Below are 56,558 nucleotides of genomic sequence, written 5' to 3'. Positions count from 1 at the left end.
GAAGTATTCAATATTCTTCTGCAAGTTCTGGAAGATGGTCGTCTAACAGATTCCAAAGGTCGTGTCGTCGATTTCCGTAACACACTCATCATCCTAACATCTAATGTTGGTGCACAGGCTATTAAACGTAACTCCACGCTTGGTTTTACAGCTGTAGTAGACGCTGGGGCGGATTATGATAATATGAAGGGCAAAGTGATGGATGAATTGAAGAAAAGCTTCCGTCCTGAGTTCTTGAACCGGATTGATGAAATTATCGTTTTCCATTCTCTCGAAGAAAAACATATTGCTGAAATTGTGTCACTCATGTCTGAGGAGCTGCGTAAACGCCTGAATGAGTATGAGGTTGACTTCGAGTTGACAGACAACGCTAAAAAATTCCTTGCGAAGGAAGGCTTTGATCCAGCGTATGGTGCGCGTCCATTGCGTCGTGCAATCCAGAAGCATATCGAAGATCGCCTGTCCGAGGAATTGTTGACTGGCAACATTACTAAAGGTGACTCTCTCTTCATTGATGAGGAGAACGGTACATTGACTGTAACCAAAAAGGGTAATGTATCTGCCAAGTCCTAAAGCAGTTTACTAAATAAACAGTAGAAAAGGGTGTCTCGCAGGCTGGAAAGCTATTGCGAAGGCACCCTTTTTGTGTATAAAACACGGTGAAAAGGTTGGGTAAATGCTTTGGGAAAGTTTGTGATATTGCTTTACGTCCGCCAAGCTTCAATGGTAAACTTTTATTGTTACAGCTCTTTCTGGGTTGTATGAACATAAATTTGACATCATCGTCGTCAATAAGGAGCCAGGGAACAAAGTATGGCTAAAGTGAAAACTAAATTTTCCTGTACGGAATGTGGTTATGAATCGCCCAAATGGTACGGGAAATGTCCTGGATGCCAGGCATGGAATTCCATGGTCGAAGAAACGGAAAGCGTTGTAAAAACTCAAGGAATGGGGTCTTCCCTTCTTACTCATAGCACAAAAGACAAGCCACTCCCTATTATAGAGGTGGAGAGCGGTAAAGAAGCACGAATTTTGACGGGAATTGGCGAATTGAATCGAGTACTCGGTGGAGGTGTGGTGCCGGGTTCACTCGTTTTGGTGGGCGGTGATCCGGGAATCGGTAAATCTACGCTTATGCTGCAAACATCTAATGAGCTGGCTTTAACTGGTTTAAAGGTGCTGTACGTGTCTGGTGAGGAATCTGTCCGTCAAACGAAACTACGTGCAGATCGACTCGGTGCCTTGTCCCCCAGCCTATACGTATTATGTGAGACGAATTTGGAGACGATTGAAGAAGCGGTGGACAGCTTGAAGCCGGAGTTTTTGGTCATCGACTCGATACAGACTGTATATTTGCCTGAGGTGACGAGTGCACCAGGTAGTGTGGCTCAGGTGCGGGAATGTACTTCACGCTTTATGCGAATTGCCAAGGGGCTAGGTATTGCTACGGTACTGGTAGGGCATGTGACCAAGGAAGGTGCCATTGCAGGTCCGCGTTTGTTGGAACATATGGTTGATTGTGTGCTTTATTTTGAAGGAGAGCGTCATCATACGTATCGGCTTTTGCGTGCAGTTAAAAATCGTTTTGGTTCTACAAATGAGATTGGTATTTTTGAAATGGCTGAAAGCGGTTTGCGTGAGGTATCCAATCCTTCCGAGTTGTTTCTGTCTGAACGCCCACTAGGGGTGGCGGGTTCTACTGTTGTAGCCAGTATGGAAGGAACCCGGCCTGTATTGGTTGAACTGCAAGCATTGATTGCAGCTACGCATTTTCCATCTCCACGCCGGATGGGCACAGGAGTCGATCATCATCGAATGGGATTAATCATAGCCGTGCTAGAAAAGCGGATGGGCATGTTTTTGCAAAACCAGGACGCTTATCTCAACGTAGCCGGAGGTGTAAAGTTGGATGAACCGGCGGTAGATTTGGCTATAGCTGTGAGTATTGCTTCCAGCTTTAGAGATGCTCCTACCAAGCCGTACGATGTGATTTTTGGCGAGGTGGGACTGACAGGTGAGGTGCGTGCGGTATCCCGAGCAGAACAGCGAGTACGAGAAGCGGAGAAACTAGGTTTCAAACGGGTGATCATGCCAGAGAAAAGCTTGAAGGGCTGGACACATCCGAAAGGGATACAAATTATAGGAGTAGGAACGGTAGCAGATGCACTGGCAGCCGCATTAGATTAGGGGGCATTGAGAATGAAAGAAGCGAGCCAACTGGATAAAATGAACGATTTGCTGCGGCTTGTGGCACCGGGAACTCCCTTTCGCGACGGATTAGAAAACGTTTTGCGTGCCAAAACGGGTGCTCTTCTGGTCGTTGGCTATAGCCCAGAAGTTATGGAAGTCGTGGATGGCGGTTTCTCCATTAATTGTGATTTTTCGCCGAACTATTTGTATGAGTTGGCTAAAATGGACGGCGCAATCATATTAAGCGAGGATTTAAAACGAATTTTATATGCTAATACGCAACTGATTCCTGACTCCTCGATTTCGTCGATTGAAACAGGAATTCGGCACCGGACGGCAGAACGAGTTGCTAAGCAAACTGGTAAACTAGTGGTGTCTATTTCCCAGCGGCGTAATATTATTACCTTGTATCAGGGGACATTACGGTATGCGCTCAAGGAAATCGGGGTTATTTTAACGAAAGCCAATCAGGCTATTCAGACGTTAGAAAAATATAGATCTGTGTTGGGGCAAGCCTCTACGAATTTGACAGCATCTGAATTTGAAGAGCTGGTTACCATGCCGGAGGTCGTTAATGTCATCCAACGGATCGAAATGGTGCTGCGCATCAAAATGGAGATCAAACGATTTATTAACGAGCTCGGAAATGAGGGCCGTCTAATTAGTATGCAGATGGAAGAGCTTGTCAGCAATATTGAGGAAGAAGCATGGTTGTTGTATAAGGATTATGCCAAAGACGATAGCGACGAAAAGATTCGTGAAATTATATTGGGACTCAAACGTTCTACGGACGACGAATTATTGGATGTGAATCATATTGTACGTTTACTAGGCTACCCTTCTTCAGCTGCGACATCAGAGGAGTATATTGCTGCACGCGGCTATCGGGTACTGAACAAGATACCGCGTTTACCGAATGTGATTATTCATAATCTGGTAGAGCGGTTTGGACGTTTTCCACATGTCATCACAGCAACGATAGAAGAACTGGATGAAGTGGATGGTATTGGAGAGGTTCGTGCGCGTACGATTAAAGAAGGTCTTAAACGTTTGCAGGAACAAGTTTTCATTGACAGGCAAATGTAAATGTAATACAGTGAAAGGATTATAATGGAACAATTCATACATTGAGGTGAAGAGATGATTACCAAATCAATTCCGAACTTGTGTACCTTAGGTAACTTGTTTCTCGGAATGATCGCCATTTTATTGGCTGTAGACGGAAAATACAGTCTTGCCGCTATTATGGTTATTGTCGCCATGTTGTTGGACGGACTGGATGGAAGAATGGCCCGGGTCCTGAATGCCCAAAGCGAATTCGGTAAAGAACTGGACTCCTTATCAGATATGATATCTTTTGGTGTTGCTCCCGCAGTTATTATGTACATGGTTGCTTTTCATGATGCGAATTCGGCTCTCGCTTGGACGGTTACTGCCATTTTCCCGATGTGCGGAGCGTTGCGTTTGGCTCGATTTAACGTACGTCCTGGTGTACCAGGTTATTTTACGGGTCTACCAATTCCGGCAGCAGGTGGCGTATTAGCCACTTTGTCCTTATTCCATAACGATATTTCTTTGTTATACATGTCGATTGCCATGTTGCTGGTCTCTTATTTGATGGTCAGCTCCATGAAATATCCAAATTTTAAAAAGGTTGGCCTCCCGAAAAAAGCAATTTGGGTGGCTCCATGGGTCGTAATTGCAGCGGTGGTGTTGGCTGTTAAATTCCCTGACCAGCTGTCGAAGCTGATTTTTGTGCCACTGGTGCTGTATGCATTGTATGGTATGAAGCTGAACATTCGTAAACTATCACGCAGACGTGGGCGTGATCGGGATCGTTCCAGTCAGGAAGAACAGGACGATCAATATCGTCATTCACAGCGGTAGTATCAAGCAAGTATAAGCATTTATTTCCTTGAATTATTTCAAGGAGATAAATGCTTTTTTTATGCATAAAAAGTGAAAACACAGGGTTAGTTATGTGGGAAATGGATCATACTGGTAAGAGAAATGCTATGTATCCAATAAATAGCAGACTAATGAAAAGAAAATAAAGGAGGTATAGAGATTCAATGTGGAGAAAGGCTATTTTAACTTTTACAGGATTGTGCGGAGCATGGTTTGGCTATACGTTATACCAGCGGGTAGGGGGCATTGTATCGTGGATGCCAGAATGGTTGAGTGATGGGTCTTTACCGGGAATGGTTGTTTGGATGATGGCGGGAGCAGTGTTATTTATGGCCGGGTGCTCATTCGCAGGAGCATCCGTGGCGAACCGGTTGCAACAGGGCATTGAAGGCTTGGTACGAATTCCGATGAACGAGATGATGGCAGGTGTGATTGGTTTAGCGGTGGGATTGATACTTTCCTTAGCAGTCTATCCGCTTTTTTCATGGTTGGGGGCCCCGGGTCAACTTATCCAGACGGCTGTTACCGTGATATGTGGATATGTGGGATTAATGGTTGGACTAGAAAAGCGGGACGAGCTGTCATCCTTTTGGAGTTCTGGCTTTTTTGGTCGGGGAACGGGTGCAGAAGAACGCAAGCTGGAGGAACATAAAATTTTGGACACCAGCGTCATTATAGATGGGCGTATTGCAGATATCTGCAAGACAGGTTTTATTGAAGGAACGATTGTGATTCCTGAATTTGTGTTAGAGGAGCTTCAGCATATTGCAGATTCATCAGATTTACTTAAGCGTAATCGTGGACGACGGGGCCTGGATATTTTGAATAAAATCCAAAAAGAGCTGGATGTGAATGTGCTCATTTACGAAGGTGATTTTGAGGAAATTTCAGAGGTTGACAGTAAGTTGGTCAAGCTGGCAAAGGTGTTACAGGGTAAAGTTGTAACTAACGATTTTAACCTGAATAAAGTATGCGAACTGCAAGGTGTATCAGTGCTGAATATTAACGATTTGGCGAATGCAGTGAAGCCTGTCGTACTGCCCGGTGAGGAAATTATGGTGCAGATTATTAAAGACGGCAAGGAGCATGGGCAGGGTGTAGCCTATCTGGATGATGGTACGATGATTGTTGTGGAAGGCGGACGTGACTATATTGGCTCTCTTATGGAGGTGCTGGTCACGAGTGTACTTCAGACCTCGGCCGGACGTATGATCTTTGCCAAACCGAAATTATTGGAAAAAGCTCAATAAACGCGGTATGATGAAGTAGATGTGTTATCATACGGATCGTCCAAGTGCGATCAGGGCAGGAGTTATTTGAATGAACAATCGGGTAGGAGTTGTCATTGTGGCAGCAGGGCGCGGCTCCCGTATGGGGACGCAGGAGAGCAAGCAATTTCTGCTTTTGCGGGACAAGCCCATCTTCATACATACACTTGAAATATTCGCAGCTATGCCCGAAGTGGATGAAATGGTGATGGTGACTGGGACAGCAGATGTGGAACGCTGCCGAGATTGGATTCATCAATACAAAATCGGTAAAAATGTACGGGTGGTGGCTGGTGGCAGTGAACGCCAGCATTCGGTCTATCGCGGTCTGCGCCACTTACAAGCGGATTGGGTGATGGTGCATGATGGTGTGCGTCCACTCATTCAACCTGAGCTTGTACGTTCATGCCTTGAGGCAGCCCAGCGTACTGGTGCTTCTGTAGCGGCAGTACCTGTAAAGGATACGGTCAAGCAAGTGAACGGGGATGGTATCATTACAGCAACGCCGGATCGCCGAAGTCTGTGGAGTATTCAAACGCCACAGACTTTTCGTCTTTCCGATCTGCTGCGAGCCTATGAGGAAGCGGAGCAGTCGAGATTCTTGGGAACAGATGATTCTATGCTGATAGAGCGGCTAGGCATTCCGGTTACTGTCGTTCAAGGCAGCTATAAGAACATCAAAATTACTACACCGGAGGATTTGGATATGGCGGCGCTATGGGTGAAAACAGAGGGAGAGGATATCAAATGATCAGAGTGGGACAAGGATTTGACGTCCACCAGCTGGTGGAAGGAAGGCCATGCATCATCGGAGGTGTGAATATTCCGTATGAAAAAGGTTTATTGGGCCATTCCGATGCAGACGTACTGCTGCATGCCATTAGCGATGCTATCCTGGGCGCGCTTGGCTTGGGAGACATCGGGAAGCATTTTCCAGATAATGACCCAGAATTTAAGGATGCTGACAGTCTTAAGCTACTGGAGCATGTGTGGGGGCTAGCTAAAGAGCGAGGATATCGCCTGGGGAATATCGATTCTACGATTATCGCACAAAAGCCCAAAATGGCATCGTATATTCCGCAGATGAATGAAGTCATCGCTCGGGCGCTGGAAGCAGAGGAGCTATCCCAGGTGAACGTCAAGGCGACCACGACAGAGCAACTCGGGTTTCCCGGCCGGGGTGAAGGAATCGCGGCTCAATCGGTTGTCTGTCTTATCAAGTAAATGCTATCATCTTGAGTAATTCAATTTGGAGGAGATTATATGAGCACGGAAGTTCGTGTACGTTATGCACCAAGCCCTACAGGGCATCTGCACATTGGAAATGCCAGAACGGCATTATTTAATTATTTGTTTGCCCGCAATCAAGGTGGGAAATTTATTATTCGTATCGAAGACACAGATGTGAAGCGCAATATTGAGGGCGGAGAAGAAAGCCAACTTAAATATTTGAAATGGTTGGGTATGGACTGGGATGAGAGCGTAGACGTGGGAGGAGAGTTTGGACCTTATCGTCAGACTGAACGCTTGGACATATATAAAACATACTGGCAGGATTTGCTGGATCGTGGTTTGGCTTACCGCTGTTACTGCACTGAAGAAGAGCTGGAGCGCGAGCGTGAAGAGCAGACGGCACGTGGGGAGACACCGCGCTATTCTGGAAAACATCGTGATCTAACAGAAGAACAGTGCCAGGCATTTGAAGCAGAGGGCCGTGTACCAAGTATTCGTTTTCGTGTACCGGAAGATCGTGAATATACGTTTGACGATATCGTTAAAGGACAAATTACGTTCAATTCCAAGGAAAGCGGCGATTTTGTTATCGTCAAAAAAGACGGTATTCCGACATATAACTTCGCTGTAGCAGTTGACGATTATTTGATGAAAATATCGCATGTACTACGGGGCGAAGACCATGTTTCCAATACACCGCGGCAGTTGATGATCTTTGAAGCTCTCGGGTGGGAACCGCCACGCTTCGGTCATATGACGCTGATTGTAGGTGAGGATCACAAAAAGCTCAGTAAACGTAACGAATCCATTATTCAGTTTATGGAGCAGTATGACAAGTTGGGCTATTTGCCAGAAGCTATATTCAACTTCATCGCACTGCTGGGTTGGTCCCCAGAAGGCGAAGAAGAGATCTATGATCGGGAACAACTGATTTCGATTTTCGATCCTAATCGTTTGTCCAAAAGTCCAGCTGTGTTTGATACAAATAAGCTTGCTTATTTGAACAATCACTATATTAAAAAGGCTGATCCTGAGCGAATTGCCAGCATGGCGATTCCACATCTCCAGACAGCGGGGCTGTTGCCTACTGAGCTGTCTGCGGAACAACTGGATTGGGCTAAGGCCCTTGTTCGCTTATACCAGGAACAGATGACATCTGCGTCCGATATTGTAACGTTGTCTGAGTTGTTTTTCCGTTCACATCTGGAACTGGATGCTGAAGCAGCAGCTGTATTGGCCGAAGAGCAGGTTCCTGAGGTACTTAGAGCTTTTGCAGGTAAAGTTGAAACGAGTGAGGAATTTACAGCTCCACAAATGGCTAAGCTGATCAAAGAAGTTCAAAAGGAAACCGGTTTTAAGGGGAAACAATTATTCATGCCGATTCGTGTGGCTCTTACAGGCCAAACGCATGGACGGGATCTGAATGAAACTATCTTTTTGCTTGGACGTGACAAGGTACTGGATCGTCTCAAGGCACAAATTAAAGGCTGATATTTCTTGTCAATTTGTTGTCTTTTCGCTATAATGACTCCATTGATACGGATTGATATTTACGTGTAAAGGCTGCGAACAGGAGAAGTACACTGCATAAGGGCATCTGCCAGAGAGGACGGTCGAGGGGAAACCCCAGGCTGAGAGCCGTCCAGTTGACCTGCGGAGGAAATGCGCCTGGGAGCCGTGCGCCCGAACCCTCATTAGCATCAAATGCTGATGTGACAAGGGCGTGCCGATTCGTTCCCGTTACAGGACGCCAAAGACGGATTATCTGCTTTTTATGCAGCAGATATGTTCGAAAGCAGAGTGGGACCACGTTCATGCGTCTCTGCAGCTTAGGCTGCGGAGGCGCTTTTTCTTTTTTATCAGACTCAGACTCGTTATAGATAGAAAAATGTCGAAGAGTGCTGGTGGATGCGAAAATTGGCGGAACGTGAAGTGTTGTGATGATGCGGCAAGGATATGAAGGGAATAGGAGGGCGACATGTTCAGACATTTCAAATCCGACATTCAGACTGTTTTGGATAATGATCCGGCCGCCCGGAGTAAGCTGGAGGTCATTTTTACGTATTCCGGTGTTCATGCCCTTTGGGCACACCGAATCGCACATTGGTTTTATTTGCGAAACTGGTGTACTCTAGCCCGTGTTATATCCCAGGTATCAAGGTTTATGACAGGCATTGAAATTCATCCTGGCGCTCGTATCGGAGATCGGCTGTTCATTGACCATGGCATGGGAGTTGTCATCGGGGAAACCTGTGAGATTGGCGACGATGTCGTATTGTATCAGGGGGTCACACTCGGCGGGACTGGGAAAGAGAAAGGGAAGCGCCATCCGACCATTGGGAATAATGTTGTTATCGGCTCTGGTGCGAAGATATTAGGCTCTTTCACGATTGGGGCACAATCCAACATTGGCTCTAATTCGGTTGTGCTCAAAGAAGTTCCACCAAACAGTACGGTGGTGGGCATCCCGGGGCGAGTTGTCAGACAGGATGGTAGGCGTCCAGACCGACTTAGTCATCAGTTGCCTGATCCGGTTGTGGATTCTATGCGAGAGCTTCAACGGGAAATAGAACGTTTGCGTGCAGAAATGTCTGATTTGAAGGATGGGGCATCCGCTCAGAAACATCAGGTGGCCCAAGAGAATACATTAGAAAAATGATTTTCATGAGGGAGGAACATAACAATGCCGCTTCAAATTTATAATACAATGACGAGGAGTCGGGAGCCTTTTGTGCCACTGGAGCCTGGAAAGGTTAAAATGTATGTATGCGGTCCTACCGTGTATGATTACATTCATATTGGCAATGCACGACCTGTAATTGTATTTGATGTGGTGCGTAGCTACCTGGAGTACTTGGGCTATGATGTAAACTATGTGGTGAATTTTACGGATGTCGATGATAAACTAATCCGCAAAGCTCGGGAACTTGACATGAATGTTTCGGCAGTTGCTGAGAAATTTATTGCCGCCTACCATGAGGATCTGACAGGATTGAATGTTCCTGCTGCCAGTATGAACCCTCGTGTAACAGAGAGCATGGATCTGATTATTGATTTTATTAAGGAATTGGTAGACAAAGACTATGCCTATGAGAATGATGGCGACGTGTTCTATCGGACCAAAAAGTTCAAAGATTACGGACAACTGTCAGGTCAAAATCTGGAAGAGCTTCAGTTCGGAATTCGTATCAATGTGGATGAACGCAAGGAAAATGCCGAGGACTTTGTACTCTGGAAGGCAGCGAAGCCGGGCGAAATTCATTGGTCGAGCCCTTGGGGAAATGGACGACCAGGCTGGCATATCGAATGCTCTGCTATGGCTCGCCATTATTTGGGGGATACACTGGATATTCATGGGGGCGGACAGGATCTGCAATTTCCGCATCATGAATGTGAATGCGCACAATCCGAAGTGATTACAGGTAAGCCATTATCTCGCTACTGGATGCATAACGGATATATTCGCATAGATAATGAAAAAATGTCGAAATCACTCGGTAATGGTATTTTGGTTAAAGATTTGCGCGCTCATCACAAGCCTGAGGCTATACGTTATTTTATGTTGTCGACGCATTACCGAAATCCGTTAAACTACAACCAAGAGACTATGAGTCAGGCGGAGAACAGTGTCGAACGGATCGCCAATGCAGTTGCCAATGTGAAGCATCGTTTAGCTAATGCGCTGAAAGGTAATGAGGGAGTATCGACGGAACTGCAAACGAAGCTCGACGGAATTTTGCAGCAGTTTGGCGAAAAAATGAATGATGATTTCAACACACCTGATGCGATTACTGCTGTATTCGATTGGGTTAGCGAAGCAAACCATTTGTTGCAACGAGATGTCGTACATCAGGCAGAATTACAAGCTGTATTGCATACCTTTCATTCGATGAATAACGTGCTTCGCATTTATTCGGAGCCGAGTGAAGAGTTGCTGGATGACGAAATTGAGCAGTTAATTGCAGAACGTGTCGAAGCTCGTAAGACCAAAAATTGGGGTAGAGCAGACGAAATTCGCGATCTGTTGGCTGCAAAAGGCATTGTGCTTGAAGATACGGCGCAGGGGATGCGGTGGCGGCGAAAATGAATGATAAGCCACTGAACTCAGGAGCATCGGAAGGTACGGGGAACTGGTTCCCGTACCCTGCGTCCAAGCCAGCACGTTTGATGCCTCCCATTGCACTAGCTTACATTGGTGATGCAGTGTACGAGGTAGCTGTCCGGCAATATTTGTTGGCACAGCCTAACCTGCGTCCAAATCATCTGCATCGGCGAGCCACAGGGCTAGTCTCCGCCAAGGCGCAGAGTCGCATGTTAGGGCTATTGGAAAATGTACTGACGGAAGAAGAACGCGATATTGTCCGACAAGGAAGAAATGCTAAATCAGGAAGTTTGCCCAAAAATGCTGATGTGCTTGAGTATCGGCACGCCACTGCACTGGAGGGGTTGATTGGATCTCTTTATTGTGATGGACATTTGGACAGATTAAGAGAGTTGATTACGTACGGAATTGCACAAATGGAAAATACAGAAAAATCATAAATGGGAATGGACTGGATGGAACAAGTATCAGCCGTTTCCCGGGAGGAAGCTAGAGATGGAAGAAGAATGGATTGCCGGTAAGCATTCGGTAACGGAGGCATTGCGTTCAGGCAGAACAATAAATAAAATTTGGATTGCGGATAATGCGCAAAAACATTTGACACTGCCGATTACAGCTGAGGCGAAAAAAGCAGGAATTATTGTTTTGCAGGTGGACAAGCGTAAGCTGGATCAAATGGTTCCGGGCATTCAACATCAGGGAGTGGTCGCGCAAGCTGCGCCTTTTGCCTATGTTGAAGTGGAAGAATTGCTCGCAACTGCTCGTGATAAGGGAGAAGAGCCGTTTTTGATTTTGCTGGATGAGATTGAAGACCCTCATAATTTGGGCTCCATCCTTCGTACAGCGGACTGTACTGGAGCGCATGGTGTTATTGTGCCGAAAAGGCGTTCTGCAGCTGTAACTGTAACGGTGTCCAAAACATCGGCAGGTGCTGTGGAGTACGTTCCGGTGGCGCGTGTAAACAATCTGGGACAAACCATTGATCGTCTTAAAGAAGAAGGTGTATGGGTAGTTGGCACGGATGTTACAGCGACAGACCCTGTCTTTGGGAATGGAGTATTCACGGGACCAGTAGCCATTGTCATTGGTAACGAAAATAAAGGTATGGGCCGTTTGATTCGTGAGAAATGCGATGTACTCGTCAAGCTGCCAATGGCGGGGCAAATTAATTCCCTTAATGCTTCTGTAGCTGCAGGTGTTGTCATGTACGAAGTATTGCGCGGACGACAGGCACGGGGCTAACGATATGGCTGACACGCGGGATGTTCTGCTTGTGGACGGTTACAACATGATTGGAGCCTGGCCCGAACTTTCCGCACTGGTACAATCTGGTATGCAGGAAGCGAGGGACAGACTTCTTGAACGACTGGCGGATCATCAGGCGTATTCCGGCAGAAGAGTCATCGTCGTATTTGATGCTTACAGGGTACCAGGATTAGGTAAAACTTTTGCTCAGAGCAAAGTCCAGATTTATTTTACCAGAGAAAAAGAAACTGCTGATGAGTGCATCGAGCGATTGGTTCGGGAGCTGAGCAGTAAAAGAAGAAGTATTTACGTAGCGACAAGCGATCAGGTAGAGCAACATGTCGCATTTGGACAAGGTGCACTTAGGGTGTCGGCGCGAGAATTACTGATCGAGATTGAGGAATCCGAAAGAGAAGTGCAGAAGCGAATCCAGCAGGATAGTGCTAAGTTGTCCCGTAACTCGCTAGATTCCAAACTGAGTCCGGAGCTTCGAAAGTTGTTTGAACGATGGAGAAGAGAATAAACCAATAATTGGACGCCACTCCATTTTGAAACCATTGACAATTTTGTTAGCGCTCTTCTTTTTTAGGTTGTTGTGGTTGACGGTATCAGGTTACATCGCGTATACTTGTCGTATATTTGAGAGAGTAACGGGTACCTTGCGTTGCAGCCGGAGGGATTGTTAGTGAGTGTGGACCTCAAGGATATCATGTTGTCAAAGTTTGATTACAAAAATGATGAAGACATTGTCGGAGCAGTCCATGAAGGTGATGGGGAAGCGCTGGAGTTTCTGATCAACAAATACCGGAACTTTGTGCGGGCCAAGGCCAGATCCTACTTCCTGATTGGTGCTGATCGCGAGGATATTATTCAGGAGGGCATGATTGGTCTCTACAAATCCATTCGTGATTTTAAGGGAGACAAGCTTGCTTCGTTCAAGGCTTTCGCCGAGTTGTGCATTACACGACAGATTATTACGGCAATTAAGACGGCTACACGACAAAAGCACATTCCTCTGAACTCTTACGTGTCTCTGGACAAGCCCATCTATGATGAAGAGTCAGACCGGACGTTGCTCGATGTGATTTGCGGAACACAAGTAAGTGACCCTGAAGAGCTGATCATCAATCAGGAAGAATTTGTGGGCCTTGAGGACAAGATGTCCGAGATTCTGAGCGAACTGGAACGCAAGGTACTTATGTTGTATCTGGACGGACGTTCGTATCAGGAGATTGCAGAGGATCTTGACCGCCATGTGAAATCCATTGATAACGCGCTGCAACGGGTCAAGCGTAAACTTGAAAAGTATCTGGAAGTAAGAGATAGTTGAAAGTAGAGGCTGACAGGGAAAAAGGCTCGAGTCCGAGTCTTTTTTTATTCGTTATAGGTAGGCTATGCAGGTTTATAAGTGTTACAAATGATTTATACTAAAAAAGACGAATAATAGATATCGCCTTGATTTTTGAAGCGGCTTTTCAGAGAATAGTTTTAAAGGATGCACAGATGTTAAAATGCACCACAGTCGGGACTGCGAATTGTATGTAAACATTCGTTGACATGGAAAACCCCGTGTGATAAAGTGTTTTAGGTAGGCCTAAATTCGCGGTTTTTTTTAGGATCAATTATGAGACTTCCGGTGTTGGATGTCTTCGGGAGGTGCACATCATGCGGGTAATTATTACTTTGGCTTGTACAACATGCAAACAAAGAAATTACACAACGACGAAAAACAAGCGTAATCACCCCGACCGCATGGAGATGAAGAAATTCTGTAAGTCCTGTAACGAACAGACTTCTCATCGGGAAACCAGATAGTTTTTGGAGGTGTAGTCGGCGTGAAACGCAGTTTCAAGTCTCTGTTTTCCTTTTTCTCTGAAAGCTGGGCTGAACTCAAGAAGGTTCGCTGGCCCAATCGTAAAGAACTGACCAACTATACGCTGATTGTCATAGGGACAATTGCGTTCGTCACGATTTATTTTTGGGTTCTCGACATCGGCATTTCCGCTGTGATCGAAGCGATTATCTAGGAAGGGTTCCAGGTGGCTTGATATGGAAAAAAGATGGTACGTCGTTCATACCTATTCAGGGTATGAGAACAAAGTCAAAGCCAATTTGGAAAAACGCGTTGAGTCCATGGGCATGGAAGACAAGATATTCCGTGTTCTTGTTCCTATGGAAGAAGAACTGGTAACCAAGGACGGTAAGAAAAAAACCGTTATGCGTAAAGTCTACCCTGGTTATGTCTTAGTCGAAATGGTTCAAACCGACGACTCTTGGTATGTTGTACGCAACACACCAGGTGTTACGGGATTTGTAGGGTCAACAGGCTCGGGTTCCAAACCGACGCCATTGCTTCCAGAAGAAGTTGAACAGATTCTGAAGCATATGGGCATGGTAGAGCCGAAACCGAAGATTGAATTCGATGTTAAGGAATCCGTGCGAATTAAAGTTGGTCCTTTTGCGAATTTTGTGGGCTCCGTGGAAGAAATTTTGGTTGAGAAGAGCAAGCTTAAAGTTCACGTCAATATGTTTGGACGGGAAACCCCGCTTGAGTTGGATTATACTCAAGTGGAGAAAATATAGATTTTTCTTACAGGTTTCTTGTGGGAGGATCGATAGGTCCGTCTACCACTATTGAGTCAAGGAGGTGTCATCCATGGCAAAAAAGGTAATTAAAATGGTAAAACTGCAGATTCCTGCAGGGAAAGCTAATCCAGCGCCTCCAGTAGGTCCAGCTTTGGGTCAAGCAGGTGTCAACATCATGGCATTCTGTAAAGAGTTCAATGCTCGTACTGCTGATCAAGCAGGCCTGATTATTCCGGTTGAAATTTCGGTATTTGAAGATCGTTCTTTTACGTTCATCACCAAAACTCCACCGGCTGCTGTTCTGTTGAAAGTTGCTGCTAAAATCGAAAAAGGTTCCGGTGAACCGAATAAAACGAAAGTTGCAACTGTAAATCGCGCTGCTGTTCGTCAAATTGCAGAGCAAAAAATGCCTGACCTTAACGCAGCTTCCGTAGAATCGGCAATGCGTATGGTTGAAGGTACTGCTCGCAGCATGGGTATCACCATCGTAGATTAATTTTATTAATCTACGTGTGCCGGCAGTTTGACTGTCCGGCAAGTGTGGGAGGAATATCCGCTAATACCACATAAGGAGGAAAACATTATGGCTAAACATGGTAAAAAGTACCTGGAAGCTGCTAAGCTGATTGACAGCGAAGCAACTTACGAGCCTTTAGAAGCCGTTGAACTGGTGAAAAAGGCTGCGACTGCTAAATTCGACGAAACCGTTGAAGCTGCAGTTCGTCTGGGCGTAGATTCCCGTAAACAAGACCAGGCTGTTCGTGGTGTTGTTGTCCTGCCGCATGGTACGGGTAAAACACAACGCGTTCTGGTATTTGCAAAAGGTGACAAAGTGAAAGAAGCGGAAGCTGCTGGCGCTGATTTTGTTGGCGATCAAGATATGATCAACAAAATCCAACAAGGCTGGTTTGAATTCGACGTCTGCGTTGCGACACCTGATATGATGAGTGAGGTTGGTAAACTGGGTCGTTTGCTCGGTGGTAAAGGTTTGATGCCTAACCCTAAAGCAGGCACAGTTACTTTCGACGTTGCCAAGGCTGTTCAAGAAATTAAAGCCGGTAAAATCGAATACCGTCTCGACAAAGCCGGTCAAATTCATGCGCCAATCGGCAAAGCTTCCTTCAGTGCTGAACAGCTGAACGAGAACCTTAAAGCCTTGGTTGAAGCCTTGAACCGTGCGAAGCCAGCGGCTGCTAAAGGTGTATACCTGAAAAACATCGCTATTTCTTCGACTATGGGACCAAGTGCACGTGTGAACGCATCTGTTTACAGATAATATTTTGATTGACATGTTCAATCAAAATTGTTATTCTATAAAAGTTGTGAGTCCTTGTGACTGACCATTAAAGTTGAATATGCTTACCGTAGACAGTAGGTGCCTTAGGGCTTAATTTCCTACCGAGGTGTTATGATAGAACGTTTCATGTGACGGGCTTGTCCCGTCCATGTAGATTTATCAAGCCTTCGTACTCTACGGAGGCTTTTTTCATGCTTATGAAAGCAAGCTTTGTGAGATCACCAGATCGGGTGCTTCGAACAAAGCGGATAAATTGATCAGGAGGTGTACAGTTTGGCAAATGCAAAGGTGATTCAAGCAAAACAAGAAGCTGTTGAAGTTGTAGCTGCGAAATTGCGTGAGAGCGTAACGACTGTGGTTGCAGACTATCGCGGTCTGAATGTTGCCCAAGTAACTGAGCTGCGTAAGCAGCTTCGCGAAGCCGGAATCGAATTTCAAGTGCTGAAAAACACACTGCTCCGCCGTGCAACTGCGGCAGCAGAATTGACTGAACTGGACGCAGTATTGACAGGTCCTACTGCAATCGCGTTCGGCAAAGATGATGCAGTGTCTGCAGCTAAAATCTTGAACGATTTCGCTAAGAAGAACAATGCACTGGAACTGAAAGGTGCAGTTGTAGAAGGTCGCGTTATCGGTGTTGAGGAAATCAAAGCACTGGCAGAACTGCCATCCCGCGAAGGTCTCCTTTCCATGCTCCTCAGCGTGCTTCAAGCTCCTGTGCGCAACTTCGCGCTTGCAGTTAAAGCTGTTGCAGAAAAAGAAGAGCAAAGCGCATAAGTTAGGGATTAAACCTGCTGTATAGCAGTTGAGAACAAAAAAATACGAATTTAAATGGAGGTTCAACCATGAGTAAAGAGCAAATCTTGGAAGCAATTAAAGGTATGTCCGTATTGGAACTGAACGATCTCGTGAAAGCAATCGAAGAAGAATTCGGCGTAACTGCAGCAGCTCCAGTAGCTGTAGCAGGTGGCGCAGCAGGTGGCGCAGCTGAAGCTGAGCAATCCGAGTTCGACGTAATCTTGACAAGCGCTGGCGGTTCCAAAATCAACGTTATCAAAGCAGTTCGCGAAATCACAGGTCTTGGCCTGAAAGAAGCAAAAGAACTGGTTGACAACGCTCCAAAACCACTGAAAGAAAAAATCGCTAAAGAAGAAGCTGAATCCATTAAAGCAAAATTGGAAGAAGCAGGCGCTTCTGTAGAAGTGAAATAATTGACTGCTTTCTAGCAGACAATGAACTAAAACAAACCCCTTGAGGTGATCTTCAAGGGGTTTGTTGCTGTAAAACGGTAGTGCCAGCATGTCTGAAAGGTAATTGTAAAGGCTATGATGGTAGTACAACCGAAAGAGGTGGGCATGAATGGCTGATCATTACTACTCCAAGCGGCCAGAGACGGCGCATGAAAGACGGAGCCTGGAAACAGTGCTGCGGGGGCGGTCATACCGTTTTGTCAGCGATTCAGGCGTTTTTTCGAAGCAGGGCATTGATTATGGGAGTCGCGTGCTGATTGAAGCGATGCAGCTTCCTGCACAAGCCTCGGTATTAGATGTAGGATGCGGTTACGGGCCGATTGGTTTGGCGGCAGCCGCGCTTGTCCCAGAAGGACACGTCACAATGGTTGATATTAATGAGCGAGCCGTTCAACTAGCGATAGAGAATGCGGAACGTAATGGGGTTAAGAATGTCACCGTTAAGCAAAGCGATTTGTTTGCGGAAGTGAAGAATGAACGTTTTGACGTAATTTTGACGAATCCTCCTATACGTGCAGGAAAAGAAACAGTGCATACCATTTTTGAACTTGCTTATGAGCATTTAAATGAGGGTGGAACTTTGTGGGTAGTCATTCAGAAAAAGCAGGGGGCCCCTTCGGCGAGTGCTAAGATAGAGAGTCTTTTCGGTCATGTGGAGGAAGTTACAAAGGATAAAGGCTATCGAATTTTGAAGGCCAAAAAAAGTTTTTAAGAAAATGCAATAGGACCATTGACTTGAATCCTGGTCTGTGATATCATTATAAAATGTCAGTATTAGGATGCCCTCCATGGCTTTAGTTTGTTGAAATGTCAATAGATTTATGCGTAGTAGGTATAGTATTTATCGCTATTACGTATAATACAACCATTTTGGGCAAATCTACAAGTGATGAAGATCTTCCGGTAAGAGGATTCTGCAGATACGTTGCTCTTTTTTCGAATGCATTCGAGTAAGGGCTTTTCTGTATTTGTAAGATTGAATCTTCTGTATGTGTCTTATTATAAGGTCACAAACAGAGGTTCGCAATGTATTTTTAAAGTGAGTAGACATGAGGGGTGAGTTTAAGTTGGCAGGACATCTTGTTCAATATGGTCGACGCACTCGGCGCAGTTATGCACGTATTAATGAGGTACTCGAGGTTCCGAACCTGATTGAGATCCAACAAAAATCCTATGATTGGTTTTTGGAGGAAGGATTACGGGAAATGTTTCGGGATATTTCACCAATTCAAGATTTCACTGGAAATCTGATTTTGGAGTTTATCGACTATTCTCTCGGAGAACCCAAATATACCGTTGACGACGCAAAGGAACGCGACGTTACGTATGCAGCACCGCTTCGGGTAAAAGTCCGGCTTATTAATAAAGAGACCGGGGAAGTGAAAGAGCAGGAAGTATTCATGGGAGACTTCCCGCTGATGACTGAAACGGGTACGTTTATTATTAACGGTGCGGAACGGGTTATTGTCAGCCAGTTGGTTCGCTCTCCCAGCGTCTATTTCAGCACAAAAGTCGACAAGAATGCGAAAACAACATACACCGCAACGGTAATTCCTAACCGGGGGGCTTGGCTCGAACTGGAGATGGATGCGAAGGATATTATCTATGTCCGGATTGACCGTACCCGTAAAATTCCGGTTACGGTGTTGCTGCGTGCACTTGGCTTTGGCACTGATGCTGAGATTCTGGATTTGCTCGGCAATGACGAATATATCCGCAACACACTTGATAAAGACAATACGGATTCCACGGAGAAAGCGCTGATTGAAATTTATGAGCGTCTTCGCCCGGGTGAGCCACCTACACTGGATAACGCAAAGAGCTTGCTTGTTGCACGCTTCTTTGATCCAAAACGTTATGATCTGGCCAACGTAGGCCGTTACAAAATCAATAAAAAGCTTCACATCAAAAACCGTCTGTTCAATCAACGTCTTGCTGAGACATTGATTGATACAACAACTGGTGAAATTATCGCTGAAGCAGGACAAATGGTGGATCGTCGCCTGTTGGACGAGATTCTGGCCCAACTGGAGGAATCAGTAGGACACCGCACGTATCATGTTGCTAGCGGCGTGCTGGAAAGCAATGATATTCCACTTCAAACGATTGATGTGTTCTCGCCAATCGAGGACGGTAAAGTAGTAAAACTGATTGCTAACGGAAATATTGATAAATCGGTTAAGAATATTACGCCTGCCGATATTATTTCCTCCATCAGTTATTTTATTAACTTGCTTCACGGTATCGGAAGTACGGACGATATTGACCATTTGGGTAACCGTCGTTTACGTTCTGTAGGTGAGTTGCTCCAAAACCAGTTCCGTATCGGTTTATCCCGTATGGAACGCGTGGTGCGTGAAAGAATGTCGATTCAGGATGCTAATGTAATTACGCCACAAGCGTTGATTAACATACGTCCAGTAATTGCTTCGATTAAAGAGTTTTTTGGTAGCTCGCAGCTGTCACAGTTTATGGATCAGACAAACCCGCTTGCTGAATTAACGCACAAACGTCGTCTGTCCGCACTCGGACCCGGCGGTTTGACGCGTGAACGCGCAGGCATGGAAGTGCGTGACGTCCATCCAAGTCACTACGGCCGTATGTGTCCTATCGAGACACCAGAGGGACCAAACATTGGTTTGATCAACTCTTTGTCCACATTTGCACGTATCAACGAGTACGGATTTATCGAAGCTCCTTATCGTTGGGTAGATCCGAAAACCGGAAAAGTTACAGACCAGATTGATTACCTGACTGCTGATGAAGAAGATAACTACATCGTAGCTCAGGCGAACGCGGAATTGACGGAGGAAAACACCTTTAAGGATGAGGTCGTCATTGTCCGTTATAACAAACAGTCTGATAACATTATTCCAATGGCTAGTAGCCGTGTCGATTACATGGACGTATCACCTAAACAGGTCGTATCAGTTGCGACAGCACTGATTCCGTTTCTGGAGAATGATGACTCTAACCGCGCATTGATGGGTTCCAATATGCAACGTCAGGCTGTCCCACTATTGATTCCGAAGTCTCCATTGGTCGGAACAGGAATGGAGCACAAGTCTGCAAAAGATTCTGGTGTTTGCATTGTATCCAAATACAACGGAGTTATCGAACGCTCTTCGGCTAACGAAATTTGGTTGCGTCGTATCGAAACTGTAGATGGTGCTGAAGTGAAGGGCGACATTGTTAAGTATAAATTACACAAATTTATGCGATCTAACCAAGGAACTTGCATTAACCAACGTCCGATTGTGAACAGAGGAGATATTGTCAAAGTTGGCGATATTCTTGCAGATGGTCCATCTACGGAGATGGGTGAGTTGGCGTTGGGACGTAACGTTGTCGTTGCCTTCATGACTTGGGAAGGTTACAACTACGAGGATGCGATCCTGCTGAGTGAGAAACTGGTCAAGGAGGATGTATACACCTCGATCCATATTGAGGAATACGAATCCGAGGCTCGTGACACGAAACTTGGACCTGAAGAAATCACTCGTGACATTCCAAATGTCGGTGAAGAGGCGCTTCGCAACTTGGATGAGCGTGGAATCATTCGTATTGGTGCCGAAATCGGTGCAGGTGACATTCTTGTTGGTAAAGTTACACCTAAAGGTGTGACTGAATTGACAGCTGAGGAACGTCTCTTACACGCAATCTTTGGTGAGAAGGCACGCGAGGTTCGCGATACTTCTTTGAGAGTTCCTCACGGAACAGATGGGATTGTTGTAGATGTAAAGGTGTTTACACGTGAAAATGGTGATGAACTGCCACCAGGTGTAAATCAGTTGGTTCGTGTATATATTGCTCAAAAACGTAAAATCTCCGAAGGCGATAAAATGGCTGGACGTCACGGTAACAAGGGTGTCGTTGCCCGTATTTTGCCTGAAGAAGATATGCCGTTCCTGCCGGATGGCACACCAGTACAGGTCGTTCTGAACCCGCTGGGGGTACCTTCACGGATGAACATCGGACAGGTGCTTGAAGTCCATCTGGGTATGGCTGCAATGCGTCTTGGTATTCATGTGGCAACTCCAGTATTCGATGGTGCCAAGGAGTATGACGTGTTCGATACAATGGAAGAGGCAGGCATGCAGCGTAATGGTAAGACTGTGTTGTATGACGGACGTACGGGTGATCGTTTTGAACGTGAAGTTACTGTCGGTGTCATGCACATGATCAAACTGGCGCACATGGTCGATGATAAAATCCATGCTCGTTCTACAGGTCCTTACTCTCTCGTTACGCAGCAACCATTGGGTGGTAAAGCTCAATTCGGTGGACAGCGCTTCGGGGAGATGGAAGTATGGGCATTGGAAGCCTACGGCGCGGCGTACACGCTTCAGGAAATTTTGACTGTGAAATCCGATGATGTGGTTGGACGTGTTAAAACTTACGAATCCATTGTCAAAGGTGAAAATGTACCTGAACCGGGTGTTCCAGAATCATTTAAGGTCTTGATCAAAGAGCTGCAAAGCTTGGGTATGGACGTGAAGATTCTGTCTGAAGACGAACAAGAGATCGAAATGAGAGAGCTTGATGATGAGGATGACACAAGCGGCGATAAGCTGAGTTTGAATCTGGAAGGCTCTGAGGTTGGCGTAGAGTAGTTTGACTGCTAACTGACTCATATCAGCTTTGTTATATACCTTGATCCATTCTAGGATGGATCCGGTTTCTTGATACCGCCCGGTGCTGCTGGGCGGTATCAAACCTAAAAACTCAGGATTTGGTTAAGGAGGGTTGCTCCTTGTTGGACGTTAACAATTTCGAATATATGAAAATCGGGCTTGCTTCCCCCGAAAAGATTCGTTCTTGGTCCCGCGGAGAAGTCAAAAAACCGGAGACGATTAACTATCGTACGCTTAAACCGGAAAAAGAAGGACTATTTTGCGAGAAAATTTTCGGACCTACGAAAGACTGGGAATGTCATTGCGGTAAGTACAAACGTGTACGCTATAAAGGTGTTGTCTGTGACCGTTGTGGAGTAGAAGTTACTCGCGCTAAGGTTCGCCGTGAGCGTATGGGCCATATTGAGTTGGCTGCTCCTGTATCGCACATTTGGTACTTCAAAGGCATTCCAAGTCGTATGGGTCTTGCTCTTGATATGTCTCCAAGATCTCTGGAAGAGATCATTTACTTCGCATCTTATGTTGTAACCGATCCAGGAGATACGCCTTTGGAGAAAAAACAACTCCTGTCCGAAAAAGAATACCGTAGCTACCGTGAGAAATACGGCTATGGCTTCCAGGCAGGTATGGGTGCTGAAGCGGTTAAAAAGCTTCTTCAAGATTTGGATATAGACAAAGAGTTAGAATTTTTGAAAGAAGAGCTGCGTACAGCTCAAGGACAACGTCGTAACCGTGCGATCAAACGCCTTGAAGTTATTGAGGCCTTCCGTAACTCAGGCAACCAACCGGATTGGATGATCATGGACGTACTTCCTGTTATTCCTCCTGAGCTTCGTCCAATGGTACAGTTGGATGGTGGTCGTTTCGCTACCTCTGACCTTAACGACTTGTATCGTCGTGTTATTAACCGTAATAACCGTCTGAAACGTCTGTTAGATCTAGGTGCGCCAGATATTATCGTACAAAATGAAAAACGGATGTTGCAGGAAGCTGTTGACGCCTTGATTGATAATGGTCGTCGTGGTCGTCCTGTTACAGGTCCAGGTAACCGTCCTTTGAAATCCCTCAGCCACATGCTGAAAGGTAAACAAGGACGTTTCCGTCAAAACTTGCTCGGAAAACGTGTTGACTACTCTGGTCGTTCCGTTATCGTTGTAGGTCCATACTTGAAAATGTATCAATGCGGTTTGCCAAAAGAAATGGCGCTGGAACTGTTCAAACCTTTTGTTATGAAAGAACTGGTGAACAAAGGTTTGGCGCACAATATCAAGAGCGCGAAGCGTAAAGTAGAGCGTGTGAGTGCAGAAGTATGGGATGTGCTGGAAGAAGTAATCAAGGAGCATCCGGTTCTTCTGAACCGTGCCCCTACGTTGCATAGACTCGGTATCCAGGCGTTCGAACCGATTTTGGTTGAAGGTCGTGCGATTCGTCTGCATCCGCTCGTATGTACTGCATATAATGCCGACTTTGACGGTGACCAAATGGCTGTTCACGTTCCGTTGTCTGCGGAAGCCCAAGCTGAAGCTCGTTTGCTTATGCTGGCATCCGGCAACATTTTGAATCCGAAAGACGGCAAGCCAGTTGTTACACCTTCCCAGGATATGGTTCTTGGTTCTTTCTATCTGACTATGGATAACAAAGAAGAAGAAGGAAGTAATATGATCCTTCGCAACATGAATGAAGCTATATCGGCTTACCAACGTGGTACAGCTGGACTTCATGCTCGTGTAGCTATTCCGGTTAAAGCTTTGAATAAAACGAGCTTTACGGAAAAACAACAGGAAGCGATGTTGATCACAACGGTTGGTAAAATTATCTTTAATGAAATTTTCCCGGCAAGCTTCCCGTACATCAATGATGCTACCCGTGCGAACCTGCTTTATGGTACTGCGGAGGAGTTCTTTGTTTACGAGAAGGGTGTAAATCTTACAGAAGCCATTCAAAACGCTCCGCAAGCTAGCGGGGTAGGCAAGGATTACCTTGGTAATATCATTGCCCGTTGTTTTGAGACTTACCATACAACAGAAACAGCTGTAATTCTGGATAAAATCAAGCAGCTTGGCTTTACGTATTCCACTCGTGCAGGGGTAACGGTTGCTGTATCGGACGTAATCGTGCCGGTGGAAAAACAAGAGATTCTTAAGGGATCCGAAGACAAAGCGCAAGTTGTAACGAATCAGTACCGTCGTGGTCTGATTACGAATGAAGAACGCTATGACCGGATTATCGATATTTGGTCTAAAGCGAAAGATGATATTACTGAAGTATTGATGAAGTCCATGGATCGCTACAACTCCATCATGATGATGGTGGACTCCAAAGCGCGGGGTAACAAATCACAGATTACTCAGCTCGGCGGTATGCGTGGTCTGATGGCGAATCCATCCGGACGTATTATCGAACTCCCAATCAAATCAAACTTCCGTGAAGGTCTGACAGTACTCGAGTACTTCATCTCCACTCACGGAGCGCGTAAAGGTTTGGCGGATACTGCCCTTCGTACGGCTGACTCGGGTTACCTGACTCGTCGTCTCGTAGATGTCGCACAGGATGTTATCGTGCGTGAAGAAGACTGCGGAACGGATAAAGGCTTCACAGTAAGTCGTATCCAGGATGGTAAAGAAGTAATTGAAGATCTCTATGACCGTCTGGAAGGTCGCTATTGCTTTGAAACGGTACGTCATCCTGAGACTGGCGAGATTTTGGCTAGACGTAACGAATTGATTGACTCCGACAAAGCTGAAGCGATTGTTAAAGCTGGCGTACACAAAGTTCAAATACGTTCTGTATTAAGTTGCCGTGCTAAACATGGCGTCTGCAAGAAATGTTACGGTCGCAATCTGGCGACTGGTAAACACGTTGAGATTGGTGAAGCAGTTGGTATCATCGCTGCACAATCCATCGGTGAGCCGGGAACACAGCTTACTATGCGTACGTTCCACACAGGCGGCGTAGCGGGTGACGATATTACACAAGGTTTGCCTCGTATCCAGGAGCTTTTTGAAGCGCGTAATCCTAAAGGTCAGGCAACGATTAGTGAAATTGACGGTACAGTTAAAGAAGTTCGTGAAGGTAAAGACCGCCGTGAGATCGACATTCAGGGTGAAGCTGAAACGAAAACATACTCAGTAACGTATGGTTCCCGCCTGCGCGTAAGCGAAGGTATGACTGTTGAAGCTGGGGACGAACTGACGGATGGTTCGATTGACCCTAAAGAAATGCTGCGTATTAAAGGTATTCGCGGGGTACAGAACTATATCCTTCAGGAAGTTCAACGCGTATACCGGAACCAGGGCGTAGAAATCAACGACAAGCACGTAGAAGTTATGATTCGTCAAATGTTGCGTAAAATCCGTATCATTGATGCGGGCGACACGATCTTACTTCCAGGCTCCTTTGTTGATGTCCATGAGTATGAAAATGCAAACAAGATAGCGATTCTCAGCGGTCAAGAACCAGCGGTAGCTAAGCCAGTACTGCTCGGTATTACCAAGGCATCTCTGGAAACTGACTCCTTCTTGTCAGCAGCATCCTTCCAGGAAACTACTCGTGTCCTGACTGATGCAGCTATTAAAGGCAAGGTTGATCAGCTGCTTGGACTGAAAGAGAACGTAATTATTGGTAAATTGATTCCTGCGGGAACAGGTATGAACCGTTACCGTAGCGTGAAATTTGCCCAGCCGGAAGAGGGGCAGTCTCCATCTGAGGAGCTCGAACCAATTTCGGCAGAGTAATACAAAAATAGTATGATTACCGGAACACCGCTGACATAAGCTTTGCATAAAAGCTGCAGTAGACGGTGCTCCGGTGCTTTTTTCAAAAATGAATCGTGTTATTCTGTTTAAATGAATTATGGTTTATATTTGTCTTGACATTACTTATAGTCAATGCTAATATAGCAAAGGTGCGTGAGCAGCCTATATGCTATTGGGTCTTTTCGGAGGAATGAGATATGTCTAAAGAACAGGGACTGCAAGATGCTCATGTCAAAATCGGTACCAAACAAACCATTCGTATGGTAGAATTGGGCTTTGCCTCAGAAGTATATGTGGCAGAAGACGCAGATCAGCGTCTCACTTCCAACATCATTGCTTTGTGCAACAAGCAAGGAGTCAAAGTGACTCTCGTAGACACAATGAAAAATCTCGGAGCTGCATGTGGGATTGAAGTGGGAGCCGCAATGGCTGCTATCGTAAAACAATAGGGTAAGGAACGTTTTTGTCTAAGGAATCGTTATTCTTGGCGGCAAAGACTTTTCATTTGTTCTTTTATGAACCGCCTGGGTCTGTGGGCTTAGATAAGGTTTGTAAAGTAACAGCAAAAATTGAGGAAGGGGGTGGCAACCAACATGCCAACTATTAACCAACTGGTTCGTAAAGGACGTCAAGCCAAAATCGAGAAATCGAAATCACCGGCTTTGCAAAAAGGTTTTAATGCCTTGAAACGTGAAGCTACCGACATCAGTGCCCCGCAAAAACGCGGAGTGTGCACTCGTGTAGGTACTATGACTCCGAAAAAACCAAACTCCGCACTTCGTAAATATGCTCGTGTTCGCTTGACGAACCGTGTAGAGGTGACTGCTTACATTCCAGGTATTGGACATAACCTTCAAGAACACAGCGTAGTGCTGATTCGCGGCGGTCGTGTAAAAGACCTTCCGGGTGTGCGTTACCATATCGTTCGCGGTGCTTTGGATACTGCAGGCGTAAACAACCGCATGCAAGCTCGTTCCAAATACGGCGCAAAACGCCCTAAAGCTAAAAAATCCTAATGAATATAAACCGCGTATGTCGGTTTAACATGTAAGAAAGGGGGATATCCATGCCACGCAAAGGTCCAGTTACCAAAAGAGACGTGTTGCCAGATCCGGTATACAACAGCAAGTTGGTTACCCGCTTGATCAATCGCATCATGCTCGACGGAAAACGAGGCGTTGCTCAAAGCATTCTGTACAATGCGTTCAAGCTTATCCAAGAACGTACGGGGAATGACCCGATGGAAGTTTTTGAAGCAGCTATCAAGAATATCATGCCAGTCCTGGAAGTTAAAGCACGCCGTGTCGGCGGTGCCAACTACCAAGTACCAATCGAGGTAAAACCAGAAAGACGTACGTCCCTGGGATTACGTTGGCTCGTAAACTACTCCCGCAACCGCGGTGAGAAAACCATGGAAGAGCGTTTGGCGGCTGAAATTATCGATGCTTCCAACAACACAGGCGCTTCCGTGAAAAAACGTGAAGACACGCACAAAATGGCTGAAGCGAACAAAGCGTTTGCTCACTATCGTTGGTAGGATTCAGCTCAAAAAAATAACTTCAATTTTGAAGGGAGACCCATTTCATGGCAAGAGAGTTCTCCTTGAAAAATACACGTAATATCGGGATCATGGCTCATATTGACGCGGGTAAAACCACAACAACAGAGCGGATCTTGTTCTACACAGGCCGTACGCACAAAATCGGTGAAGTTCACGAAGGCGCTGCGACAATGGACTGGATGGAACAAGAACAAGAGCGCGGAATCACGATTACTTCCGCTGCGACGACCGCTGCCTGGAAAGGTCACCGCGTCAATATCATCGACACCCCGGGGCACGTTGACTTCACTGTTGAAGTTGAACGTTCCCTTCGTGTATTGGACGGAGCAGTTGGTGTTTTCAGTGCGAAAGAAGGCGTTGAGCCTCAGTCCGAAACCGTATGGAGACAGGCTGATCGCTACGGCGTTCCACGGATCGCATATGTAAACAAAATGGATATCATTGGTGCCGACTTCCTGAATGTTGTCTCTGACATGCGTGATCGCCTTCAAGCGAACGCAGTTGCGATTCAATTGCCAATCGGCGCAGAAAATGATTTTACTGGTATTATCGATATCGTTGAACAAAAAGCTCATATGTACAAAGATGATCTTGGTCAAGATATCGAAGAAGTAGAAGTTCCTGCGGAATTCAAAGATCAAGTTGAAGAACTTCGTAATGAATTGATCGAGAAGGTTGCTGAACTGGACGAAGAATTGACAATGAAATACCTGGAAGGCGAAGAAATTTCGGTTGCCGAAATTAAAGCCGCTCTCCGTAAAGGTGTTGTAGAAGTTAAAATCTTCCCAGTTATCTGTGGATCTTCTTACCGCAATAAAGGTGTTCAGCTGATGTTGGATGCTGTTCTCGACTATTTGCCGGCTCCTATTGATGTGCCAAGTATTCAAGGGCATTTGGAAGACGGTACGGAAGTTGAACGTCACTCTTCCGATGAAGAGCCATTCTCCGCATTGGCATTCAAAATCATGACGGATCCTTACGTTGGTAAGTTGACATTCTTCCGCGTATACTCCGGTGTTCTTCAATCCGGTTCTTACGTATTGAATGCAACAAAAGGTAAACGCGAACGTATCGGACGTATTCTTCAAATGCATGCGAACAGTCGTCAAGAAATCACTGTAGTTTACTCTGGTGATATTGCGGCTGCCGTAGGTTTGAAAGATACAGGTACAGGTGATACACTGTGTGATGAGAAGAGTCCTGTTATTCTCGAGTCCATGAACTTCCCTGATCCGGTTATCGAAATCGCGGTTGAGCCTAAAACCAAAGCTGACCAAGATAAAATGTCTGTAGCTCTCGGTAAGTTGACTGAAGAGGATCCAACTCTTCGCGCTCATACTAACGAAGAAACAGGTCAAACCATCTTGGCGGGTATGGGTGAGCTTCACTTGGACATCATCATTGACCGTATGCGTCGTGAGTTCAAGGTGGAAACAAATGTGGGTAAACCACAGGTTGCTTACCGTGAAACGTTCCGTGCTCCAGCACGTGTCGAAGGTAAATTCGTTCGTCAGTCCGGTGGTCGTGGTCAATATGGTCACGTATGGGTTGAGTTCGAACCGCTTGAGCCAGGTACTGGTAGTCAATTCGAAAGTAAGGTAGTCGGCGGCTCTGTTCCTAGAGAGTACATCGCTCCTGCTCTTGCTGGTATTGAGGAACAAATGAAAAACGGCGTTATCGCAGGCTTCCCGCTTGTGGACGTTAAAGCTACAATCGTGGACGGATCATACCATGATGTCGATTCCAATGAAATGGCATTTAAAATTGCCGGATCAATGGCGCTGAAAGCAGCGAAAGACAAATGTAAACCAGTATTGCTCGAGCCGATTATGAAAGTTGAAGTAACGGTTCCTGAGGAATATATGGGTGACGTAATGGGTATGTTGAACTCCCGTCGTGGTCGGATTGAAGGTATGGATTCCCGCAGTGGAGCTCAAATCATTCGTGCGAAGGTGCCTTTGTCCGAAATGTTCGGATACTCGACTACACTTCGCTCCGGTACACAAGGACGCGGTGTGTTCTCCATGGAACTTTCTCATTATGAAGAAGTTCCGAAGAGCATTGCTGAAGAGATCGTTGCCAAAACCAAAGGCGGCGAGTAATACAATGTATCAGCTGACCGGTATGCTCTGGGTTTTACCAAAAGGGCATCCGGCAGCCTAAAATAAAACAAGTTATTGAGGAGGAATTGTTCAAATGGCAAAGGCTAAGTTTGAGCGTAACAAACCGCACGTTAATATCGGTACTATTGGTCACGTCGATCATGGTAAAACTACTTTGACTGCTGCAATCACAACTGTATTGTCCAAAACTTACGGTGGTGCTGCTGTAGCATTCGATCAAATCGATAAAGCTCCAGAAGAGCGCGAACGCGGTATCACAATCTCCACTGCACACGTGGAGTATGAAACACCTAACCGTCACTATGCACACGTTGACTGCCCAGGTCACGCCGACTATGTTAAAAACATGATCACTGGCGCTGCACAAATGGACGGAGCGATTCTGGTTGTATCCGCAGCTGACGGCCCAATGCCGCAAACTCGCGAGCACATCCTGTTGTCCCGCCAAGTTGGTGTTCCTTACATCGTTGTATTCTTGAACAAATGCGACATGGTTGAAGACGAAGAGTTGCTGGAATTGGTTGAAATGGAAGTTCGCGACTTGCTGAGCGAGTATGACTTCCCAGGCGACGACACTCCAATCACTCGTGGTTCCGCTCGTGAAGCACTGCAAAACCCAGACGGCGACTGGGCTAAGAAAATCGTTGAAATGTTCGAAACAATCGACACTTACATCCCAACTCCAGAACGCGACACTGACAAGCCTTTCCTTATGCCTGTCGAGGACGTATTCTCCATCACTGGTCGTGGTACAGTTGCTACAGGCCGTGTAGAGCGTGGTACAGTTAAAGTGGGCGACGAAATCGAAATCATCGGTATTCAAGAAGAATCCCGTAAATCCGTAGTAACAGGCGTAGAAATGTTCCGTAAATTGCTTGATTCCGCTCAAGCTGGTGACAACATCGGCGCACTGCTTCGCGGTGTAGATCGTGCACAAATCGAGCGCGGCCAAGTATTGGCTAAACCAGGTTCTGTTAACCCACATACAGAATTTTCTGCTCAAATCTACGTTTTGACTAAAGAAGAAGGCGGACGTCACAAACCTTTCTTCACTGGTTACCGTCCACAGTTCTACTTCCGTACAACTGACGTAACTGGAATCATTACTTTGCCAGAAGGTTCCGAAATGGTAATGCCTGGTGATAACATCACGGTTACTGTTCAACTGATCAACCCGATCGCTATCGAAGAAGGAACTAAGTTCTCTATTCGTGAAGGCGGACGTACAGTTGGCGCTGGTGCCGTAGCAACAATCTCCAAATAAGAAGGCTTTTGCCTTTGAATAGAGCAACAGTGTACTGGAACGAGTAACGTTGTATTGGAACGAAGCTTAACGAGCCCCTGCCCTGGTGCGGGGGCTTTTCTCTTGAAAAAATCGCGAGCTGCGAGCACAATTGTATCTTTTGAAAATAAGATGCATTGTTTTTTCGTTTTTGCTTGCAATAGGCAGAACTATTCGATATAATAACTAATGTTGTTTGTGACTGTGCGATGATGTGAGAGGTTACTGACACACCCGGCCCCTTTGCCATGGGAGGGCTGTCGGAAAATTTTCACGGAGTATGTCCGATACCAAATTGGGCGATAGAAGGAGGGACTAAAATGGCAAAGCAAAAAATTCGTATCCGTTTGAAAGCATACGATCATAGAATTCTTGATCAATCCGCTGAGAAAATTGTTGAAACAGCAAAACGTTCGGGCGCAGGTGTATCCGGGCCAATTCCGCTGCCAACTGAAAAACAAATCATTACTATTCTCCGTGCGGTACACAAGTACAAGGATTCCCGGGAGCAGTTCGAAATGCGCACACACAAGCGTTTGATCGACATTGTTAACCCGACTCCACAAACTGTGGATGCCTTGATGCGCTTGGACCTGCCGTCCGGTGTAGATATCGAAATTAAATTGTAATATGTAATTAGGAAAAGAAATGAGGTGTCAACATGAAAGGTATCTTAGGAAAAAAACTCGGAATGACTCAAGTGTTTACCCCTGAAGGTAACGTACTTGCTGTTACGGTTATCGAAGCAGGTCCTTGTGTTGTTCTGCAAAAGAAAGATCTGGAAAACGATGGATACGAAGCTATCCAACTCGGTTTCTCTGATAAAAAAGAAAAAAGATCCAACAAACCTGAAGCAGGACATGCGAAAAAAGCAAATACTGCACCTAAGCGCTACGTTCGTGAACTTCGTGGCATCGACCTTGCTGCGTACGAGGTTGGCCAAGAACTGAAGGCTGATGTCTTCACAGAAGGCGAGTTCGTTGACGTAACAGGTATTTCTAAAGGTAAAGGTTTTGCCGGCGTTATCAAACGTTGGGGACAAAGCCGCGGACCAATGGCACACGGCTCGCGTTACCACAGAGGTCCAGGTTCTATGGGTTCCATTCAAGCTAACCGCGTTCCTAAAGGTAAACACCTGCCAGGACACATGGGGCATGAAACGGTAACTATCCAACGTCTTGAAGTTGTTAAGATCGATACAGAACGTAATGTGTTGCTCGTGAAAGGTTCCATTCCAGGACCTAAAAATAGCTTCGTTAAAGTATTAGAAACGGTGAAAAAATAAACAACTGAAGAAAGGAGGAACACGAAATGCCAAAAGTAGCACTATTTAATATTAGCGGCAGCCAAGTTGGTGAAATTGAATTGAACGACGCAGTGTTCGGTATCGAGCCGAATAAGCACGTTCTTCATGACGCTGTTGTTATGCAATTGGCTTCCCTGCGTCAAGGTACTCACAAAGTAAAAGGACGTTCTGAAGTACGTGGTGGCGGACGTAAACCTTGGAAACAAAAAGGTACTGGCCGCGCTCGTCAAGGTTCGATCCGTGCACCGCAATGGGTTGGTGGCGGTACTGTATTTGGTCCGACTCCACGCAGCTATGCATACAAATTGCCTAAGAAAGTTCGTCGTCTGGCGATCAAATCGGCGTTGTCATCCAAAGTGATTGAGAATGAAATTATCGTATTGGACGCTCTTACACTGAACGGACCTAAAACGAAAGAATTCGCAGCCATTTTGAATAACCTTAAAGCTGATCGTAAAGCATTGATCGTAGCTCCTAGCTATGATGATAATGTAGCACTGTCCGCTCGTAATATTCCTGGTGTGAAGTTTGTAGCCGCAGATGGCATTAATGTTCTTGATGTGCTCGGACACGACAAACTGATCATTACGAAGGAAGCAGTTCAGAAGGTAGAGGAGGTGCTCGCGTAATGAAGGATCCTCGTGATATTATCAAACGTCCGGTTATCACCGAACGTACGGCTGGTATGATGAATGACTTGAAATACGTTTTCGAGGTTGACATTCGTTCTAACAAAGTCGAAGTTAAAAAAGCAATCGAAGCCATTTTTAACGTGAAAGTAAGTAACGTAAATACGCTTCGTGTTCCTGCAAAACCAAAACGCTACGGACGTCATTCCGGCTATACGAGCGAGTGGAAGAAAGCGTTCGTAACGCTGAGCAAAGACAGTAAGCCGCTTGAGTTTTTTGAAACGGTATAATTGAAACTGTAAAGTAAGGAGGGAAACTCAGTGCCAATTAAAAAGTATAAACCAACGTCCCCGGCCAGACGTGCTATGTCTGTATCTACTTTCGAGGAGATTACAACTAATCAGCCCGAGAAATCGTTGCTGGCACCTCTGAGCAAGCAAGCTGGACGCAATAACCAAGGTAAAATTACGGTTCGTCATCATGGCGGCGGACACAAACGTAAGTACCGTATTATTGACTTCAAACGTAACAAAGATGGAATACCGGGCCGCGTTGCTACGATCGAATATGATCCAAACCGTACGTCCAACATCGCACTTATCCACTATGTGGATGGTGAAAAACGTTACATCATCGCTCCTAAAGGTCTGAAAGTAGGAGACGAAGTGGTATCCGGTGCAGGTTCCGATATTAAAATCGGTAACTCTTTGCCATTGGAAAACATTCCAGTAGGTACGGTTATCCACAACATCGAATTGAAACCGGGTAAAGGTGGCCAACTCGTTCGTGCCGCTGGTACGGAAGCCCAACTTCTTGGTAAAGAAGAAAAGTATGTTACAATTCGTTTGACTTCTGGTGAAGTTCGCCGCATTCTGAAAGTTTGCCGCGCGACAATCGGTTCTGTAGGTAACGAAGACCATGAACTGGTGAAAATCGGTAAAGCTGGTCGTAGTCGCTGGTTGGGACAACGTCCTGAAGTTCGCGGTGTTGTAATGAACCCTAACGATCACCCACACGGTGGTGGTGAAGGTCGCGCTCCAATCGGACGTAAATCTCCAATGTCTCCATGGGGTAAACCAACCCTTGGTTACAAGACACGTAAAAAAGGTAAAGCATCTGATAAGTACATCGTTCGTCGTCGTACTAAGTAATAAAACGTGCGCTTAAGTCGCACGTTAACATATTAAGGAACGACTACGTTTTAACGAAGGGAGGATTCATAAATGGGTCGCAGTCTCAAAAAAGGACCATTCATTGATGGTTACCTGTTGAAAAAAGTAGAGGTTTTGAACGAGTCGGAGAAAAAAGTGGTAATCAAAACTTGGTCCCGTCGCTCTACGATTTTCCCGCAATTTATCGGACATACGTTTGGTGTATACGATGGCCGTAAACACGTGCCAGTATACGTAACGGAAGATATGGTCGGACACAAATTGGGCGAATTTGCTCCAACACGTACGTACAAAGGCCATACGGATGACGATAAGAAAACAAGAAGATAATCAACACAGCGTAGTGTTTGAGAGGAGGTAAACTCAATGGAAGCAAAAGCACATGCTAAATCCGTACGGATTTCTGCTCGCAAAGTGAAACTTGTTATCGATTTGATTCGCGGTAAGCAGGTTGGTGAGGCGATTGCAATTCTTCGTCACACTCCAAAGTCCGCTTCTCCAGTCGTTGAGAAATTGTTGAATTCTGCGATTGCAAATGCAGATCACAACTACTCTTTGGACGTAAATAAATTGGTAGTATCTCAGGTTTTTGTAAACCAAGGTCCTACAATGAAACGATTCCGCCCGCGTGCAATGGGTCGTGCAAGCCGTATTAACAAACGCACCAGTCATATTACTCTGGTGGTATCTGAAAAATAAGGAGGGAAAACGTGTGGGCCAAAAGGTAAATCCCGTCGGACTCCGAATCGGTATTATCCGTGATTGGGAATCCAAATGGTATGCAGGCAAAGATTTCGGTGATCTTTTGCTGGAAGACGTTAGAATTCGTGAACATCTGAAAAAAAGATTGAAAGACTCCGCTGTATCCCGTGTTGAAATCGAGAGAGCAGCTAACCGTGTCAATGTAACGATTCACACTGCGAAACCAGGTATGGTTATCGGTAAGGGTGGTTCCGAAGTTGAAAATCTGCGTAATGAAATTACTAAAATCGCAGGCGGTAAAAAGGTGCACATCAATATTTCTGAAATTAAAAATCCTGAACTGGACGCAATCTTGGTTGCTGAAAGCATTGCACAACAATTGGAACGTCGTGTTTCTTTCCGTCGTGCTTTGAAACAAGCGATTCAAAGAACTATGCGTTCCGGAGCAAAAGGAATTAAAACTCAAGTAGGCGGACGTCTTGGCGGTGCCGAAATCGCTCGTTCCGAAGGGTACAGCGAAGGAACTGTTCCACTGCATACGCTTCGTGCCGACATTGACTATGGTACAGCGGAAGCTCATACTACTTACGGCCGTCTTGGCGTAAAAGTATGGATCTATCGTGGAGAGGTTCTTCCTCCAGCTAAGAAACAAGCTCCTCAGGAAGGAGGCAACTAATCATGTTGGTACCAAAACGCGTAAAACATCGTAAACAACAACGTGGTCATATGAAGGGTCGTGCAAAAGGCGGTACTACACTGAACTTTGGTGAGTACGGTTTGCAAGCTACTGAACCTGCATGGATTACTAACCGTCAAATCGAAGCTGCTCGTATTGCGATGACTCGTTACATCAAACGTGGTGGTAAGGTTTGGATTAAAATTTTCCCTGATAAACCAATTACTCAGAAGCCTCTTGAGGTTCGTATGGGTAGTGGTAAAGGTAACGTAGAAAAATGGGTTGCAGTAGTGAAACCAGGCAAGATTATGTTTGAACTTGCTGGTGTTCCGGAAGAGATTGCTCGTGAAGCAATGCGTCTTGCCGCTCACAAACTGCCAATCAAAACTAAGTTTGTGAAACGTGAAGAATTGGGTGGTGAAGCAAATGAAGGCTAGTGAATTCCGCAACCTAACCACTGCTGAAATCGAACAAAAGATCTCCGGTTTTAAAGAAGAACTTTTTAACCTTCGTTTTCAACTCGCTACCGGTCAGCTTGATAACCCGACTCGGATCGGCGCTGTGCGTAAGGAAATTGCTCGTGCTAAAACTGTGATCCGTGAAAGAGAACTTGGGATTAGCTAAGATATCAGACCGGGTGGAAAATCCGCCTGTAATTAGGAAGGAGGCCAACAATGAGCGAACGTAATGCCCGTAAAGTATTAGTCGGTAAAGTAGTCAGCGACAAAATGGATAAAACGATTGTGATTGCTGTAGAAACTTACAAAAAACATGATCTCTACCATAAACGCATTAAAGTAACTAAGAAATTCAAAGCTCATGATGAAAACAACACTGCACAAATCGGTGATACTGTTAAAATCATGGAAACTCGCCCTTTGTCCAAAGACAAAAACTGGAGACTGGTCGAAATCGTTGAAAAAGCTGTTATAATCTAATGTAGTGTAGTTTTTCCGAAAGGAGGATAAATAAATGATTCAACCATTTACACGTTTGACTGTAGCTGACAATTCCGGCGCGAAGGAACTGATGTGTATCCGTGTGCTCGGTGGTACGGGACGTCGTACAGCTCAAATTGGTGACCTGATCGTTTGTTCCGTAAAACAAGCAACACCAGGCGGCGTTGTCAAAAAGGGTGATGTAGTAAGAGCGGTTGTTGTTCGTACTAAACGTTCTATCCGCCGTAAAGACGGTTCCTACATCGGATTTGACGAGAACGCAGCAGTGGTCGTTAAAGAAGACAAGAGCCCACGTGGTACTCGTATTTTCGGACCAGTTGCTCGCGAACTTCGTGACAAGGACTTCATGAAAATCGTTTCCTTGGCTCCGGAAGTGATCTAAACTCACCTTAAAATGTGCCCGTAGGAGGTGTACGAAATGCCAAAAGTGAAAAAAGTTCTGGAATCCCATAACAACAAGCTGCACGTCAAAAAAGACGACACTGTTCTGGTGATTACAGGTAAAGATAAAGGTAAAAAAGGTCGCGTTATCGCTGCCTACCCTCGTCAAAACCGTGTGCTTGTGGAAGGTGTTAACATGATTAAAAAACACCAAAAGCCTAATCAGCTGAATCCACAAGGCGGCATCATCGAGAAAGAAGCTCCGATTCACGTTTCCAACGTTATGCACATTGATCCGAAGAGCGGAAAAGTAACCCGTGTTGGTTACAAAGTTTTGGACAACGGAAAAAAAGTGCGCATTGCAAAACGTTCTGGCGAAGTGATCGACTAATTATTTTTTAAAGAAAGGAGGTATATGATTCATGGCTACAACAAGAATGAAAGAACGTTTCTTGAAAGAAATCACTCCTGCTTTGATGCAGAAGTTCAACTATACAACAGTGATGCAAGTGCCTAAAATCGAGAAAGTTGTAATCAACATGGGTGTTGGCGACGCAGTCCAAAACTCCAAAGTGCTTGATTCAGCTCTCAACGACATGCAGCTGATCGCTGGTCAAAAGCCAGTAATCACTCGCGCGAAAAAATCTATCGCAGGTTTTAAATTGCGTGAAAACATGCCAATCGGTGTAAAGGTAACACTTCGTGGCGAGCGTATGTATTATTTCTTGGACAAATTGTTCAACATTACTCTTCCTCGCGTACGTGACTTCCATGGTGTATCAACAAAAGCTTTCGACGGACGTGGTAACTACACGCTTGGTCTGAAAGAACAGTTGATCTTCCCGGAAATCGAGTATGATCAAGTTGATAAAGTTCGTGGTATGGACATCGTTATCGTAACGACTGCCAAAACTGACGAAGAGTCCCGTGAGCTTCTGACTCAGCTGGGCATGCCTTTCGCAAAATAATGTTGGCATAACGTTTCGGGCGTCTGATTTTAAAGACACCCTGTTCTCCGAAACTATTTAGGAGGTGTCAGGCTAAGTGGCAAAAACTTCGATGAAAGTCAAACAACAACGCGCACCAAAGTTTAAAGTTCGTGCTTACACTCGTTGCGAGCGTTGTGGTCGTCCACATTCGGTACTGCAAAAGTTTAAGATCTGCAGAATTTGCTTCCGTGAATTAGCTTATAAAGGCCAGATTCCTGGCGTGAAAAAAGCAAGCTGGTAAAAAGTCCTGTTTGGGAAGGAGGTTTATACACAATGACTATGTCTGATCCAATTGCAGATATGCTTACTCGTATTCGTAACGCGAACACAGTTCGTCACGAAACAGTAGAAATGCCTGCATCTACAATGAAAAAACAAATCGCCGACATCCTGAAACGTGAAGGATTCATTCGTGATGCGGAATTTGTTGAAGATAGCAAACAAGGGATCATCCGTATTTTCTTGAAATACGGTGCGAACAACGAGCGTGTTATCACAGGTTTGAAAAGAATCAGTAAACCAGGTCTTCGCGTTTACACGAAGAGCAATGAGATTCCACGCGTACTGGGTGGACTCGGGATCGCAATCATTTCAACATCCAAAGGTATCATGACCGACAAAGAAGCACGTCAGTCTAAAGCCGGCGGAGAAGTTGTTTGCTACGTTTGGTAAGATAACGTTTAAAAGATAGGAGGTGCAACAGATATGTCCCGTATTGGTCGTAAACCAATCACAGTACCAAGTGGTGTTGACGTGACTTTGAACAACACAGCGATCACAGTTAAAGGTCCTAAAGGAACATTGACTCGTGAGCTTCATAAAGACATGTCCGTTACTGTGGAAAACAATGAAATTAATGTAGTTCGTCCTTCGGACAACAAACTTCACCGCTCTTTGCATGGAACAACCCGCAGCGTTGTCAGCAACATGGTAAGTGGTGTAACTGAAGGATTTTCAAAATCTCTGGAGCTGGTTGGGGTCGGATATCGTGCAAGCAAATCCGGAGATAAAATCGTTCTGAACGTTGGATATTCTCATCCGGTTGAAATCACACCGGAAGCGGGCATCGAATTCGAAGTTCCTTCGAACACTAAAATCATCGTTCGCGGAATTGATAAAGAGCGTGTAGGTGCCTACGCTGCTAAAATTCGTTCCGTTCGTGAACCTGAACCGTACAAAGGTAAAGGGATTAAATACGAAGGCGAGCGCATCATCCGTAAAGAAGGTAAAGCCGGTAAGAAGAAATAAGTTTCTTACCGACTTTGTGCGGTCTTTCTGCTGGAAAGACTTCGTACTTCTTTTTTACCCAGTGCGTCTTAGTATAAAGATTTAAAAGGCAAACTGAAGGGAGTGAAAACTTGAGATGATTACAAAACAAGATAAAAATAAAGCACGTGTCAGAAGACATCTGCGTGTACGTAAGAAAATCGAAGGTACGGCTGTACGTCCTCGTTTGAACGTATTCCGCTCTTCCAAGCATATCTACGCACAACTGATTGATGATGTAGCTGGTGTAACATTGGTATCTGCATCCACTATGGATAAAGAACTGAGCAGCGAAATCAAAAACGGCGGTAGTGTAGAAGCAGCTCGTAAGGTTGGCGAACTCGTTGCTAAACGTGCGAAAGAAAAAGGTCATGCTAACATCGTATTTGACCGTGGTGGATACTTGTATCATGGACGGATTCAAGCTTTGGCTGATGCAGCTCGCGAAGCAGGCCTTGAATTCTAAGACATTTCTCAAAAGGAGGTTAACGACTTGCGTGTAGATCCGAATACTTTGGAACTGACTGAAAGAGTAGTAAATATTAATCGTGTAGCTAAAGTTGTCAAAGGCGGACGCCGTTTCAGCTTCAGTGCTCTGGTAGTAGTGGGCGACGGCAACGGCTGGGTAGGCGCTGGAATCGGTAAAGCTGGCGAAGTACCTGATGCAATTCGCAAAGGTATTGAAGATGCTAAGAAAAACCTGGTTCACGTTCCACTCGTAGGAACAACAATTCCTCACCTTGTTACAGGTAAGTTCGGTGCTGGCCGGGTTCTGTTGAAACCGGCATCGGAAGGTACTGGAGTTATCGCTGGCGGTCCGGTTCGTGCTGTACTGGAACTTGCTGGTGTAGGTGATATCTTGACAAAATCTTTGGGTTCTTCGAATTCCATGAATATGGTCAATGCGACTTTGGAAGGTTTGTCCCGTTTGAAACGCGCTGAAGAAGTTGCAAAATTGCGCGGCAAATCCATCGAAGAGCTGCTGGGCTAAGGAGGGAATATCATGGCGAAATTAGAAATTACCCTCGTTCGTTCGTTGATCGGCCGTCCTGGTAATCAGAGAACGACTGTTAAAACGCTCGGCTTGCGTAAAATCAACCATAAAGTAGTTCAACCCGACAATGCAGCTATTCGCGGGATGATTAATCAAGTTAGCCATTTGGTTTCTGTTAAAGAAATTGAGGCTTAAGAAATAAAGTATTTTAACAATAATCAAGGAGGTGCAACGAACGATGAAGTTACATGAGCTTTCCCCAGCTCCAGGCTCCCGCAAAGAACGTAAACGTTTGGGTCGTGGTCCTAGTAGTGGTACGGGTAAAACTTCTGGTCGTGGTCATAAAGGTCAAAACGCTCGTTCCGGCGGTGGTGTACGTCCGGGCTTCGAGGGTGGTCAAAACCCACTGTATCGTCGCTTGCCTAAACGCGGTTTCGTAAATCCTACTCGTAAAGAGTATGCGGTTTTGAATATCGAAGATTTGAACAGTTTTGCAGCGGGTACAGAAGTAAGCCCTGAGTTTTTGCTGAACAATGGCATTGTGAAAAACGCCAAATCCGGAATTAAAATTCTGGGTAACGGTGAAATCACTGTGAAATTGACAGTTAAAGCGAACAAGTTCTCTCAATCTGCGGTAGAGAAAATTGAAGCTGCCGGCGGTAAAACCGAGGTGATCTAATGTTCAAGACCCTGAAAAATATATGGCGGGTTGAGGATCTTAGAACCCGAATCCTGTTCACCCTGTTTATACTCTTTGTATATCGTATTGGCTCCTTCGTGCCGGTTCCCGGCGTGAACAAGCAAGTCTTTACTTCTCAGGATCAAGCAGGAAGCGAGTTGTTTGGACTCCTTAACACCTTCTCAGGGGGCGCATTGTATCAGTTTTCGATCTTCGCCCTCGGGATTATGCCATATATTACAGCGTCCATCATTGTACAGTTGCTGTCAATGGACGTGATTCCGAAACTTGCGGAATGGGCTAAACAAGGAGAGCATGGTAAAAAGAAGTTGGCTCAAATTACGCGTTATGGTACGGTAATACTTGGCCTGATTCAAGCATTCGGAACGTCGATTGGCTTTAATCGACTGTACGGTGCAGCGATGATTCCAGGAGCCACTTTTGCAGATTATCTGGTCATTGCCATTGTGCTTACAGCAGGAACTACGTTCCTTATGTGGCTCGGTGAGCAAATTACCGAAAAGGGAATCGGCAATGGTATCTCTATTGTTATCTTCGCAGGGATTGCGGCGGGTATTCCAAGACATATTCGGACGGTTGTAGAATCTCAGTTTATTCAGGCGGATCAGCTGTTTATGAATATTCTGAAGGCAATTATAATTGCTCTGGTGATTGTTCTGATTATTGTTGGTGTTATCTACATCCAGCAAGGTATTCGGAAAATCCCGGTACAATACGCGAAACGTGTAGTTGGCAACAAAATGTACGGTGGCCAGAATACGCATATTCCGATGAAAATTAATGCGGCAGGCGTTATTCCGGTAATCTTTGCGGTATCATTGCTGCAATTCCCGACAATTATTGCGAGTTTCTGGGCAGATCATGTTTGGGCTAAGTGGGTTACCACTTACTTGTATTATGACAAGCCGCTGGGCATGGTTTTGTATGTCGTAATGATTATCGGTTTCACATTCTTCTATACCTTTGTACAGATGAATCCGCAGCAAATGGCCGACAATATGAAGAAAAACGGCGGTTATATTCCGGGAATTCGTCCGGGTAAAGCCACGGAGAAATACTTGACACGAGTAATGTCACGTTTGACAATGACAGGAGCTTTGTTTCTGGCAGTCATATCCGTTTTGCCGGTATTCTTCGGTTCGCTTTCGGGCTTGCCTCGTTCCGTGCAAATTGGCGGTACTTCATTGCTCATCATCATTGGTGTAGCATTGGATACAATGAAGCAAATCGAAAGCCAACTGATCAAACGCCATTACAAAGGCTTCATCAACAAATAGGCAATAGGTACCGGCTTAGGATGTTCGCATGCTTACCGGCACCTTTTGTGCTGTTTCTTGTGTAGGGGTCGTCTTGAGGAGTGACAGATTGTGAATATTTTGATCATGGGCCCTCCGGGGGCTGGTAAAGGTACACAAGCAGATGTCATTGTGAAGGAATTCGGCATTCCTCATATCTCGACAGGTGATGCTTTTCGCCTAGCGATGAAACAGGGAACACCTATTGGCATTAAAGCTAAAGAATATATCGACAAGGGTGAACTTGTTCCGGATGACGTAACAATCGGCATCGTTGAAGAACGGCTGCAACAGCCAGATTGCAAGAAAGGGTTCTTGCTGGACGGTTTTCCAAGAACTTTGGCTCAGGCTGAAGCCTTGGATCAAATTTTGGGTCGTTTGAATACGAAGCTAGATGACGTTATTAACTTGAAAGTGGATAGTGACAACTTGTTGGCACGAATCACAGGACGGCGGGTTTGTAAAACCTGCGGAACTAGCTATCATATTGTCTTTAATCCTCCTAAGGTTGAAGGCATTTGCGACAAAGACGGTGGGGAACTCTATCAGCGTCCTGACGATAATGAAGATAGCGTAAGAACACGACTTGACGAATATAGTAATAAAACAGCACCACTCCTCACGTTTTATGAGAACCAGAATCTTCTGCGTCATATCGACGGAGAACAGGATATTGATGTGGTTTCCCAAAATATCGTGTCCTTGTTGCGGGGTTAGCTGTAATGATCATTTGCAAGTCGGGGGCGGAATCAAGCTTTATGAGGAAAGCTGAGAGAATAGTTACGGAAACGGATCATTTCTTGGCAGGACACATCGAGCCCGGTATTACGACCGGTGAACTTGATCATTTAGCTGATCGGTATATTCGCAGTCAGGGAGCTGTGCCGTCTTTTAAAGGTTATAACGGTTTTCCTGCTAGCATTTGCGCTTCAGTCAACGAACAACTGGTGCACGGATTTCCCGGCAAACGCAAGTTAAACAAAGGCGATATCATCGCGAAAACTCGCCAGTTTACAATGTCGCATGCCATTCGGCAATATATTGAGAATCCAAACCGTGGTATTCCTGAGCAGGGGCCGAGGCTGAAAACCGGCATTGTGCTGGCTATTGAATCTATGATTCAAATAGGTTCTCACCATGTAGGGGCGCTGGAAGACAACTGGACGGTCGTTACGATCAACGTAACCTCATGTGCTCATAACGAGCAAGCGGTGACGTGCGGAACGGGCGGCATGGACATTTTCACGAAACTGAGTGCGTAGGTGATTGGAATGATTCAGCAAGGAAACCTGCAAATCGGTCAGCTGGTGAAGATTCTGAAAGGCAGAGGTGCCGGACAGATTGCGGTTGTCGTTTCAGTAGCAGATAGCAGGTTTGTATATATTGCGGATGGGGATAAACGAAAGTTTGATCAAGCGAAGAAGAAAAATGTTCTTCATTTGGTGCCTCAGCCAAAGATTAGTAGCGAGATTGTAAACAGTTTAAACGAAAGCGGTCGGGTGACGAATGGAAAGCTGCGCCATGCAGTGAAAACTTTCCTGGATTCGTCCGAATACCAAGCTGAAGAGAAAGGAGACTGACTTTGGCCAAAGAAGATGTCATTGAGGTTGAAGGTACGGTAATCGAGCCACTGCCGAACGCTACGTTCAAGGTAGAGCTGGAGAACGGTCATCAAATTCTTGCTCATGTTTCCGGAAAGCTGCGGATGCACTTTATCCGTATTTTGACAGGCGACAAGGTGGTTGTACAGTTATCGCCTTACGATTTAACCAAAGGCCGTATAACGTACCGCAAGTAATTCATGCAGGTTTTTATTAAACGTATATCATTTAAAAAAACTTGTTTTGCTCGGCAAAACGATGTGAATGTTCACGAAGCGAGTTTTACCAGGGTAAAGCTTGGAGGAGGTAATCAACATGAAGGTAAGACCTTCTGTAAAACCTATTTGCGAAAAATGCAAAGTCATTCGCCGCAAAGGGAATGTAATGGTTATTTGCGAAAATCCGAAACACAAACAAAAACAAGGTTAATAGAAGGGGGTGTAGCGTAAAATGGCTCGTATAGCTGGTGTGGATTTGCCACGTGACAAACGCGTTGAGATCGCCTTGACTTACATTTTCGGAATCGGTAAAACGACTTCTCAGAAAATCTTGAAGGAAACAGGCATCAGTGCAAACACGCGTGTTCGTGATTTGACTGAAGATGAAGTGAGCAAATTACGTGAAACGATCGACAAAGAAGTTAAAGTAGAAGGCGATCTGCGTCGTGAAATTTCCTTGAATATTAAACGTCTGACTGAGATTGGCTGCTACCGTGGTGTTCGTCACCGTCGTGGGTTGCCTGTTCGCGGACAACGTACTAAAACTAATGCTCGTACGCGTAAAGGTCCTCGTCGGACTGTAGCGAACAAAAAGAAATAAGAAGGGAGGATAACATTCAATGGCTAAACCGAAAAAAGTTGTACGTACAAAACGCCGTGACCGTAAAAATATCGAGACTGGCGTGGCACACATCCGTTCCACGTTCAACAACACGATCGTTACGATCACAGATCCACACGGTAACGCAATCTCTTGGGCCAGCTCAGGCGGCATGGGATTCCGTGGTTCCCGTAAATCTACTCCATTCGCAGCGCAAATGGCCGCAGAAACTGCTGCTAAAGCTGCTATGGAACACGGCATGAAAACTGTCGAAGTCATGGTTAAAGGACCTGGTGCAGGTCGCGAAGCAGCAATCCGCTCTTTGCAAGCTGCTGGTTTGGAAGTTAACCTGATCAAAGACGTAACTCCGGTACCTCATAACGGATGCCGTCCTCCAAAACGTCGTCGCGTCTAATGAGATTTCTCCTCTGCGTGTAGTATAGATCCGGCACAAACTGCCAAGAATGGATGTTTAGGTATACTGCATGATAGACTATGGATAAGGTGAATGTTTCATATAGGAGCGACGTTTTGAAGGAGGGATATTGCAGTGATAGAAATCGAAAAGCCGAAAATTGAGACGGTTGACGTCAATGATGATGGCACCTATGGAAAATTCGTAGTAGAACCGCTGGAACGCGGATACGGTACGACGCTTGGAAACTCGCTTCGCCGTATTCTGTTATCCTCGTTACCGGGGGCAGCAGTCACATCGGTTCAAATCGATGGGGTTCTGCACGAGTTTGCAACGGTTCCCGGTGTGAAGGAAGACGTAACGGAGATCATTCTGAACTTGAAAGCTTTATCGCTTAAAATCCACTCGGATGAAGAGAAAGTACTCGAAATCGATGCGGAAGGCGAAGGAGTTGTAACGGCAGGAGATATCCGTGCGGATAGTGATGTGGAAATTCTTAATCCGGATCTTCACATTGCTACGCTCGGACCGGGTTCGAGACTTCACATGCGTATTTTTGCCAATCGCGGTCGCGGTTACGTTAAGCAGGATCGGAACAAACGTGATGACCAGCCGATCGGCGTCATTCCCGTCGACTCCATCTACACTCCGATTGCACGCGTGAACTACGGCGTAGAAAATACGCGTGTCGGCCAGGTTACGAATTATGACAAGCTGACACTTGAGGTTTGGACTGACGGAAGTATTCGTCCCGAGGAAGCAGTGAGCCTTGGAGCCAAAATTTTGACCGAGCATGTGATGTTGTTCGTGGGTCTCACGGACGAGGCTAAAGATGCTGAAATTATGGTTGAAAAAGAAGAAGACAAGAAAGAAAAAGTTCTTGAAATGACGATCGAAGAGCTGGATCTCTCCGTCCGTTCCTATAACTGCCTTAAGCGCGCTGGTATCAATACGGTACAAGAACTCACGACTAAATCTGAAGAAGATATGATGAAGGTCCGTAACTTGGGTCGCAAATCTTTGGAAGAAGTACAAGAGAAGCTCGAGGAACTTGGTTTAGGACTTCGTACGGAAGAATAGTACAGCAACGTTTTTGTGAAGGAGGGGAAATTACATGGCATACCAAAAATTGGGCCGTAACTCCAGTGCCCGTAAAGCTTTGTTTCGTGATTTGGTAACCGATCTGTTCTTGTATGAGCGTATCCAAACTACTGAGGCTAAAGCAAAAGAAGTTCGTTCTATTGCTGAAAAACTGATCACCAAAGCGAAAAAAGGAGATCTGCACGCACGTCGTCAAGTGGCTGCGTTCGTTCGCCGTGAAACTTTGGATGGTGAGCAGGATGCAATCCAAAAGCTGTTTAGCGAATTGGCTACACGTTACACTGAGCGTCCAGGTGGATACACTCGTATCTTGAAATTGGGACCTCGTCGTGGCGACGCCGCTCCAATGGTATATCTGGAATTGGTTGACCGCGCGTAAACAGGCGAAGATGAGGGAAGGGTGGACAGAATCGGCTTGATTCTGAACAACCCTTTTTTTCTCTTGGAGGAGTCCTTGAGGGACTTCTCCTTTGTTATGTTCGGTTATTCCTTGTAAGGCCAGAGAATACCCCTATAAAGGTGTGAGAAGCATGCGGAACTTGTGCATGAAGGTGAACTATGACGGAACCCACTATGATGGCTTTCAGACGCAGCCTAACGGTAACACTATTCAGGACTGCCTTGAACATGCTATCTACTCATTGACGGGCGAGCGTCTTAAAATTACAGGCTCAGGCCGTACAGATGCAGGTGTACATGCATACGGGCAGGTATTCAATTTTCACACTGAATCGCCGATTCCAATACAGCGCTGGTGTCTGGCACTTAATGCCTGGTTGCCTCGTGATATCATCGTTACGGATGCGAGAGAGGTGCCAATGTCCTTTCATGCACGCCGCATGGCGAAGCGGAAGACATATCGGTACAGTATTAATGCGAACCGGTTTCCGGACATCTTTCACCGTCGTACACAGGCCCATCATCCAACGAGTCTGGATGTAAGAGCGATGGAGGAAGGGTTGGCTCATTTAGTTGGCACCTTTGATTATACTTCGTTCGCATCTCGACGTTCCCAAAAGACGAATCATGTTCGCACTATTTACGAAGCCTATATGACAGTAGACCATTCCTTTTCACGTCCGGGCTCGGATGATCAGGGAATTATCCATACTTATATTACAGGTAGCGGATTTTTGCAGCACATGGTTCGGATTATTATGGGGACTTTGCTGGAAGTGGGAGAAGGCAAAAAATCGTCGGATGATATTCCTTCCATTTTGGAGGCGAAAAATCGTTCAAAGGCTGGACCTACGGCCGTCGGACACGCTTTAACTCTCTGGAATGTAGAGTACGACGAAAACATCAAAAAACATTGATTTTACTCTTGCGGAATTGATGGTTATCCTGTAATATAAAAGTTGTGTTTTCTTAATGGCTTTCCCACAGCCCCAATTAAGATAATCACTTTAAAGTAACATCTAATCCATCAATAATGCAGCAACTTAACGAACGAAGATAAATGATGATTTCTGTTAACGAACTTAAGGAGGATACTTTTCATGCGTACTACGTATATGGCGAAGCCAAATGAAGTTGAGCGCAACTGGCACATCATTGATGCCGAAGGCAAAACGCTCGGCCGTCTGGCAAGCGAAGCGGCTGCGTTGATTCGCGGCAAACACAAGCCACAATTTACACCACATGTGGACACAGGTGATTTTGTTGTTGTAATCAATGCGGAAAAAATCGTATTGACCGGTAAAAAAATGGAGAACAAGAAATACTACCGTCACTCCCTGCATCCAGGTGGTCTGAAAGTAACGGTTGCACAAGAAATGGTTAAGAACAAGCCTGAGCGTATGTTGGAATTGGCTGTTCACGGTATGCTTCCTAAAACTCGTCAAGGCGAGAAAATGAAGCTGAGACTTAAAGCTTACAGAGGCACTGAGCATCCACATGCAGCACAAAAACCTGAAGTTTACGAACTTCGCGGATAATTAAAAGGGAGGACAGTTTCATGGCACAAGTACAATACTATGGGACAGGTCGTCGTAAACATTCGGTAGCTCGTGTTCGTCTCGTACCGGGTGAAGGACGCATTGTCATCAATAAGCGTGATATTAATGAATATTTCGGTTTGGAAACTCTCAAACTGATCGTAAAACAACCACTGAACCTTACAGAAACAGTTGGCAGCTATGACGTACTCGTTATTGCTCATGGTGGTGGTATCTCTGGTCAAGCCGGCGCAATTCGTCACGGTATTTCCCGTGCTCTGTTGAAAGCAGATCCAGAATTCCGTCCAGCTTTGAAAAAAGCAGGCTTCTTGACTCGTGACCCACGTATGAAAGAACGTAAAAAATACGGTCTCAAAGCCGCTCGTCGTGCACCACAGTTCTCGAAACGTTAATATTTCGAATACAGAAGAACCTTTTCCTTATGGAAAGGGTTCTTTTTTATTTAGTCATTTCCTGATCCTTATCCACATGTGGATAAGGAGACCTACTCTATAAATTACAAGCTTCAGCATGTTTCAGCGAATACATAAATAACCGCATGCAAATGCACGGAACACGAAAAGTTATCCACGATCGAATTGAAGATGATATTGTTATACACAAATACAGTTTGCAATTTCAACGCAGTTTATTCTGTAATGTGTATAACCTGTGACTAAAAATATAATGTTCGGCTGTTCAATATAGCCTCATTTTAATATTCTCTGCTAATTGCTGTTTCACGAGGGATACTTTGCTTTCACTTGTTTATGTGAAGTCCTCCTTGATATGTTCTGGCTGGCACTGTCTATGCCTCTTGTACAGCTGTTTTGTGCGTAGCTAGGGATACAGCAAGGAATACCTCTTTTTATTTGTGTGCACGGGGCAGAACGACGGTCCTTAGCCTAGCACTGCCCCTTCCTAGCTACTGCAATTGCAACGGCGATGACCTGGTAATGGAAATAGTCTATTCAGTAATCGCTTCAAACTATAACTGGGAGCACAATGTATTGTCCGACTGTCTACCCTCATAAAATCGCCCTCATTGATGACAGGCTTTAAATAGGCTTCCAGTAGCGATAAGAGTCTTGCTTGTGTTCAGTGATCAATTCCTCGGGAATTGCCGCTACGAGCGCTTTAGGATTGAATAGAGGTGTAATAAGAGTTCAGCGTGCAGTCATTTCTTTTGTAATTTTCAGAATGAAGGCATCGCTGACGCTAGAGCTCCAGAATAGTATAGTATTTCATCTGGTAAAAAAATTTGAGTAAAGGCTATTTTGCCTTTGAATTCATCTGAACCTCGTCCACATACCAACTTCATCTTTGGAATGCAAAATAAGAGCTCTGAAACCTAAAGTTATTTTCACTTTCCTCGGTTAGCATCCTTCGATAATCTTAGATTCAGAAACGATGCTTGCTTTCTTCTACAGATGGTTCTTGCTTGATCAAAGCAACCCAAAGCTGTTCAGCATTACCGATATGCTGCCGCGCAATGTGCCTATGGGCCATTCCAAATGGTTGGTATAAGAATATTTTATATAAAGTCAATGAACTTGGTTGGATACGCAAGAAAGCATTAAAGAATGCTGACAGAACAACATTCCTACAAGTTTGGGTGGATAAATGCTTGCATCAGGACATTTTGCCTTGGATTGACAATGATTAAGAAAGTTTTATACTGTATTTAATCTTATTAGTTTAGTCGGTATTGGAGTGACACTATTTATGAATCTTCATATGGAGGCGCATTGATAATGAATTTATTGGAGAAAGAAGCGTTGATTAGAGTCAAGGCAATTGAACTGGAAGATGCTACGCCAGAGGAAATTATCCAGTATGCTGTTCTTACATTTCCCAATCTTACCTTTGCTTGTAGCTTCGGAGCAGAAGATGTAGTACTAGTAGACATGCTTCAAAAAATTAGCCCTTCCACCGACATTTTTTACTTGGACACCGACTTTCATTTTCAAGAAACTTACGATACGCGAGATCAGATGAAGGCCAGGTACAACTTGGATTTTGTTAGAGTCTCTCCCTTAATTACTCCCGAAGAGCAAGCGGCTAAACATGGAGAGGAACTGTGGAAAACAGATCCTAACACATGTTGTGGTATACGCAAAGTTGAGCCGCTGACACGCATTTTGTCGCAATACGATGCATGGATTACCGGTATTCGCCGCGATCAGGCCCCTACTCGTGCGAATTCAAAAAAGATAGAGTATGATGAAAAGTTTGGACTCGTTAAATTTAACCCCTTGGCAAGCTGGACATCCGAGGATGTATGGAACTATATCCGCACTCATGAAGTGCTGTATAATCCATTGCATGACCGCAATTATCCAAGTATCGGTTGTGAGCAATGTACCCGTGAGGTCCTACCAGGTGAAGATCCTCGTGCAGGTCGCTGGTCTGGCAATGAGAAAACGGAGTGCGGGCTCCATCAATAAAATGATATTCAGGTAGCTATGAGTCATATTTATGAAGAAGAAGGGAAGTGCATTATGACTGCAATTCTTCCGCATGGCGGAACACTTGTTGATAAAATCATTACAGGACCGAAGCAAAAAGCACTTTTGCAGGCCGCAGAGGAATTGTTTCCTATCCGTGTAAACTCATGGACCATTTCTGATCTGGATTTGATTGGAGTGGGGGCTTTCTCTCCTTTGACGGGGTTTATGAATGAATCTGACTATAGGTCAGTGGTAACAGATATGCGTCTTGCCGATGGTACAGTCTGGAGTATTCCCATTACTCTTGCAGTTGCAGAAAGTATAGCCAGTGAATTGAAATTAGGTCAGCAGGTGGCTTTAGTGGGGGAAACAGACGGTACCATTTATGCTGTACTTAATATTGAAAGTATTTATCAGGTAGATCAGGCTGAGGAAGCCAGAAGAGTATTCAAGACGGATGACCCGGCTCATCCTGGCGTAAACAAACTGTTAGATCGACCTGCTACGTATGTTGGTGGATCTGTGCAAGTGCTGAATCGGCCGGAGGCCACACAATTTAGTGAGTTTTACTATACACCATCACAGACACGCGACTATTTTGCAGAAAAAGGCTGGAAAACAGTGGTCGGTTTTCAAACACGAAATCCGGTACACCGAGCACATGAGTACATCCAAAAAAGCGCGATGGAGATTGTGGATGCATTGTTTCTAAACCCACTCGTTGGTGAAACCAAGTCAGATGACGTTCCGGCAGATGTGCGTATGAAGAGCTATCTGGTGCTGCTGGACAATTATTATCCGGCTGATCGGACTTTTCTGGGGGTATTTCCTGCTGCCATGCGATACGCGGGCCCTAGAGAGGCCATTTTTCATGCTATTGTGCGAAAGAACTATGGCTGCACCCATTTTATTGTTGGAAGGGATCATGCTGGTGTAGGAGACTATTATGGTACCTACGAGGCACAGGAAATTTTCAGGCACTTTACACCTGAAGAGCTGGGGATTACTCCATTGTTCTTTGAACACAGCTTTTATTGCACCCGATGTGGAAACATGGCTTCAAGTAAAACATGCCCACATCCCAAGGAGCAACATTTAACGCTCTCGGGCACCAAGGTACGGGAATTGTTGCGCTCTGGGGTTTGCCCGCCACCTGAATTTACACGACCGGAGGTTGCTCAAGTGCTGATTGAAGGTATGAAGGAATTTGTTCATGCCTGAGTTGTACTATCTACACGCCTCGTCCCATATAGATTATTAGTATCTGTATAGGACGGAGGCGTTTTGTTATGCAAAAAAATAATCGTAAAAACGAGGTTACACTGTGGATTCGCTATCGGACGTTGCAAAAAATGCTGTTGGGCTGTTGTCTCGCCGTTCTATTTATTACGCTGGCATTGTATGAGATACCTGCTTCGAGAGCTTGGACCCATTGGAGTTTACCCCTTACAGGTAAAGTAATTGCCATAGATGCTGGACACGGAGGGCCTGATGGAGGGGCGGTTAGCAAAGAAGGGATTATTGAAAAGGATATTAATCTGGCAATCGCTTTTTATTTGCGGGATTATTTACAGCAAGCAGGTGCTGTTGTTGTCATGACACGTGAGGATGACCGTGACCTGGCGCAGCAAGAAACGAAAGGTTATTCCAAAAGAAAAACGGAGGATTTGAAGCAGCGTGTGCGTATAATTGAGGAGCAGAAAGCAGACCTCTTTCTAAGTATTCATATGAACAGTATCCCGTCGAGCCGTTGGAGTGGAGCCCAGACCTTTTACGTACCTAACCATGCAGATAACGAGAATTTGGCGTCTTTAATTCAGGAAGAGATCAAACGTAACTTGGAAAATACGGACAGAGTGGCTAAGACCGTGAACACAGTTTATTTATTGAAAGCTCTCAAAATGCCATCAGCCCTTGTTGAAGTCGGATTTTTGTCCCATCCAGAGGAGGCCAGACGACTAAGTGACGTGAACTATCAAAGACAGGTGGCGGCGTCCATATATAAGGGGATTTTGCGTTACTGTGCCGGGGAAAAGGGGATCTCACCAGCACCTGAGGCCAGATAGTGGTATACTGTAAGTGTTTACCACTCCGTAAATTCATCAAAGCAGAGGTGCTGATAAATCATGCAATCAAGAGAGCAAGTTATAGAGTTACTTCAACAAGTGCGGGAGCCTTATACAGGACGCCGTCTAGTCGATCTCCATTTTATTCGGGATGTGGTTGTTAAAGAGGATCGTGTATCCTTGACCGCTATTAGTCTTAATAACCAGGAAGAGACGCTTGCAGAACTGGAGCGGGAAATCCGGCAGACTTTAGAAGAGGCGGGATTAAGTCACGTCCATATTCGTATTCGTGAGGCATCTGAGCATGAAAAGTCCGCAATTCAAGCTGGGGAGAATACCGAGGACGCCGCTGACCCGGTTTTGACCAAAGGACATGCTGTCGGTATGGAAGAACATGAGCTGCTTAACCCAGCATCTGGCGTCCGGTTTATTGCTATTGCAAGCGGAAAAGGTGGTGTCGGAAAATCGACAGTAGCTGTAAATTTGGCTGCTGCTTTAGCTAGACATGGGAAGCGTGTGGGTTTAATTGATGCGGATATCTATGGATTCAGTGTGCCGGATATGATTGGAGTAGAGGATGTGCCTTCTGTCGAAGAGGGTATCATTCAGCCAGTGGAGCGATTTGGTATCAAAATCATGTCTATGGGCTTCTTTGTCAGAGAGAACAACCCGGTGATCTGGAGAGGTCCCATGCTGGGGAGAATGCTCAGACAGTTTTTTAGTGATGTCGAATGGGGAAAGCTTGACTATATGATTCTCGATTTACCACCAGGCACTGGCGATGTAGCGCTTGACGTACATCAAATGATTCCGCAGAGTGAAGAAATCATTGTTACTACTCCACATGCGACGGCGGCTTTTGTAGCTGCACGTGCAGGCGCAATGGCGCTTCAAACGGATCATAAGGTCATCGGTGTTGTGGAGAACATGTCTTATTATGTGTCCTCCACTGGAGAAAAGGACTATGTTTTTGGGCGAGGAGGAGGGGCTATGCTGGCAGACACTCTTCATACAAAACTTCTTGCTCAAATTCCGCTGGGTATTCCAGATAATCATCCGTCAGAGGCCGACTTTTCTCCATCTGTATATAAATCTGAGTCTGCCACGGGTACCATTTACAATGATATTGCTGCTCAGATTACGTTCTTGCACACGGAATCTGAATAAAGAAAAAAGGCTGGTTTTTAAACCAGCCTTTTTATTATTGGCTTCCTCCTTGTTCTCCTTCGCCCCCACCTTCGCCGCCCCCACCACCTTGCTTATCGCCGCCTGCACCGCCTTGCTCACCACTTTTTTTCTCAACCTTGGGTTGAAGCTCCTCTTGTACGACGGTTTTGAGTAAATTCATAACCTCAAGTCGGAAAATCGGATTTTGCATGGCGTCATGCATGACTGTCATAGATTGTTTGCGATATTCAGGGGTTTTAGTTAAGTCCATATACATTTTGGTTAATTCTGGCGACTTGAGCATTGCTTCAATTGATTTTTGATAAGAGGGGTCTTTTATAAGTTGCATATGAAGCTGTTTGCTTTGGCTGTTGATGGCTTTGGCAAATTCTCCGGCAAAACGCGGATCAGTCATAATCTTTTCGATTTCTTTTTTATATTCAGGTGATATCAAAGTATCTTTGACTGCGATCTTCATCTGCTCAGCCGATTGCATGGGCATAAGCATTTTCATTCCCATGCTGCCACCAGCCCCACCACCAGATCCACCCTCTTCACTGCTTTGACCGGATTGTCCTTCTTTGGATGAACTGTTTTCCCCAGTTAAAGCTTCCTCTACCGCTTTTTTTCCGTCATCACTTTTCAGGATATCGACAACCATCGTTTTCATCTCTTTATAACTGTTCTGGGGGGGCGCAGAACCCTGATCCGAGCCGCATCCACTCAGTGCAACGCCCAGTACGCATACCGTGCTAACAAATCGCAAACGAGTCCAATTCATGGCCGTATTCCTCCTTCATCATGAATGTGGATAGTATGCGGATGAATGGGGAGAAATATGTCGATTTGCTTTTGGTTTTTAGCTGAGAACGATGTAAAATAACTCCTTAAAGACCCAGTGCCTGATCGCGTACCTCTTTGCCTTTTACTGTACCCTGTTGAAGCAGTTCAGATACAGTCACGAATTCATAGCCCTGTGCACGCAACTTGTCGATAATGACGGGCAAGGCTTCATGCGTTTGTTTACAGGAATCACTGGCATGCAGAAGGACGATATCGCCAGGATGCGCTTTATTTACAACACGGTCGATTATGACCTGAGTACCAGGGTTTTTCCAATCCAGGGAATCTGTATCCCACTGAATGGTTTTGTAGCCTAAAGTGCCGGCAACCTGAAGGACCCTTTTATCAAAGTCGCCATTAGGCATACGGATCAACTTCGGGGACTGTCCCGTCAGTTCGGTTAATGTGGTATGAGCAATTGAAATCTGCTTACGAATATCTTCATCGCTTAAGCTACTGTAATTTTCATGTTTATGGCCATGACTGCCGATTTCAAATCCACTTTCTTTAATCTGATTCACAAGCTCTGGATGTGTTTTACTCCAAGGGGCAGAAAGGAAAAAGGTGGACTTGGTCACTTTTTTATCCTCAAGGACTTTTAAGATGGGGGCAGTACGCTTATCCCCCCAACTAATATCAAAGGTGAGAGCGATCAACTTTTTGTCCGTGGGTACACTATAAATAGCGGTTGGTGCTTCCTCGGAAAAAACCGTAACATTATCGGTTTCTACATAAATGACTCCAACGGTAAAGACGGCTGCAGCCATTACGATTAAGAATCGTTTGATTTTTTTACCGTTTAATACATAGAAAAAAGAATTCATGGTTAATAACGCTCCTTTCATCCTAGAAGTGCTTGTTTACTTAAAGCTATGCCGGGGGTTGTCAATTATTCCATTGGACTAATAGGAGGAATTATCAAATGGGACTAAAAGCTTTTTTTCACGATTTACACACGACAAGACGGCTAATTTTTATCTCTGCAATTCTTTTCTGCACAAGTATTATAGTGGGATGGTTAAGTACAGGCACTATTCAATCCATGCTGGCGCAACAAATGAAGGGGCTGGGAGAAGTAGCGCAGCGCTTGCAGAATTCTGAGCATCCACAATGGAGTTTTTTTGTATTTATCTTTTTCAATAATGCAATTAAATGTGTGCTGGTTATATTTATGGGGGCTGTATTTGGAATCGTACCGTTTATATTTTTGATTGTGAACGGTATGGTATTAGGGTTCGTAGTACACTTGCAGACAGATATAGGAAGAAGTATCTATGAGGTTGTTGTAAAAGGGTTACTGCCTCATGGTGTGATTGAATTGCCAGTTTTGATTATCGCCTGTGCTTTCGGATTGAAGTTCGGAATCAACATAATGTCTACTATAGGTACAAGCATAGGGCTAAAGCGTAAAGAAACTGGCCTGTCGTGGGATGTATTTATGAAACAAACGTTGAGGGTGTCTATATGGTCTGTCATCTTACTGCTTATAGCAGCTGCAATTGAGAGTGGCATAACTTATCGTTTATTGTCACAATAAAATATTATGGCCAATTATTTATATATTTCTTGAAAATTGAACATAACAAAGGGGAGAGCCTAAAGAGAAGCTAAAGATTAATCGGGGTAAGTTTGAAACCTTAGCAGTTGAGTTTAAAAACAGGTAAAGATTGGAACAATAGTTGAGCAAATATAAGTACTTTATAATCTGCTGATAAGGGAGTATGGTCATATGTTGGGAATGCTGTTTAACGAAAAAGAATGCAAGGAACTTGACTACGTTCTTCGTAAGGAGCTAGATGAAATGCTGCTTGATATGAGCGATACTCGATTGGATCAAGATATTCGCTACGCAATCGCACTTCGATATAAAACAGTCTTCCGCATGTATGCCCGTTTTGCACCCGCCAAGGAACTATCAAAATATGCTCGCAGAGGGCGAGTCCCACAAACTAAACAATGAAAATGTAGAAACTACATCAGATATCAGGAAGTAAACTATTTTTAAAAGCTTATACTTTCTGATATCAAAAAAAGTATTGACTCTATTCAATATTCATGGTAAATTAATTTTCGTTCCTTTTTAAAGAATTTGCTTAAAAAAAAGAAATTAAAAAAACTCTTGCAAATTCTAAAAAGAGATGATATATTATAAAGGTCGCCACTGAGACGCGGTGACGAAACAAAGTAAGACATTATGCGAGTTTGATCTTTGAAAACTGAACAACGAGTGAGTACGGATTTTGTTTACAAAATCCAATGCTGAAGTTTCGGTACATGCCATCAGGCTGTATAAAATGGAAGCAAACAAGAGATATTTTATCTCGTCAGTTTCAACATGAGCTTATCGCTCTTTCTATAAACCGACTTCGGTTGGTCTTTAATGGAGAGTTTGATCCTGGCTCAGGACGAACGCTGGCGGCGTGCCTAATACATGCAAGTCGAGCGGGGTTGTGTAGAAGCTTGCTTCTACACAACCTAGCGGCGGACGGGTGAGTAACACGTAGGCAACCTGCCCACAAGACAGGGATAACTACCGGAAACGGTAGCTAATACCCGATACATCCTTTACCTGCATGGGCGAAGGAGGAAAGACGGAGCAATCTGTCACTTGTGGATGGGCCTGCGGCGCATTAGCTAGTTGGTGGGGTAAAGGCCT

71 protein-coding genes, 1 rRNA gene and 1 other annotated feature (2 of these 73 cut by a window edge) are annotated in these 56,558 nt (G+C 45.2%); of the genes, 70 read left to right on the top strand and 2 right to left on the bottom strand.

Features of this window, described 5'->3' with window-relative positions; all coding sequences use genetic code 11:
- The 67 genes from clpC to MKY16_RS21700 form a co-directional block, all read left to right on the top strand.
- Positions 1–573: the final stretch of an ATP-dependent protease ATP-binding subunit ClpC gene (clpC, locus tag MKY16_RS22030; protein ID WP_069011499.1), read on the top strand. Its footprint begins 1,872 nt before the window's first position; only the last 573 of its 2,445 coding nucleotides appear in the window; its start codon lies beyond the left edge, outside the window; it ends in the stop codon at positions 571–573.
- A 240-nt stretch (positions 574–813) separates the two neighbouring features.
- The gene (radA, locus tag MKY16_RS22025) at positions 814–2,187 is read left to right on the top strand and encodes a DNA repair protein RadA (RefSeq protein WP_029514504.1); all 1,374 of its coding nucleotides are present in this window, start codon (positions 814–816) and stop codon (positions 2,185–2,187) included.
- Between the two features lie 12 nt (positions 2,188–2,199).
- Positions 2,200–3,276, top strand: a complete 1,077-nt coding sequence (gene disA / locus MKY16_RS22020) for a DNA integrity scanning diadenylate cyclase DisA (protein WP_013312183.1) — start codon at positions 2,200–2,202, stop codon at positions 3,274–3,276.
- 54 nt (positions 3,277–3,330) lie between these two features.
- Positions 3,331–4,077, top strand: coding sequence for a CDP-diacylglycerol--serine O-phosphatidyltransferase (gene pssA, locus MKY16_RS22015; protein WP_069011498.1), 747 nt, complete (start codon positions 3,331–3,333; stop codon positions 4,075–4,077).
- Positions 4,078–4,262: 185 nt separating this feature from the next.
- A complete protein-coding gene (locus tag MKY16_RS22010) occupies positions 4,263–5,348 on the top strand; it encodes a PIN/TRAM domain-containing protein (protein WP_029514502.1) in 1,086 nt (361 codons plus the stop codon).
- A gap of 70 nt (positions 5,349–5,418) precedes the next feature.
- Positions 5,419–6,117: a 2-C-methyl-D-erythritol 4-phosphate cytidylyltransferase gene (gene ispD, locus MKY16_RS22005; protein ID WP_029514501.1), complete on the top strand. Its 699-nt coding sequence runs from the start codon at positions 5,419–5,421 to the stop codon at positions 6,115–6,117.
- A complete protein-coding gene (gene ispF / locus MKY16_RS22000; RefSeq protein WP_025723806.1) occupies positions 6,114–6,590 on the top strand; it encodes a 2-C-methyl-D-erythritol 2,4-cyclodiphosphate synthase in 477 nt (158 codons plus the stop codon). Before ispD ends, ispF begins: the two co-directional genes overlap by 4 nt.
- Before the next feature lie 39 nt (positions 6,591–6,629).
- Entirely contained in the window at positions 6,630–8,090 is a 1,461-nt protein-coding gene (gltX, locus tag MKY16_RS21995; RefSeq protein ID WP_029514500.1) for a glutamate--tRNA ligase, read from the top strand.
- Between the two features lie 487 nt (positions 8,091–8,577).
- Complete coding sequence (gene cysE / locus MKY16_RS21990; RefSeq protein WP_029514499.1) at positions 8,578–9,258, top strand: serine O-acetyltransferase; 681 nt, start codon at positions 8,578–8,580, stop codon at positions 9,256–9,258.
- 24 nt (positions 9,259–9,282) lie between these two features.
- Complete coding sequence (gene cysS / locus MKY16_RS21985) at positions 9,283–10,686, top strand: cysteine--tRNA ligase (RefSeq protein ID WP_340956983.1); 1,404 nt, start codon at positions 9,283–9,285, stop codon at positions 10,684–10,686.
- Positions 10,683–11,141: a Mini-ribonuclease 3 gene (locus MKY16_RS21980; protein ID WP_340956982.1), complete on the top strand. Its 459-nt coding sequence runs from the start codon at positions 10,683–10,685 to the stop codon at positions 11,139–11,141. Before cysS ends, MKY16_RS21980 begins: the two co-directional genes overlap by 4 nt.
- A gap of 55 nt (positions 11,142–11,196) precedes the next feature.
- Positions 11,197–11,943: a 23S rRNA (guanosine(2251)-2'-O)-methyltransferase RlmB gene (gene rlmB / locus MKY16_RS21975; protein ID WP_013312173.1), complete on the top strand. Its 747-nt coding sequence runs from the start codon at positions 11,197–11,199 to the stop codon at positions 11,941–11,943.
- Positions 11,944–11,947: 4 nt separating this feature from the next.
- Positions 11,948–12,469, top strand: a complete 522-nt coding sequence (locus MKY16_RS21970) for an NYN domain-containing protein (protein WP_029514496.1) — start codon at positions 11,948–11,950, stop codon at positions 12,467–12,469.
- A 162-nt stretch (positions 12,470–12,631) separates the two neighbouring features.
- The gene (gene sigH, locus MKY16_RS21965; protein ID WP_016324748.1) at positions 12,632–13,276 is read left to right on the top strand and encodes an RNA polymerase sporulation sigma factor SigH; all 645 of its coding nucleotides are present in this window, start codon (positions 12,632–12,634) and stop codon (positions 13,274–13,276) included.
- A gap of 335 nt (positions 13,277–13,611) precedes the next feature.
- Positions 13,612–13,761 carry a 50S ribosomal protein L33 gene (gene rpmG / locus MKY16_RS21960; RefSeq protein WP_023990562.1) on the top strand — a complete coding sequence of 50 codons (150 nt, stop codon included), beginning with the start codon at positions 13,612–13,614 and terminating at the stop codon, positions 13,759–13,761.
- A 20-nt stretch (positions 13,762–13,781) separates the two neighbouring features.
- A complete protein-coding gene (gene secE / locus MKY16_RS21955; protein WP_013312170.1) occupies positions 13,782–13,973 on the top strand; it encodes a preprotein translocase subunit SecE in 192 nt (63 codons plus the stop codon).
- Positions 13,974–13,995: 22 nt separating this feature from the next.
- On the top strand, positions 13,996–14,529 hold the full coding sequence (nusG, locus tag MKY16_RS21950; RefSeq protein ID WP_007432596.1) for a transcription termination/antitermination protein NusG: 534 nt from the start codon (positions 13,996–13,998) through the stop codon (positions 14,527–14,529).
- 73 nt (positions 14,530–14,602) lie between these two features.
- A complete protein-coding gene (rplK, locus tag MKY16_RS21945; protein ID WP_007432595.1) occupies positions 14,603–15,028 on the top strand; it encodes a 50S ribosomal protein L11 in 426 nt (141 codons plus the stop codon).
- 87 nt (positions 15,029–15,115) lie between these two features.
- A complete protein-coding gene (gene rplA / locus MKY16_RS21940) occupies positions 15,116–15,808 on the top strand; it encodes a 50S ribosomal protein L1 (protein WP_013312169.1) in 693 nt (230 codons plus the stop codon).
- 68 nt (positions 15,809–15,876) lie between these two features.
- Positions 15,877–16,028, top strand: a sequence feature (ribosomal protein L10 leader region).
- Positions 16,029–16,102: 74 nt separating this feature from the next.
- Positions 16,103–16,606, top strand: a complete 504-nt coding sequence (gene rplJ, locus MKY16_RS21935) for a 50S ribosomal protein L10 (RefSeq protein ID WP_013312168.1) — start codon at positions 16,103–16,105, stop codon at positions 16,604–16,606.
- Positions 16,607–16,674: 68 nt separating this feature from the next.
- The gene (gene rplL, locus MKY16_RS21930; RefSeq protein ID WP_029514495.1) at positions 16,675–17,040 is read left to right on the top strand and encodes a 50S ribosomal protein L7/L12; all 366 of its coding nucleotides are present in this window, start codon (positions 16,675–16,677) and stop codon (positions 17,038–17,040) included.
- 148 nt (positions 17,041–17,188) lie between these two features.
- A complete protein-coding gene (locus MKY16_RS21925) occupies positions 17,189–17,791 on the top strand; it encodes a class I SAM-dependent methyltransferase (RefSeq protein ID WP_029514494.1) in 603 nt (200 codons plus the stop codon).
- A 355-nt stretch (positions 17,792–18,146) separates the two neighbouring features.
- The gene (gene rpoB / locus MKY16_RS21920; protein ID WP_029514493.1) at positions 18,147–21,692 is read left to right on the top strand and encodes a DNA-directed RNA polymerase subunit beta; all 3,546 of its coding nucleotides are present in this window, start codon (positions 18,147–18,149) and stop codon (positions 21,690–21,692) included.
- A 140-nt stretch (positions 21,693–21,832) separates the two neighbouring features.
- Positions 21,833–25,447 (top strand): DNA-directed RNA polymerase subunit beta', encoded by a 3,615-nt coding sequence (rpoC, locus tag MKY16_RS21915; protein ID WP_029514492.1) that lies wholly within the window; start codon positions 21,833–21,835, stop codon positions 25,445–25,447.
- 218 nt (positions 25,448–25,665) lie between these two features.
- The gene (locus tag MKY16_RS21910; RefSeq protein WP_007432588.1) at positions 25,666–25,917 is read left to right on the top strand and encodes a ribosomal L7Ae/L30e/S12e/Gadd45 family protein; all 252 of its coding nucleotides are present in this window, start codon (positions 25,666–25,668) and stop codon (positions 25,915–25,917) included.
- A gap of 144 nt (positions 25,918–26,061) precedes the next feature.
- Positions 26,062–26,484 (top strand): 30S ribosomal protein S12, encoded by a 423-nt coding sequence (gene rpsL, locus MKY16_RS21905; RefSeq protein ID WP_007432587.1) that lies wholly within the window; start codon positions 26,062–26,064, stop codon positions 26,482–26,484.
- Between the two features lie 50 nt (positions 26,485–26,534).
- Positions 26,535–27,005, top strand: a complete 471-nt coding sequence (rpsG, locus tag MKY16_RS21900; protein ID WP_007432586.1) for a 30S ribosomal protein S7 — start codon at positions 26,535–26,537, stop codon at positions 27,003–27,005.
- Between the two features lie 47 nt (positions 27,006–27,052).
- On the top strand, positions 27,053–29,131 hold the full coding sequence (gene fusA / locus MKY16_RS21895) for an elongation factor G (protein WP_029514491.1): 2,079 nt from the start codon (positions 27,053–27,055) through the stop codon (positions 29,129–29,131).
- Positions 29,132–29,225: 94 nt separating this feature from the next.
- Positions 29,226–30,416 carry an elongation factor Tu gene (gene tuf, locus MKY16_RS21890; RefSeq protein ID WP_023990558.1) on the top strand — a complete coding sequence of 397 codons (1,191 nt, stop codon included), beginning with the start codon at positions 29,226–29,228 and terminating at the stop codon, positions 30,414–30,416.
- A 338-nt stretch (positions 30,417–30,754) separates the two neighbouring features.
- Positions 30,755–31,063, top strand: a complete 309-nt coding sequence (gene rpsJ, locus MKY16_RS21885; protein WP_005544556.1) for a 30S ribosomal protein S10 — start codon at positions 30,755–30,757, stop codon at positions 31,061–31,063.
- Positions 31,064–31,095: 32 nt separating this feature from the next.
- Entirely contained in the window at positions 31,096–31,719 is a 624-nt protein-coding gene (gene rplC / locus MKY16_RS21880) for a 50S ribosomal protein L3 (protein ID WP_013312161.1), read from the top strand.
- Between the two features lie 26 nt (positions 31,720–31,745).
- Positions 31,746–32,369, top strand: a complete 624-nt coding sequence (gene rplD / locus MKY16_RS21875) for a 50S ribosomal protein L4 (protein WP_013312160.1) — start codon at positions 31,746–31,748, stop codon at positions 32,367–32,369.
- Positions 32,369–32,659, top strand: coding sequence for a 50S ribosomal protein L23 (gene rplW / locus MKY16_RS21870; protein ID WP_013312159.1), 291 nt, complete (start codon positions 32,369–32,371; stop codon positions 32,657–32,659). Before rplD ends, rplW begins: the two co-directional genes overlap by 1 nt.
- Positions 32,660–32,689: 30 nt before the next feature.
- Positions 32,690–33,520 carry a 50S ribosomal protein L2 gene (rplB, locus tag MKY16_RS21865; RefSeq protein ID WP_029514490.1) on the top strand — a complete coding sequence of 277 codons (831 nt, stop codon included), beginning with the start codon at positions 32,690–32,692 and terminating at the stop codon, positions 33,518–33,520.
- Positions 33,521–33,592: 72 nt separating this feature from the next.
- Complete coding sequence (rpsS, locus tag MKY16_RS21860; protein ID WP_029514489.1) at positions 33,593–33,871, top strand: 30S ribosomal protein S19; 279 nt, start codon at positions 33,593–33,595, stop codon at positions 33,869–33,871.
- Between the two features lie 36 nt (positions 33,872–33,907).
- Complete coding sequence (gene rplV / locus MKY16_RS21855) at positions 33,908–34,240, top strand: 50S ribosomal protein L22 (RefSeq protein WP_013312157.1); 333 nt, start codon at positions 33,908–33,910, stop codon at positions 34,238–34,240.
- Between the two features lie 13 nt (positions 34,241–34,253).
- Entirely contained in the window at positions 34,254–34,919 is a 666-nt protein-coding gene (gene rpsC / locus MKY16_RS21850; RefSeq protein ID WP_013312156.1) for a 30S ribosomal protein S3, read from the top strand.
- A gap of 2 nt (positions 34,920–34,921) precedes the next feature.
- A complete protein-coding gene (gene rplP / locus MKY16_RS21845; RefSeq protein ID WP_007432576.1) occupies positions 34,922–35,356 on the top strand; it encodes a 50S ribosomal protein L16 in 435 nt (144 codons plus the stop codon).
- On the top strand, positions 35,346–35,543 hold the full coding sequence (gene rpmC / locus MKY16_RS21840) for a 50S ribosomal protein L29 (RefSeq protein WP_007432575.1): 198 nt from the start codon (positions 35,346–35,348) through the stop codon (positions 35,541–35,543). The genes rplP and rpmC overlap by 11 nt, the downstream gene beginning before the upstream one ends.
- Before the next feature lie 50 nt (positions 35,544–35,593).
- Positions 35,594–35,857, top strand: coding sequence for a 30S ribosomal protein S17 (gene rpsQ / locus MKY16_RS21835; protein WP_007432574.1), 264 nt, complete (start codon positions 35,594–35,596; stop codon positions 35,855–35,857).
- A gap of 34 nt (positions 35,858–35,891) precedes the next feature.
- The gene (gene rplN, locus MKY16_RS21830; protein ID WP_007432573.1) at positions 35,892–36,260 is read left to right on the top strand and encodes a 50S ribosomal protein L14; all 369 of its coding nucleotides are present in this window, start codon (positions 35,892–35,894) and stop codon (positions 36,258–36,260) included.
- 36 nt (positions 36,261–36,296) lie between these two features.
- Positions 36,297–36,650: a 50S ribosomal protein L24 gene (gene rplX, locus MKY16_RS21825; protein ID WP_013312155.1), complete on the top strand. Its 354-nt coding sequence runs from the start codon at positions 36,297–36,299 to the stop codon at positions 36,648–36,650.
- 31 nt (positions 36,651–36,681) lie between these two features.
- On the top strand, positions 36,682–37,227 hold the full coding sequence (gene rplE / locus MKY16_RS21820; protein WP_007432571.1) for a 50S ribosomal protein L5: 546 nt from the start codon (positions 36,682–36,684) through the stop codon (positions 37,225–37,227).
- A gap of 76 nt (positions 37,228–37,303) precedes the next feature.
- Positions 37,304–37,489: a type Z 30S ribosomal protein S14 gene (locus tag MKY16_RS21815; protein WP_010348808.1), complete on the top strand. Its 186-nt coding sequence runs from the start codon at positions 37,304–37,306 to the stop codon at positions 37,487–37,489.
- 32 nt (positions 37,490–37,521) lie between these two features.
- A complete protein-coding gene (rpsH, locus tag MKY16_RS21810; RefSeq protein ID WP_007432570.1) occupies positions 37,522–37,920 on the top strand; it encodes a 30S ribosomal protein S8 in 399 nt (132 codons plus the stop codon).
- A 33-nt stretch (positions 37,921–37,953) separates the two neighbouring features.
- Positions 37,954–38,496: a 50S ribosomal protein L6 gene (gene rplF, locus MKY16_RS21805; protein ID WP_029514488.1), complete on the top strand. Its 543-nt coding sequence runs from the start codon at positions 37,954–37,956 to the stop codon at positions 38,494–38,496.
- A 115-nt stretch (positions 38,497–38,611) separates the two neighbouring features.
- Positions 38,612–38,980, top strand: coding sequence for a 50S ribosomal protein L18 (gene rplR, locus MKY16_RS21800; RefSeq protein WP_007432568.1), 369 nt, complete (start codon positions 38,612–38,614; stop codon positions 38,978–38,980).
- A 27-nt stretch (positions 38,981–39,007) separates the two neighbouring features.
- Positions 39,008–39,505, top strand: coding sequence for a 30S ribosomal protein S5 (gene rpsE / locus MKY16_RS21795; protein WP_013312151.1), 498 nt, complete (start codon positions 39,008–39,010; stop codon positions 39,503–39,505).
- A 12-nt stretch (positions 39,506–39,517) separates the two neighbouring features.
- Positions 39,518–39,703 carry a 50S ribosomal protein L30 gene (gene rpmD / locus MKY16_RS21790; RefSeq protein WP_013312150.1) on the top strand — a complete coding sequence of 62 codons (186 nt, stop codon included), beginning with the start codon at positions 39,518–39,520 and terminating at the stop codon, positions 39,701–39,703.
- 43 nt (positions 39,704–39,746) lie between these two features.
- A complete protein-coding gene (gene rplO / locus MKY16_RS21785) occupies positions 39,747–40,187 on the top strand; it encodes a 50S ribosomal protein L15 (RefSeq protein ID WP_013312149.1) in 441 nt (146 codons plus the stop codon).
- Positions 40,187–41,485: a preprotein translocase subunit SecY gene (gene secY / locus MKY16_RS21780; RefSeq protein WP_013312148.1), complete on the top strand. Its 1,299-nt coding sequence runs from the start codon at positions 40,187–40,189 to the stop codon at positions 41,483–41,485. Before rplO ends, secY begins: the two co-directional genes overlap by 1 nt.
- 90 nt (positions 41,486–41,575) lie before the next feature.
- Positions 41,576–42,220, top strand: coding sequence for an adenylate kinase (locus tag MKY16_RS21775; RefSeq protein WP_029514486.1), 645 nt, complete (start codon positions 41,576–41,578; stop codon positions 42,218–42,220).
- Between the two features lie 5 nt (positions 42,221–42,225).
- The gene (locus MKY16_RS21770; protein WP_029514485.1) at positions 42,226–42,765 is read left to right on the top strand and encodes a M24 family metallopeptidase; all 540 of its coding nucleotides are present in this window, start codon (positions 42,226–42,228) and stop codon (positions 42,763–42,765) included.
- A gap of 9 nt (positions 42,766–42,774) precedes the next feature.
- A complete protein-coding gene (locus MKY16_RS21765) occupies positions 42,775–43,083 on the top strand; it encodes a KOW domain-containing RNA-binding protein (RefSeq protein ID WP_013312145.1) in 309 nt (102 codons plus the stop codon).
- Positions 43,084–43,085: 2 nt separating this feature from the next.
- Positions 43,086–43,301 carry a translation initiation factor IF-1 gene (gene infA, locus MKY16_RS21760; protein WP_006212898.1) on the top strand — a complete coding sequence of 72 codons (216 nt, stop codon included), beginning with the start codon at positions 43,086–43,088 and terminating at the stop codon, positions 43,299–43,301.
- 118 nt (positions 43,302–43,419) lie between these two features.
- Positions 43,420–43,533, top strand: a complete 114-nt coding sequence (rpmJ, locus tag MKY16_RS21755; protein ID WP_003333770.1) for a 50S ribosomal protein L36 — start codon at positions 43,420–43,422, stop codon at positions 43,531–43,533.
- Between the two features lie 21 nt (positions 43,534–43,554).
- Complete coding sequence (rpsM, locus tag MKY16_RS21750; RefSeq protein WP_007432560.1) at positions 43,555–43,923, top strand: 30S ribosomal protein S13; 369 nt, start codon at positions 43,555–43,557, stop codon at positions 43,921–43,923.
- Between the two features lie 19 nt (positions 43,924–43,942).
- Entirely contained in the window at positions 43,943–44,338 is a 396-nt protein-coding gene (gene rpsK / locus MKY16_RS21745; protein WP_013312144.1) for a 30S ribosomal protein S11, read from the top strand.
- Positions 44,339–44,473: 135 nt separating this feature from the next.
- Positions 44,474–45,418, top strand: a complete 945-nt coding sequence (locus tag MKY16_RS21740) for a DNA-directed RNA polymerase subunit alpha (protein WP_007432558.1) — start codon at positions 44,474–44,476, stop codon at positions 45,416–45,418.
- Positions 45,419–45,452: 34 nt separating this feature from the next.
- Positions 45,453–45,818 (top strand): 50S ribosomal protein L17, encoded by a 366-nt coding sequence (gene rplQ, locus MKY16_RS21735; protein ID WP_013312143.1) that lies wholly within the window; start codon positions 45,453–45,455, stop codon positions 45,816–45,818.
- A 151-nt stretch (positions 45,819–45,969) separates the two neighbouring features.
- Positions 45,970–46,755, top strand: coding sequence for a tRNA pseudouridine(38-40) synthase TruA (truA, locus tag MKY16_RS21730; protein ID WP_029514484.1), 786 nt, complete (start codon positions 45,970–45,972; stop codon positions 46,753–46,755).
- 183 nt (positions 46,756–46,938) lie between these two features.
- A complete protein-coding gene (gene rplM / locus MKY16_RS21725) occupies positions 46,939–47,376 on the top strand; it encodes a 50S ribosomal protein L13 (RefSeq protein WP_013312141.1) in 438 nt (145 codons plus the stop codon).
- Positions 47,377–47,396: 20 nt separating this feature from the next.
- Positions 47,397–47,789: a 30S ribosomal protein S9 gene (gene rpsI / locus MKY16_RS21720; RefSeq protein WP_013312140.1), complete on the top strand. Its 393-nt coding sequence runs from the start codon at positions 47,397–47,399 to the stop codon at positions 47,787–47,789.
- Positions 47,790–49,130: 1,341 nt separating this feature from the next.
- On the top strand, positions 49,131–49,823 hold the full coding sequence (locus tag MKY16_RS21715; RefSeq protein ID WP_029514483.1) for a phosphoadenylyl-sulfate reductase: 693 nt from the start codon (positions 49,131–49,133) through the stop codon (positions 49,821–49,823).
- A 54-nt stretch (positions 49,824–49,877) separates the two neighbouring features.
- Entirely contained in the window at positions 49,878–51,047 is a 1,170-nt protein-coding gene (sat, locus tag MKY16_RS21710; protein WP_029514482.1) for a sulfate adenylyltransferase, read from the top strand.
- 68 nt (positions 51,048–51,115) lie between these two features.
- On the top strand, positions 51,116–51,892 hold the full coding sequence (gene cwlD / locus MKY16_RS21705; RefSeq protein WP_029514481.1) for an N-acetylmuramoyl-L-alanine amidase CwlD: 777 nt from the start codon (positions 51,116–51,118) through the stop codon (positions 51,890–51,892).
- 60 nt (positions 51,893–51,952) lie between these two features.
- The gene (locus tag MKY16_RS21700) at positions 51,953–53,059 is read left to right on the top strand and encodes an Mrp/NBP35 family ATP-binding protein (RefSeq protein WP_165150813.1); all 1,107 of its coding nucleotides are present in this window, start codon (positions 51,953–51,955) and stop codon (positions 53,057–53,059) included.
- A 34-nt stretch (positions 53,060–53,093) separates the two neighbouring features.
- Here the strand turns inward: MKY16_RS21700 and gerD are convergent, their stop codons facing one another.
- Positions 53,094–53,840 carry a spore germination lipoprotein GerD gene (gerD, locus tag MKY16_RS21695; RefSeq protein WP_029517534.1) on the bottom strand — a complete coding sequence of 249 codons (747 nt, stop codon included), beginning with the start codon at positions 53,838–53,840 and terminating at the stop codon, positions 53,094–53,096.
- A 106-nt stretch (positions 53,841–53,946) separates the two neighbouring features.
- Complete coding sequence (gene pdaB / locus MKY16_RS21690) at positions 53,947–54,726, bottom strand: polysaccharide deacetylase family sporulation protein PdaB (protein WP_023990485.1); 780 nt, start codon at positions 54,724–54,726, stop codon at positions 53,947–53,949.
- Positions 54,727–54,824: 98 nt separating this feature from the next.
- Here pdaB and MKY16_RS21685 point away from each other — a divergent pair, with 98 nt between their 5' ends.
- From MKY16_RS21685 to MKY16_RS21675, 3 genes are all read left to right on the top strand, one after another.
- Positions 54,825–55,439, top strand: coding sequence for a stage II sporulation protein M (locus MKY16_RS21685; protein WP_029517533.1), 615 nt, complete (start codon positions 54,825–54,827; stop codon positions 55,437–55,439).
- Positions 55,440–55,631: 192 nt separating this feature from the next.
- Positions 55,632–55,862, top strand: a complete 231-nt coding sequence (locus MKY16_RS21680) for a hypothetical protein (RefSeq protein ID WP_013312131.1) — start codon at positions 55,632–55,634, stop codon at positions 55,860–55,862.
- A 417-nt stretch (positions 55,863–56,279) separates the two neighbouring features.
- A 16S ribosomal RNA gene (locus MKY16_RS21675) occupies positions 56,280–56,558 on the top strand (it continues 1,277 nt past the right edge of the window).

The sequence above is a fragment of the Paenibacillus sp. FSL L8-0641 genome (assembly GCF_038006265.1).
In the GTDB taxonomy this organism is placed as follows: domain Bacteria; phylum Bacillota; class Bacilli; order Paenibacillales; family Paenibacillaceae; genus Paenibacillus; species Paenibacillus polymyxa_D.
This window is presented reverse-complemented; position numbering and strand designations above follow the sequence as displayed.

Coding starts and splice junctions, on each gene's coding strand:
- radA (WP_029514504.1), top strand. CDS start 814: ATGGCTAAAGTGAAAACTAAATTTTCCTGTACGGAATGTGGTTATGAA.
- disA (WP_013312183.1), top strand. CDS start 2,200: ATGAAAGAAGCGAGCCAACTGGATAAAATGAACGATTTGCTGCGGCTT.
- pssA (WP_069011498.1), top strand. CDS start 3,331: ATGATTACCAAATCAATTCCGAACTTGTGTACCTTAGGTAACTTGTTT.
- MKY16_RS22010 (WP_029514502.1), top strand. CDS start 4,263: ATGTGGAGAAAGGCTATTTTAACTTTTACAGGATTGTGCGGAGCATGG.
- ispD (WP_029514501.1), top strand. CDS start 5,419: ATGAACAATCGGGTAGGAGTTGTCATTGTGGCAGCAGGGCGCGGCTCC.
- ispF (WP_025723806.1), top strand. CDS start 6,114: ATGATCAGAGTGGGACAAGGATTTGACGTCCACCAGCTGGTGGAAGGA.
- gltX (WP_029514500.1), top strand. CDS start 6,630: ATGAGCACGGAAGTTCGTGTACGTTATGCACCAAGCCCTACAGGGCAT.
- cysE (WP_029514499.1), top strand. CDS start 8,578: ATGTTCAGACATTTCAAATCCGACATTCAGACTGTTTTGGATAATGAT.
- cysS (WP_340956983.1), top strand. CDS start 9,283: ATGCCGCTTCAAATTTATAATACAATGACGAGGAGTCGGGAGCCTTTT.
- MKY16_RS21980 (WP_340956982.1), top strand. CDS start 10,683: ATGAATGATAAGCCACTGAACTCAGGAGCATCGGAAGGTACGGGGAAC.
- rlmB (WP_013312173.1), top strand. CDS start 11,197: ATGGAAGAAGAATGGATTGCCGGTAAGCATTCGGTAACGGAGGCATTG.
- MKY16_RS21970 (WP_029514496.1), top strand. CDS start 11,948: ATGGCTGACACGCGGGATGTTCTGCTTGTGGACGGTTACAACATGATT.
- rpmG (WP_023990562.1), top strand. CDS start 13,612: ATGCGGGTAATTATTACTTTGGCTTGTACAACATGCAAACAAAGAAAT.
- nusG (WP_007432596.1), top strand. CDS start 13,996: ATGGAAAAAAGATGGTACGTCGTTCATACCTATTCAGGGTATGAGAAC.
- rplK (WP_007432595.1), top strand. CDS start 14,603: ATGGCAAAAAAGGTAATTAAAATGGTAAAACTGCAGATTCCTGCAGGG.
- rplA (WP_013312169.1), top strand. CDS start 15,116: ATGGCTAAACATGGTAAAAAGTACCTGGAAGCTGCTAAGCTGATTGAC.
- rplL (WP_029514495.1), top strand. CDS start 16,675: ATGAGTAAAGAGCAAATCTTGGAAGCAATTAAAGGTATGTCCGTATTG.
- MKY16_RS21925 (WP_029514494.1), top strand. CDS start 17,189: ATGGCTGATCATTACTACTCCAAGCGGCCAGAGACGGCGCATGAAAGA.
- MKY16_RS21910 (WP_007432588.1), top strand. CDS start 25,666: ATGTCTAAAGAACAGGGACTGCAAGATGCTCATGTCAAAATCGGTACC.
- rpsL (WP_007432587.1), top strand. CDS start 26,062: ATGCCAACTATTAACCAACTGGTTCGTAAAGGACGTCAAGCCAAAATC.
- rpsG (WP_007432586.1), top strand. CDS start 26,535: ATGCCACGCAAAGGTCCAGTTACCAAAAGAGACGTGTTGCCAGATCCG.
- fusA (WP_029514491.1), top strand. CDS start 27,053: ATGGCAAGAGAGTTCTCCTTGAAAAATACACGTAATATCGGGATCATG.
- tuf (WP_023990558.1), top strand. CDS start 29,226: ATGGCAAAGGCTAAGTTTGAGCGTAACAAACCGCACGTTAATATCGGT.
- rpsJ (WP_005544556.1), top strand. CDS start 30,755: ATGGCAAAGCAAAAAATTCGTATCCGTTTGAAAGCATACGATCATAGA.
- rplC (WP_013312161.1), top strand. CDS start 31,096: ATGAAAGGTATCTTAGGAAAAAAACTCGGAATGACTCAAGTGTTTACC.
- rplD (WP_013312160.1), top strand. CDS start 31,746: ATGCCAAAAGTAGCACTATTTAATATTAGCGGCAGCCAAGTTGGTGAA.
- rplW (WP_013312159.1), top strand. CDS start 32,369: ATGAAGGATCCTCGTGATATTATCAAACGTCCGGTTATCACCGAACGT.
- rpsS (WP_029514489.1), top strand. CDS start 33,593: ATGGGTCGCAGTCTCAAAAAAGGACCATTCATTGATGGTTACCTGTTG.
- rplV (WP_013312157.1), top strand. CDS start 33,908: ATGGAAGCAAAAGCACATGCTAAATCCGTACGGATTTCTGCTCGCAAA.
- rplP (WP_007432576.1), top strand. CDS start 34,922: ATGTTGGTACCAAAACGCGTAAAACATCGTAAACAACAACGTGGTCAT.
- rpmC (WP_007432575.1), top strand. CDS start 35,346: ATGAAGGCTAGTGAATTCCGCAACCTAACCACTGCTGAAATCGAACAA.
- rpsQ (WP_007432574.1), top strand. CDS start 35,594: ATGAGCGAACGTAATGCCCGTAAAGTATTAGTCGGTAAAGTAGTCAGC.
- rplN (WP_007432573.1), top strand. CDS start 35,892: ATGATTCAACCATTTACACGTTTGACTGTAGCTGACAATTCCGGCGCG.
- rplX (WP_013312155.1), top strand. CDS start 36,297: ATGCCAAAAGTGAAAAAAGTTCTGGAATCCCATAACAACAAGCTGCAC.
- rplE (WP_007432571.1), top strand. CDS start 36,682: ATGGCTACAACAAGAATGAAAGAACGTTTCTTGAAAGAAATCACTCCT.
- rpsH (WP_007432570.1), top strand. CDS start 37,522: ATGACTATGTCTGATCCAATTGCAGATATGCTTACTCGTATTCGTAAC.
- rplF (WP_029514488.1), top strand. CDS start 37,954: ATGTCCCGTATTGGTCGTAAACCAATCACAGTACCAAGTGGTGTTGAC.
- rplR (WP_007432568.1), top strand. CDS start 38,612: ATGATTACAAAACAAGATAAAAATAAAGCACGTGTCAGAAGACATCTG.
- rpmD (WP_013312150.1), top strand. CDS start 39,518: ATGGCGAAATTAGAAATTACCCTCGTTCGTTCGTTGATCGGCCGTCCT.
- rplO (WP_013312149.1), top strand. CDS start 39,747: ATGAAGTTACATGAGCTTTCCCCAGCTCCAGGCTCCCGCAAAGAACGT.
- secY (WP_013312148.1), top strand. CDS start 40,187: ATGTTCAAGACCCTGAAAAATATATGGCGGGTTGAGGATCTTAGAACC.
- MKY16_RS21770 (WP_029514485.1), top strand. CDS start 42,226: ATGATCATTTGCAAGTCGGGGGCGGAATCAAGCTTTATGAGGAAAGCT.
- MKY16_RS21765 (WP_013312145.1), top strand. CDS start 42,775: ATGATTCAGCAAGGAAACCTGCAAATCGGTCAGCTGGTGAAGATTCTG.
- rpmJ (WP_003333770.1), top strand. CDS start 43,420: ATGAAGGTAAGACCTTCTGTAAAACCTATTTGCGAAAAATGCAAAGTC.
- rpsM (WP_007432560.1), top strand. CDS start 43,555: ATGGCTCGTATAGCTGGTGTGGATTTGCCACGTGACAAACGCGTTGAG.
- rpsK (WP_013312144.1), top strand. CDS start 43,943: ATGGCTAAACCGAAAAAAGTTGTACGTACAAAACGCCGTGACCGTAAA.
- rplQ (WP_013312143.1), top strand. CDS start 45,453: ATGGCATACCAAAAATTGGGCCGTAACTCCAGTGCCCGTAAAGCTTTG.
- truA (WP_029514484.1), top strand. CDS start 45,970: ATGCGGAACTTGTGCATGAAGGTGAACTATGACGGAACCCACTATGAT.
- rplM (WP_013312141.1), top strand. CDS start 46,939: ATGCGTACTACGTATATGGCGAAGCCAAATGAAGTTGAGCGCAACTGG.
- rpsI (WP_013312140.1), top strand. CDS start 47,397: ATGGCACAAGTACAATACTATGGGACAGGTCGTCGTAAACATTCGGTA.
- MKY16_RS21715 (WP_029514483.1), top strand. CDS start 49,131: ATGAATTTATTGGAGAAAGAAGCGTTGATTAGAGTCAAGGCAATTGAA.
- sat (WP_029514482.1), top strand. CDS start 49,878: ATGACTGCAATTCTTCCGCATGGCGGAACACTTGTTGATAAAATCATT.
- cwlD (WP_029514481.1), top strand. CDS start 51,116: ATGCAAAAAAATAATCGTAAAAACGAGGTTACACTGTGGATTCGCTAT.
- MKY16_RS21700 (WP_165150813.1), top strand. CDS start 51,953: ATGCAATCAAGAGAGCAAGTTATAGAGTTACTTCAACAAGTGCGGGAG.
- gerD (WP_029517534.1), bottom strand. CDS start 53,840: ATGAATTGGACTCGTTTGCGATTTGTTAGCACGGTATGCGTACTGGGC.
- pdaB (WP_023990485.1), bottom strand. CDS start 54,726: ATGAATTCTTTTTTCTATGTATTAAACGGTAAAAAAATCAAACGATTC.
- MKY16_RS21685 (WP_029517533.1), top strand. CDS start 54,825: ATGGGACTAAAAGCTTTTTTTCACGATTTACACACGACAAGACGGCTA.
- MKY16_RS21680 (WP_013312131.1), top strand. CDS start 55,632: ATGTTGGGAATGCTGTTTAACGAAAAAGAATGCAAGGAACTTGACTAC.